The organism is Stappia sp. WLB 29 (assembly GCF_023507705.1).
Classification (GTDB): Bacteria; Pseudomonadota; Alphaproteobacteria; order Rhizobiales; family Stappiaceae; genus Stappia.
The window spans coordinates 169,509-224,906 of record NZ_JALBGD010000003.1 but is presented as its reverse complement, the minus strand read 5'-3'; the positions used below and the strand labels follow the sequence as shown (position 1 = coordinate 224,906).

Sequence of the window (55,398 nt, the reverse complement as noted above, 5' to 3'; positions counted from 1 at the left end):
GACGAGATTGGCGACGTTGCGCACCACGAAGAGTTCGCCCGGTCCGGCGGCGAAAACACCCTCCGGTGTGACGCGGCTGTCGCAGCACGAAATCACCATAACCTCGGGTTGCTGCCCGTAGAGCGCCAGGCGCTCGTAGTCGGTGCGATGCGGCTTGTGCGAATGCTCGCGGTAGCTGCGATATCCCGTCAGCAACTCCTTGGGGAAGGCGGGAAACGACTCCGGCCTGCCGCCTTCCGGCTCGTGCTGCTCGTCTGCCATGATTTGGTCCCTCTGGTTTGCGGCGCCGGAAACATGGCTTCCGGGAGCATCAGCCTTGTTAAGCCCTTGTCGTCGCGCCGGCAACCTGCTCGTGAACCTGGCACGCGCCCAAGGTCGTGCTTGCGCAGCCTCCCTCCAGCCTGTCTTATTGCACCGCGAAAAGCGACGAGGGAGGATGCGGCATGACCAAGAGTAAGACCAGTCCGGGCAACTATTTCGAGGATTTCCGCGTCGGCCAGGTTCTGCGCCACGCCACGCCCCGCACCGTGACCCGGGGGGACGTCTCCCTCTACAACGCCCTCTACGGCTCCCGCTTCGCAGTGCAGTCTTCCGATGATTTCGCCCAGCGCATCCGCTATCCCGAGGCGCCGGTCGACGACCTGCTGGTGTTTCATATCGTCTTCGGCAAGACCGTTCCGGACATCTCGCTCAACGCCGTCGCCAATCTCGGCTATGCCGGCGGCCGCTTCCTCGCCCCCGTCTATCCCGGCGACACGCTCTCCGCGGTCTCCGAGGTGATCGGCCTCAAGGAAAATTCCAACGGGCGCACCGGCGTCGTCTATGTTCGCTCCACCGGCTACAATCAGGACGGCACCGAGGTGCTGGACTATGTCCGCTGGGTGATGGTCAACAAGCGCGATCCGGCCAGCCCGGCGCCGGACGCGGTGGTGCCGGAACTGCCCGACGCGATTGCGTCGGACGCCCTGGGCGACGCCTGCCCGCTGATCGATGGAGAGGCCTGGGACGACGATCTTGCCGGCTCCCCTCACCGCTTCGGCAACTACACGGTCGGTGAGCGCATCGACCATGTAGACGGCATCACCGTCGAGGAGGCCGAGCACCAGATCGCCACCCGCCTCTACCAAAACACCGCGCGCGTCCATTTCAACCAGGTCACGGAAGGCCAGGGCCGCTTCGGCCGGCGGCTGGTCTATGGCGGCCACGTCATCTCGCTCGCCCGCGCCCTGTCCTTCAACGGGCTCGGCAACGCCTTCCATATCGCCGGCATCAATGCCGGACGCCATGTCGCGCCACTGTTTGCCGGAAACACGGTCTTCGCCTGGTCGCAAGTCCTGGAGAAGGCCGAGATCTCCGGCCGCCACGACGTCGGAGCCCTGCGCCTGCGGATGATCGCGACGAAGGACCGCCCGTGTCACGACTTCCCGCTGACCGGGCCGGACGGCGCCTACGACCCGAGCGTCATCCTCGACTTCGACATCTGGGTGCTGATGCCGCGCTGAGATCTCAGTCGCGCCGCGCCAGCGGGTGGTGGCCTTCGACAAGGGCCGCCAACCGTTCGTCCAGCACATGGGTGTAGATCTGCGTCGTCGAGATGTCGGCATGCCCCAGCAGCTGCTGCACGACACGCAGGTCCGCACCGTTCTGCAAAAGATGCGAGGCGAAGGCGTGCCGCAGCACATGCGGCGAGAGTGCCGAAGGATCGAGCCCCGCCGACACCGCAAGGTCCTTGAGGTCGCGCGCAAAGGCCTGGCGGGTGAAATGTCCGCTCTCTCCATGCGAGGGAAACAGCCATCGGCTGGCCGGATAGACGCCCTCCGCTCGTCGGCACGCCACATAGGCGCGCATCGCCTCGCGCGCCGCCGGGCCGAGCGGCACCAGCCGCTCCTTGTTGCCCTTGCCGGTCACCGCGATCAGCCGCTCGTCGCGCAGCGCCGCCGAGAGCGGCAGCGACACCAGTTCGGACACGCGCAGGCCCGTGGCATAGAGCACCTCCAGCAGGGCATGCATGCGCAGCGCCCTCAGCCGGGCGGCCGGCGACAGGCCCTCGACCTCGCTGGCCTCGCGTGCAGCGCCGAGCAACCGGTCGACCTCCTCCTCGCCGAGTATCTTGGGCAGGGCAGGGCGGCGTTTCGGCGTGGCAACGGTCCGCGTCGGATCGTCTCCCCGCAGCCCGTCCGCGAAAAGGTGCCGGTAGAACTGACGAAGGGCAGACAGCCGCCGGGCCTGCGAGCTTGCCGCATAGCCTCGCCGGGTGAGTTCGGAGAGATAGGCGGTGACCTCCTCGCGCGAGGCGGTTGCCGCGGACGCCTCTCGCGCATTCAGGAAGCCGGCAAAGTCGTCGAGATCCCGGCGATAGCTTTCGAGCGTGTTGTCGGCCGCCCCGCGTTCGGCCGACAGCATCTCCAGAAAGCTCTCGATCAGCAGGTCATCGCGTGCCATCCCGTCCTCCCGCCGCGGCCTATCGGCCGAAGCCGTCCATCGGCAGGCGCACCGTGATCTCGTGCGGTTCCGGCTCGATGAAGGTGCCCAATGCGAAGATCGCTCCGGCGACCGCGCCGGTCAGCACCAGAAGGACGAACAGCAGTCGGAAGATCGTGGGCATCGGCGTCGTATCGGACTGAGGAACGGCCAGCGGTTGGGTTCCTTATCGGCCAGTCTCCGCCTGCGATGCAAGTGCCCGATGGCACGAGGCACCGCAAGCAGGCTTGACTAGGCGGGCAGGACAAGGGCAAAGCGATGGGTCACAAGGGGAGAGTGCCATCACATGTCCGTCCTGCCGAATCTCGTCGAGGAAGAGCGTGCTGCCCGCCTCGTGACCGGACTTGGCACGCGCTCCGTCGTGCTTGTCGGGATCATGGGCTGCGGCAAGTCGAGCGTCGGCCGCCGCCTTGCTCAGACCCTCTCGCTGCCTTTCGTCGATGCGGACACGGAGATCGAGGCGGCGGCGAACCTGACCATCCCGGAAATCTTCGCCCAGCATGGCGAGGCCTATTTCCGCGCCGGCGAGCAGCGGGTCATTGCCCGCCTGCTGAAGAACGGGCCGCAGATCCTGGCTACCGGCGGCGGCGCCTACATGAACGCCGAGACCCGCGCGGCAGTGCGCGAGATGGGCCTTTCGATCTGGCTGAAGGCGGACTTCGCGCTGGTGATGAACCGGGTGCGCCGCAAGCCGAACCGGCCGCTGCTCAACGATCCGGATCCGGAAGCGGTGATGCGCCGGCTGCTCGCCGAGCGCGAGCCGGTTTATGCGCAAGCCGATCTCACCATCCAGTCGCGCGACGTCCCGCACGAAGCTGTCGTCGCCGAGATCGTTGCCGCGCTCGAAGCGCATTTCGGTTTCGCCCCCACCGTGAGCGAACAGGCTGAAGGAGCATCGCGCCCATGACATCCGAGACCGTGACGGCCGAAACCCGGGCCGGGGACCCCTTGCGTGTTCCGGTCGCTCTCGGCGAACGCTCTTACGACATCCTGATCGGCCGCGGGCTGGTGGAGGAAGCCGGCGCACGCATTGCCGAGCGGCTGCCGCACTCCCGGGTCGCCATCGTCAGCGACGAAACCGTCGCCACCCATCATCTGGAGCGCCTGCAGACCTCGCTCGAGGCCGCCGGGATCGGCTTTGCGACCATCCTGCTGCCGCCCGGCGAGGCCAGCAAGCGCTTTACCGTCTATGAGACGGTCTGCGACCGCGTGCTGGAAGCCCGGCTGGAGCGCAACGACGCCATCGTCGCGCTCGGCGGCGGCGTGGTCGGCGACCTTGCCGGCTTCGTCGCGGCCAGCGTCCGCCGCGGCATGCCCTTCGTGCAGATGCCGACGACGCTCCTCGCCCAGGTGGATTCCTCCGTCGGTGGCAAGACCGGCATCAACGTGCGCCACGGCAAGAACCTCATCGGCGCCTTCCACCAGCCCGCGCTGGTGCTTGCCGATACGGCGACGCTCGACACGCTGTCGCTGCGCGAATTCCGCGCCGGCTATGCCGAAACCGTCAAATACGGACTGCTCGGCGATGCCGGCTTCTTCGACTGGCTGGAGAAAAACCACGCCGCAGTCTTTGCCGGCGGGGCGGAGCGCGAGGAGGCGATCGCGGTCTCCTGCCGCGCCAAGGCCGCCATCGTCGCCGAGGACGAGTTCGAGACGGGCGCACGAGCGCTGCTCAATCTCGGCCACACCTTCGGTCATGCGCTGGAAGCGATCGTCGCCTATGACGGCACGCGCCTCGTCCATGGCGAGGGCGTCGCCATCGGCATGCGTCTTGCCTTCGACTTTTCCGTCCGTCTAGGTCTGTGCCCGCCGCAGGACCGGGATCGCGTCGCCGCGCACCTTGCCAGCGTCGGCCTGCCCACCCATATCGGTGATATCCCGGGACAGATGCCGCCGGCCGAGAGCTTCCTCGACATCATGGCGCAGGACAAGAAGGTGAGCCGCGGCGCGCTGACCTTCATCCTGGTTCGCGGCATCGGCGAAGCCTTCATCGAGCGCGGCGTCGACCCTGCCGCGCTGCGCGACTTCCTGACGGACGAACTGGCCGCCCGGTCCTGATCGACAGCGGCCGCTACGGTCGCATATTCGGCACCAACACGAGCGAGACGACAACAGATGAGTGACGCAAGCCTCTGGCTTTCCATCCTCGCGATCATTGTCCTGCTGGTCATGTCGGGTTTCTTCTCCGGCTCGGAGACCGCGCTGACTGCCGCCTCACGGGCGCGCATGCTGCAGCTAGAAAAGACCGGCGACCGGCGTGCGGCCGTCGTCAGCCGTCTGATCATGGTCCGCGAGCGGCTGATTGGTGCGCTTCTGCTCGGCAACAATCTGGTCAACATTCTCGCCTCGGCGCTCGCCACCAATGTGCTGCTGAGCCTGTTCGGCGATGCCGGCGTTGTCTATGCGACGCTGGTGATGACCGCCCTCGTGCTGATCTTTTCCGAGGTGCTGCCCAAGACCTGGGCGATCTCCAATCCGGACAGCTTCGCCATCGCCGTCTCCCCGGCGGTGCGCATCGTCGTGATCGTCTTCGGGCCGGTCGTCAGCGCCGTCGAGATGATCGTGCGTGCCCTGCTGCGCCTGTTCGGTATCGACGTGTCGGAAAACCGCAACATCCTGTCCGCCCATGAGGAGCTGCGCGGCACCGTCGACCTGCAGCATCTGGAAGGCGGCCTGGTGAAGGCCGAGCGCGATCGCATCGGCGGCCTTCTCGATCTCGCTGACCTGGAAGTGTCGGACGTGATGGTCCACCGCACCAAGATGAACACGCTGAACGCAGACGAGCCGGTCGACAGGCTGATCCAGGACGCGCTGGCGAGCCCGCACACCCGCCTGCCCCTGTGGCGCGGGCAGACCGACAACTATATCGGCGTACTGCATGCCAAGGACCTGCTGCGCGCGCTGGCAGCCGCCGGCGGCGACGCCTCGAGCATCGATATCGAGCAGATCGTCTCCCCGCCCTGGTTCGTGCCGGACACGACCAGCCTGCAGGACCAGCTCAATGCCTTCCTCAAGCGCAAGGCGCATTTCGCCCTCGTCATCGACGAGTATGGCGAGGTGATGGGCCTGGTGACGCTGGAAGACATCCTGGAGGAGATCGTCGGCGAGATCTCGGACGAGCACGACGTGGAACTTGCCGGCGTCCGCCCGCAGCCAGACGGGTCGATCATCGTCGACGGCGGGGTTCCCATCCGCGATCTCAACCGCGCGGTCGACTGGCGCCTGCCGGACGACGAGGCCACGACGATCGCCGGACTGGTGATCCACGAGGCCCGCATGATCCCCGAGGAGCGGCAGGCCTTCACCTTCCACGGCTACCGGTTCACCGTGCTCAAGCGAGAGAAGAACCGCGTGACGCGCCTGAAGATCACACCGCTTTCGAAGGAAGTCGCCGGATCGGTCAAGGCCGTTTTCGCCGGCCAGGCGGCCGCGACTGCGCAGGCCCCTGCCCCGACGGTGCAGCCCGGCTGATCGGACGAAGCGGAAGCGAGTTCAAGAGAGAGAGGCCGGCCCGCCGCCGCGGGGGTCGCGCTCGTCGGGCGTGCGCACCTCGATTGCCAGCGCATGAAGGCCGGCGTCGAATGCGGGCTTCAGGCAGTCGTTGACCGCCCTGTGGCGCGCGACGCGGCTCTGGCCGGCAAGCGTGTTCGCCACCATGCGGATTCGGAAGTGGGTTTCGCCGCCCTCGCGCCAGCCGCCGTGTCCGCGGTGCCGCTCGGATTCGTCGATAACCTCGAGGCTCTGCGGGGCAAAAGCCTCGCGCAGGCGCTGTTCGATCAGGTTCCGGATACTCATGCCTTCCATGTGACAGACTTTTCGCCGCCGTCAAGACCTTGCCGAAGGCGCCCCCCTCCCCCTATTTATGCGGATCGCCGCGGCAAGAGCTGCGCATTCCCGCCCCGCAGATCACGGAAACTGGACCAGGACCGGTGACTTCGGACATCTTCGACCGCATTCGCATCAGCCCGAAGCGCAGCCGCGCTGCGGAGGAGGAGTTCGTGTGCGAGCGGGCCTGCGACTGGGAGGGCTGCGACGAGCCCGGCACCCACCGGGCGCCGAAGGGGCGCCATGCCGACGGCGAGTATCATCATTTCTGCCTCGCCCATGTGCGGGACTACAACAAGTCCTACAACTATTTCGCCGGCATGGACGACGACGAGACGCGCGCCTACCAGCGTGATGCCCTGACCGGTCATCGCCCCACCTGGAAGATGGGCGTCAACGCCAAGGCGGTCGGCGAAAGTGCCCAGGCCTGGTCGGATGTCGACCCGCGCCAGGCGGCCCGGGCCCGCGCGGAGGCGCGCAAGCGCGCCGGACGCGGCGGCCGGACGGAAGGAAGCGGCGCCCGAGCGCCCAAGCTGAAGCAGCTGGAAGCGCGCGCTTTCGACACGCTCGGCCTGCCGCATCACGCCCGCGACGCCGAGATCAAGGGCCGCTACAAGGAGCTGGTGAAGCGGCTGCATCCTGATGCCAATGGCGGCGATCGGTCGCTGGAAGACCGGCTGCGCGAGATCATCAACGCCTACTCCTTGCTGAAAAAGGCCGGCTTCTGCTGAACCGACCTGGCTGCCTTGTCCTTAAGCAGGCTTGCCAGTTGGTCCGGATCGGCTATGAAATCGTAGGTCTCCCGTGTTTGAGGATCGTGTCCGGCAGTGGCCGGCCTGCGGTCTCCCGTCGCAGGGGGGGTCCTTTCCCGGCGCAATTCGCGCCAGCGCCGCCAGCGACGAGGCGTTTTCACTTGGCCGAACGAGGCTCTGGCAATAGGGTCTGGTTCGAATTTCGCGCCGTGTCGACACGCGCGGCGCTTTGCACGACATCGCGGATCCCGCCGGCGGCGGGCCAGCGGAGGAAAGATGACTGACAAGACCCTGCCCGTCGAAAACCTGCCGGACACCACCGTGTCCGTGCGCGAGACCTTCGGCATCGACAGCGACCTGACGGTTCCCGCCTATAAGGAACCGACCGCTCACACGCCCGATCTCGATCCCGACTATCTCTTCGACCGGCAGACCACCCTGGCGATCCTCGCCGGCTTCGCCCACAATCGTCGCGTCATGGTCACCGGCTATCATGGCACCGGCAAATCGACCCATATCGAGCAAGTCGCGGCGCGGCTGAACTGGCCCTGCGTGCGCGTCAACCTGGACAGCCACATCTCGCGGATCGACCTGGTCGGCAAGGACGCCATCGTTCTCAAGGACGGCCGCCAGGTCACCGAGTTCCGGGACGGCATCCTGCCCTGGGCCCTGCAGAACAACATCGCGCTGGTGTTCGACGAGTACGACGCCGGTCGTCCGGACGTGATGTTCGTCATCCAGCGCGTGCTGGAAGTGTCCGGTCGCCTGACCCTGCTCGACCAGAATCGGGTGATTCGCCCGCATCCGGCCTTCCGCCTGTTCGCCACCGCCAACACGGTCGGCCTCGGCGACACCTCGGGCCTCTATCACGGCACGCAGCAGATCAACCAGGGCCAGATGGACCGCTGGTCGATCGTCACCACGCTGAACTACCTGCCGCACGACAACGAGGTCGAGATCGTCCTGGCGAAGTCGAAGCACTACCAGACCGACGAGGGTCGCAAGATCGTCTCGCGCATGGTCCGCCTCGCCGACATGACCCGCAACGCCTTCATCAACGGCGATCTGTCGACGGTCATGAGCCCGCGTACGGTGATCACTTGGGCCGAGAACGCCGATATCTTCAAGGATCTCGGCTTCGCCTTCCGCCTCACCTTCCTCAACAAGTGCGACGAGATGGAGCGCACGCTGGTGGCCGAGTTCTACCAGCGCTGCTTCGGCGAGGAGCTGCCCGAGTCCGCCGCCAACGTGGTGATGAGCTGACCGGCAGTCCCATGCGCAATCCGCCTTCCGAGAAGAGCAAGCCTTCGAGCGAGCCGCTGAAGCGGGCGATCGGCGACACGATGCGCGCCATCGCCGCCGATGCCGAGCTCGAGGTGCTGTTCTCCTCCGACAAGCCGTCGCTGTCGGGCCATACGGCCCGCCTGCCGGAGCCCTCTCGGCGCCTCACCGCCGACGAGATCGCCGTCACGCGCGGCCTCGGCGATGCTATGGCGCTCAAGCTCGCCTGTCATGACCCCGGCCTGCACCGCAAGCTGGTGCCGCAGGGCGAGACGGCCCGCGCCATCTTCGACGCGGTCGAGCAGGCGCGCTGCGAGGCGGTCGGCGCCAACCGCATGCCGGGCGTTTCCGACAATCTCTCCGCCATGCTGGAGGAGCGCAGCCGCAAGGCAGCCTATGCGGACGTGGCCAGCCGCGAGGATGCTCCGCTGGAGGAGGCGATCGCCTACATGGTGCGCGAGCGCCTGACCGGCCGACCTGCGCCCAGGAGCGCCGAGCCGATGATCGCCCAATGGCGCGGCTGGATCGAGGAAAAGGCGGGCAACGCGCTCGACCTGCTCGCCGACCGGATCGAGGATCAGCAGGATTTCGCCAAGCGCCTGCGCAAGGTGCTGACATCGCTCGAGATGGACGAGGATATCGGCCAGGAGAGCGAGGACGAGAACGCCGAGAACGACGACGCCGAAGGCCGCAACGAGCGCGGCGAGACCTCCGCCGACGGCGAGGAGGAAAGCGGCGAGGACGAGGGCGCGCCGCAGGAGATGGAGCTCTCCGGCGAGGAGACCGAGGCGGGCGAGACCGAAGGCCTCGACGGTGACCTCCAGGAACTCACCCAGGACGACCAGGCAGACCAGGCCGAGGAGCCCGGCGAAAGCCGGCGCCGCGAGCTGCCGTTCTCCAACCTGCCGCCGACCTCGGACTACAAGGTCTTCACCAGCCGCTTCGACGAGACGGTGCCGGCCGAGGAGCTGTGCGACACCGCCGAGCTCGACCGCCTGCGCAGCCATCTCGACAAGCAGCTGCTCAACCTGCAGGGCGCGGTCGCCCGGCTGGCCAACCGGCTGCAACGCAAGCTGCTGGCCCAACAGAACCGCTCCTGGTCCTTCGACCTGGAGGAAGGCATGCTGGACACGGCCCGCCTGACCCGCGTCGTCACCGACCCGATGCAGCCGCTCGCCTTCAAGCAGGAGAGCGACACCAACTTCCGCGACACCGTGGTGACGCTGCTGCTGGACAATTCCGGCTCCATGCGCGGCCGGCCGATCACGGTTGCCGCAACCTGCGCCGACATTCTGGCCCGCACGCTGGAGCGCTGCGGCGTGAAGGTCGAGATCCTCGGCTTCACCACCCGCGCCTGGAAGGGTGGGCAGTCGCGCGAAGCGTGGCTCGCCGCCGGCAAGCCGGCCCAGCCCGGCCGCCTCAACGACCTGCGTCACATCATCTACAAGTCCGCAGATGCGCCCTGGCGCCGGGCGCGGCGCAATCTCGGCCTGATGATGCGCGAGGGCCTGCTGAAGGAAAACATCGACGGCGAGGCGCTGGACTGGGCGCACAAGCGCCTGCTCGGCCGTCCCGAGGCCCGCAAGATCCTGATGATGATCTCGGACGGCGCCCCGGTCGACGACTGCACCCTGTCGGTCAACCCGGGCAATTATCTCGAGCGGCACCTGCGCTACATCATCGAGGAAATCGAGACCCGCTCGCCGGTGGAGCTCATAGCCATCGGCATCGGCCACGATGTCACTCGCTACTATCGCCGCGCCGTCACCATCGTCGACGCGGAGGAGCTTGCCGGCGCGATGACCGACCAGCTCGCCGACCTCTTCGACGAGCAGACGCAAGCACTGTCGCGCGGGAGCCGCGGACGGCGCCGCGCGGCACGCTGACGCCATGACCCGGCTCCTGCCGACCCTGCGGCTCCGGACGCGGCGCGCTGCCGCGCTGGCCGCCGTCGTGCTGACGGCAGTGCTGCTGCTGATGCCGGCCCCGGCCCGCGCGGTCATCGACGTTCCCCTTCAGGACGTGACGATCCGCAGCAAGCAGATCGACGCGTTCCGCATCGGCCGTGCCGACGAGCCGCGCTTTGGCGGGCTGACTTTTCTCGGCGGGCTGGAGCTCTTGTCCGGTAACCGCCATATGGGCGGCCTGTCCGGCCTGGTCCTGAGCGCCGACGGCCGCGAGATGGTGGCAATCTCCGACAATGGTCTCTGGCTCACCGCAACCATCGACGCGGACCCGAACGGACGGCCGCTCGCGGTGCGCGACGCCCGCCTCAGCGCCATCATCGACCCCAGCGGCAGGCCGCTGATGGACCGTGGCCGCGGCGATGCGGAGGCCCTGACCCTGCGCCGCAATCCGGACGGCACCGGCGAGCTCTACATGGCGACCGAGCGCTACCACGCGATCTACGCCTTCCCCTATCCGCTGACCGACCTGCGGACCCCAGGTCGGGCGCTGGACCTGCCCGTCGCGATGACCGGCAACCTGCGGCACAACAAAGGCATGGAGGCTGTCGCCTTCGCCAACTCCGGTCCGCTCGCCGGCACGCTGGTCGTGGTCTCCGAACGCGGACAAACCTTCAACTCGAACCTGCCGGGTTACCTGCTGGGCGGACCGTCGCCCGGCACCTTCACCGTTCTGCGGCAGGACTCCTACGACGCCACCGACGCAACCTTCCTGGACAACGGCGATATGGTGCTGCTGGAGCGCCGCTTCACCCTGCGCCACGGCATCGGCATGCGGGTGCGCCTGCTCCCTGCAACCGAGCTGAAGCCCGGCGCAATGGTCGTCGGCCGCGTGCTGCTTGAGGCCGGCTTTTCCGAGCAGATCGACAACATGGAAGGCGTTGCCGTGCATCGGAATGCCGCCGGCGAGACCATCCTGACCATCGTCTCCGACGACAACCGCTCGATCCTCCAGCGCACGCTGCTGCTGCGCTTCCGCATCGACGGCTGATCCCGCAGCAAGGCGGCATCCGCAAGGCCATGTTGACATTGGCCGCGCATGACGTCATCTAGTCGCCGTCGAGGTCCGGACAGTTCCCGTCCGGATCCGCGAGGGATCCCATGCCGAAGCCGTGCGCCCTTTTCAACGCCCCGTTCACCGCGACGAAAGCCGCGAACGGTGTCGCGTGCGCCGGCACGACCACGACGACGACCCGCAAAACGACCGCCTGACGGCCCTCTCGACCCGCGCTCCCCCCGGGTCCGACGGGGGACCGAACGGACCTGAGGCTCCCGCAGGGATGGCGGCTTCGGGTTGGCGGGGAGCGGCAAGAGAGGACTGAATACCAATGGCTTACAAGATCGCAGTGGTCGGCGCGACCGGCAATGTCGGCCGCGAGATGCTCGACATCCTGGACGAACGCGGCTTTCCGGCCAGCGAAGTCGTGCCTGTTGCCTCCCGCCGGTCGCAGGGCGTCGAGGTGTCCTTCGGCGACCGCACGCTGACCTGCCAGGCCATCGACCATTTCGACTTCTCGGATGTCGACATCTGCCTGATGTCCGCCGGCGGGACCGTATCCAAGGAGTGGTCGCCGAAGATCGCCGCCAAGGGCTGCGTCGTCATCGACAACTCCTCGGCCTGGCGCTACGACGCCGACGTGCCGCTGATCGTTCCGGAAGTGAACGCCGACGCCATCACCGGCTTCACCCGGAAGAACATCATCGCCAATCCGAACTGCTCGACCGCCCAGCTGGTCGTCGCGCTGAAGCCGCTGCACGATGCGGCCACCATCCGGCGCGTCGTCGTGTCCACCTACCAGTCGGTCTCCGGCGCCGGCAAGGACGGCATGGACGAGCTGTTCAACCAGACCCGCTCGATCTTCGTGAACGACCCGATCACCCCGGAGAAGTTCACCAAGCGCATCGCCTTCAACGTCATCCCCCATATCGATGTCTTCATGGAGGACGGCTACACCAAGGAAGAGTGGAAGGTGCTGGCCGAGACCAAGAAGATGCTCGACCCGAAGATCAAGGTCACCTGCACCGCCGTGCGCGTGCCGGTGTTCATCGGCCATTCGGAGAGCGTCAACATCGAGTTCGAGCGCCCGATCACGGCCGAGGAGGCCCGTGACATCCTGCGCGAGGCGCCGGGCGTGCTCGTCGTCGACAAGCACGAGGACGGCGGCTACGTCACGCCTTACGAGAGCGCCGGCGAGGATGCGACCTATGTCAGCCGCATCCGCGAGGACGCGACCATCGAGAATGGCCTCAACATGTGGGTCGTCGCCGACAACCTGCGCAAGGGCGCGGCGCTGAACGCCGTGCAGATCGCGGAAGTTCTGGTCAATCGCGGCCTGATCACTCCGAAGAAGGCCGCTGCCTGAGGCACCTCCTTTCCCAATCCGTATGCTGCGCGGCGCGGTCCCTTGCGGGCCGCGCCGTTTTTTTTGCGTCCGCTCCCAGCAATCCTGACAGGGCTGGCCGCGCCGGCCAAAAGCCGACAGACTGCCCGTCCAGAACAGCATACCGGAAGTGAGTGAGACGATGAACAGGACACCCAAGCGGGCACCGGCGCGCAGGATCGCCAGCGCCGCCCTTGCCGCCTGCCTCTTGTGGGCAGGACCCGGCCTTGCCCAGACAGCCGCTCCAGCCGCGCCCCAGCCGGCGCCGATCCTCTCCGGCTCGGACCGCTTCCACCCGGTGCTTGCCCGCAGCGGCATGGTCGCCAGCCAGGAAGCGACCGCGACCCGCGTCGGCCGCGACATCCTCGCTGCCGGCGGCAATGCGGTCGATGCGGCGGTGGCGGTCGGCTTCGCCCTTGCCGTAACCCTGCCGCGCGCCGGCAATATCGGCGGCGGCGGCTTCATGCTGGTCCACATGGCCGAGAGCGGGGAGACGCTGGCTCTCGACTATCGCGAGCTCGCCCCTGCCGCGGCCAGCCGGGACATGTTCCTCGATGCCGAGGGAAATGCCGACAGCGAGAAATCCCGCTATTCCGGCCTTGCCGTCGGCGTTCCGGGAACGGTCGCCGGTTTACATGCCGCCCATGCCCGCCATGGCAGCGGCCGCTTCAGCTTCGCGGAGCTGCTCGCCCCCGCCATCGCGCTTGCCCGCGACGGCTTTCCCGTCTCCGACGATCTTTCCGGCTCCTTAAAACAGGCCCTGCCCCGCCTGTCGAAGGATCCTGCGGCGCTCGCGACCTTCTACAAGGCCGACGGCGGCTTCTACGAGCCCGGCGAGACCCTGCGCCAGCCGCAGCTCGCCGCAACGCTGCAGAAGATCGCCGACGAAGGCCCGGACGGCTTCTACAAGGGAACGGTCGCAGAAGCGATCGCGGCACGCGTCCGCGAAGGCGGCGGCGACATGACCGCCGACGACCTTGCCGCCTACGAGGCGAAATGGCGCGAGCCCGTCTCGGGCACCTATCGCGGCTACGAGGTCGTCTCCATGCCGCCCCCCTCCTCCGGCGGCGTGCATCTCGTGGAGATCCTCAACATGCTGGAGCCCTTCGACCTTGCCGCATCCGGCTCCGGTTCGGCAGCAACGCTCCATGTCATGGCCGAGGCGATGAAGCGGGCCTATGCGGACCGCTCGGAGTTCCTCGGCGATCCCGACTTCGTCGATATTCCGGTAAAGGGCCTGACATCCAAGGCCTATGCCACCTCGCGAATGGCCGATTTCGACACAGAAAAGGCGACGCCCGCCGACGGGCTCTCTCCCGGCAAGCCGGCGCCTTACGAAAGCGAGGAGACCACGCATTATTCGGTGGTGGACGGTGAGGGCAATGCGGTCTCCAACACCTACACGCTCAACTTCTCCTACGGCGTCGGCATGATGGCCGGCGACACAGGCATCCTGCTCAACAACGAGCTCGACGACTTCTCCGCCAAGCCCGGCGTGCCGAACGCCTACGGCCTCATCGGCGGCGATGCCAACGCCGTCGCGCCGCGCAAGCGGCCGCTCTCCTCGATGAGCCCGACGCTGGTGTTTCGCGACGGCCGGCTGGTATTGGCCACCGGCTCTCCCGGCGGCAGCCGCATCATCACCACCGTGTTGCAGATCATCCTCAACGTGGTCGACCACGGCATGAACATCGCCGAGGCGACCGCCGCACCGCGCATGCACCATCAGTGGCTGCCGGACGAGATCCGCATCGAGGACGGCTTCTCGCCGGACACGCTGGCGATCCTGCGCGGGCTCGGCCATACGGTGGAGGAGCGCGCCACCATGGGCTCCACCCAGTCGGTGATGGCGGTCGAGAATGGCTTGGCCGGCGCCTCGGACCCGCGGGTGCAGGGTGCACTGGCCGCCGGCAACTGATCCTGCAAAGGATCGGCGGGCTCAGCCTCGCCGACGAAGCAGGGTCGCCGCCAGCAGCAGCACGTAGACGCCGCCGAGCAGCATCGGCAGGCCGGAGAGGCCGGCGAGATCGATGGCAAGACCGGAGATCGCCGGCCCCGTAAAGCCGCCCACGCCCCACATTACCGCAAAGCCGGCATTGCCGGCGATCAGCATGGCGCCGGTGAAACGGCGGCCGAGCTCCATCAGTGCGATGGTGTAGACGCCATAGGCCGAGGATCCCCAGACGAAAAGCATCGCCCAGAGCGGCCATTTCGTCTCGATCAGCACCGGCAGCAACGCGGCGCCGGCAATGGTCAGCAGACACAGAACGACCATAACGAGGCGCGGACCCCAGCGGTCGGCCATCGTGCCGATCGGCACCTGGAAGACGATGTTGCCGACGATCAGCACGGCAAGCGCCGTTGCCACCGCCGCCTCGTCGAGGCCGTGACCGAGGCCGTAGACCGGGAACAGCGTCAGAATCGCCTGGTCGAAGGCGGCGGCGATGCCGGTCACCACCAGCAGGAACGGGATCAGCGGCGCAACGGCGCGGATCGACCCGCTTTCGCCGGCGGCAAACCGCGGCAGCCGATGGCGGATCGAGGCAATCAGCAGCGCACAGACCAGACAGACCGCGATACAAAGAAGGAACGGCGTGAGCGTTCGCGTGCCGGTCACCGTCAACGTCGCCGGGCCGAGCGCAAAGCCGGCGGCAAGCGCCGTCGCATAGAGGCCGAGCATGCGGCCGCGGATCCGGTCGGGGGCCAGCTGGTTCACCCAGGTCTCGCTGGAAATGTAGAGCCCGTTGATGCCGACGCCGAGCAGGAAACGCGCCGGAAACCACAGCCACAGCGACTGCACCGTGCCGATCAGCGCGAACAGCACCGCCAGCAGCAGCGCACTGGCAATGGCCAGCCGTGCCGCACCGAAACGGATCGCCAGCTGCGGCACCAGGGGCGCGGACAGGATCAAGCCCAGCGCCATCATGGCGGCATTGCTGCCGATCAGCCAGGCCGGCGTTCCCTGCCGCTCCAGGATGAAGGAGAGCAGCGGATAGGTGAGCCCCTGCGCCAGGCCGAACACGCCGACAAGCATCAGCACCACTGCAATCGCCGCGCGGTCGAGCGTCTGCGGCGCGCCGGGCACGTGCTCCGCCACCTCTGCCACCTGCGGCCGGTCGGGCACCGGCGCGGTCGGCGACGGCAGCTGTCCGGTCTCGACCCTCTCCCCGGTCTCGCTCATGCACTCCCTGCCGCGTCCGTGAGGTAGTGTCGCATGGTCGTGACCGAAGCAAAGCCGAAGACCGGCCGCAGCAGGTCGAGCCGGCGTCGCCCCTCCTCGACGAAGCCGCAGCGCAGATAGAGCGCCTTGGCCCGCGGATTGGTATCGACGACGTCGAGCCTTACCGCCCGCTTGCCGGCGCGCCGGGCCATCGCGACGATCTCGGCCAGCAGCGCGCTGCCGACGCCGGCACCGCGCGCCCCTTGTCTGACCGCAATTCCATCCATCGGCAGCACGTCCTCGTCTTCCTCCTTGTCGAGCAGAGCGAGGCCCGCAACCCGGATCGCCGTTCCCATCAGGCTGAAACGCTCACGGAAATGCCGCCACTTCGGCTCGAACAGTCCATGCCCGTCGAGACGATACCCGGCAATGCCGACGAGCCGGCCATCGATGACGGCGCAGACGCCGCGGTCATGGCGCAGATGTGGCGCGAGGAACTCTGCTGCCGCATCCGCCGTGCCGAAGAACGGCCGCAGTTTCTGGATCAGCGCCTCGCAATAGATCCGCGTCGCCGCCATCTCGTCGCCAGGACGCACATGAGAAAGCACGTTCATCGCCAGCTCCTGTCGTTGCCCCCGCAATTTCACCCTCAGGTTGATCGGACAGTTCGAGACGTAATCGCCTTGCCGGGCCTTGCAAGAAAAATCGCCCCTCCAGGCGCAAAACCGCAGGACTTGCGCCCCGCAGCAAAGAGAATCAGGCTATCGGGGAAGGGACGATCATCGTTCGCAAGCCTGTCGGGATATGCCGGATATCACCCCGCTCCTCGAATTCCTCGCCGGATCGCAGCTCGCCCGCATGATGGCCGGCTCAGCGGACCTGCGCGAAGCCGCCGCCGCCGCCCATCTGTTCGGGACATTGATGCTGGTCGGCGCGGTCCTGCCGCTCAACCTGCGGCTGATCGGGTTCTGGCGCTCCGCCCCGCTTGCGGACCTTGCGCGCGTGCTCGGCCAGACGGCCTTTGTCGGCCTGCTGATCGCGCTTGCCAGCGGCATCGCCCTGATGTCGACGCGCCCCGTCGCGATTGCCGGCGATCCTGCCTTCCAGGCGAAGACCGTCCTTCTTGCCGCACTCGCCGTCAATGCCTTGCTGCTGCGGCTGGTTCCGGCCTGGCGCCTGCTGGATCAGGTCGATTCGCGCGGCACCATCTCGCGCTTCCGCCTGGCCGGGGTGCTGTCGCTCGTCCTGTGGGGCGGCGTGCTGGCCCTGATGCGCTGGCCAAACCTGATCTGAGGGGCGAAAAGGCAGGCCCTACTGAGCGCGACGATAGATGCCGGTGTTCACCACCGACCCCTGCCCCGGTACCTCGACACTCTGCTCCACTTCCAGGCTCTGCCCGTCGTCGGACAGGCGCCGCCGCGCCGTCATCAGGGTGAGATTGCCGCGCTTGGCCTCCGAGGTGAGCGTGTGCTCGTCCTCGAAATAGAGCAGCAGCCGGTCGGCCAGCCCGCTTTCCGACAGCCGCGCCCCCGGCGCTCCCGGCACGCCGGTGATCTCGCCGGAGATCTCCTCGCCGCTCGACGAGATGATCGACATGCGGATCGTCACCAGGCCGAATTCCTCCTCGATCCGGCAGGTCGCCGCCTGCGGCAGGTCGCTCTGGTCGAACTCGCTCTCGTCCAGGTCGAGGATCCAGGTTCCCAGGAAGGGGCCAATCTGCTCGCTGCTCATCGCTGCATTCCGCATTGTGACGTTTCGCACCGGATCGTGACCCGGCGACCGCTTGCGCGACCTTGTAGCCGCGTTTACCAAGCCTGTCATCGCCCCGCCCCTCCGCCGCCGCCGCGGAGCCTCTCCTGCCGGAGCCGTCCCATGACCTCGCCTGCCACCTCCACGCTCGTGCTCACCGGTGCCAATCGCGGCATCGGGCTGGAGCTCGCACGCCGCTTCCTCGCTGCAGGCGGATGGCGCATCCATGCCGGCTGCCGCGCGCCCGGACACGCCGAAGCGCTTGCGGACCTCGCTGCCGCCCATCCGGACCGGCTGACCATCCATGCTCTCGACGTGACGGACGGGGCGTCCGTCGCCGCACTCGCGCAGGCTCTTGGGGAAACTCCCGTCGATGTGCTGCTCAACAATGCCGGCGTCCTCAATCCGCACCAGTCGCTCGACGATCTCGACTTCGCGGCCTGGGAGCACGAATTGCAGGTGAACACCCTCGCCCCCATGCGCATGGCGCTGGCCCTGCGGCCGCAGCTGCGGCGCGCCGCCACCCCGCGCATCGTCACGATTTCCAGCCAGATGGGCTCGCTCGCCCGTCCGCGCAGCGGCAGCTACGCCTATCGCAGCTCCAAGGCGGCGGTGAACAAGGCCATGCAGGGCCTTGCCGTCGACCTTCAGGACGAAGGCATCTGCGTCGTCGTCATGCATCCGGGCTGGGTGCGCACCGACATGGGCGGCAGCAGCGCCGAGATCGATCCGCAGGAAAGCGCCGCCGGCATCTTCTCCGTCGCGACCGGCCTCACTCTCGCCGATACCGGCCGCTTCCTGCAGTGGAACGGCGAAGAGCACTCCTGGTAGAGCACCCCGCTCAGGAAACGCCGGTGGCCTGCCGGGCCGCCGAATGCAGGGTGTTTGCCTCGTATCAATGAATACATCGAGGGTACCGGAGCGACCTTGACCTTGCTCAAGCATCCATGCGGCTTTGTGGCCGTGCTTGTCCGCTGCAGCGATGCCGACTAACAAGAGCGGATCAGCAAGGACGGGGCGAGCGATGGCAGCCGGAAACGGGCAGCAGGCGGAAACGGGCAACGCGGACGGCGACGATCCGGTCTGCATGCGGATCTGGGGCGGGCTCGGCAACCAGATGTTCCAGTATGCCGCCGGCCACGCACTGGCGAAGCGCCTCGGCGTCAACCTGCTCGTCGACCCTCTCGATCTCGATTTCGCCCATGCCGCCTTCGGCCTCGACCTGTTCGGCCTGTCTCCGCGCATCTGGCAGCCGGACACGAGTTCGCTGAAGGCGCGGCTGCTCGGTGCGCTGGGGCGCGGCGAGGGCAAGAAACGGCAGAAGCTCTGGCCGGGACCGAGCTACTTCCAGAAGGATTTTTGCCACGGCGACGAATTCTTCTCGCTTCGTGCCGGCACCTATCTCGCCGGCTATTTCCAGTCCGAGCAGTTCTTTGCCGACTGCCGCGACGAGATCCGCGCCCTCTTCTCCCTCGACCATGTGGCCGCGACCATCGATCCTGCCCGCCTTGCGCTCGCCGACGCCCCGACCAGCGTCTCGCTGCATGTGCGGCGCGGCGACTATGCCGCCAACGCCAAGACCACCGCTACCCATGGCCTGCTCGGTGCGGAGCATTACATGCGCGCGGCCGAGCTGATGGCGCAGCTGGTGCCGGACGCGACCTGGCTGGTCTTTTCCGACGACATCGCAGCCGCCGACGAGTTGACGCGCAAGTTGCCCCGCCGCACCCTGGTCGAGGGCCAGACCCGCGAGCAGGATCTCTACCTGATGAGCCGCTGCGCCCACCACGTCATCGCCAATTCCAGCTTCAGCTGGTGGGGCGCCTGGCTCGGCCGCAACCCGGACCGCCATGTTATCGCCCCGCGAAAGTGGTTCGCCCGCGACGAGCTGCGCCGGGTCTATGTCGACGAACTCTTCCCCGCCGGCTGGATTCTCGTCTGAGAAACAGGTACTCCCCTGACGGAAACAGGCCGCTTGCGGGCCAGGACAGGGAGCCGCGCGCTCATGAAACTCTGCGTCGCCATCTGCACGAGAGAACGGCCGAAGATGTTGCGGGAGTGCCTTGCCTCCGTCTGCGCGCAGTCGGTTCCGGACTGGGTGCAGGCAGAGATCGTCGTGGTGGAGAACCACGACCGCGAGACTTCGCGCCACGTTGCGCAAGAGGTGGCGGCGGAGACCGGCTGGGCCATCCACTACGTGCTGGAGCCCGAGCTCGGCATTCCCTTCGCCCGCGATCGCTGCGGCACCTTTGCCGAGAGTGCCGGTTTCGACCGGGTGCTCTATATCGACGACGACGAGATCGCCCATCCCGGCTGGCTGGAAACCATGGTCGAGGCGACCCGCACACTCCCGGCCGAGGTCCACTACGGCCGCGTTCTCTACACCTGGCCGCCCGAGACCCCCTCCTGGATGGTTCCCGACCAGGTCAACAAGCGCCCGTCCGGCACCGTTTTGACCAAGGCCGAGGGCCATAACACCCTGGTCGAGACGAAGGTGTTCCGGGCGCGCGAGGCGGGCGGTTTCGGCCTGCATTTCGACGGCTCCATGCGCTTTACCGGCGGCAGCGACACGGATTTCTTCACCCGCGTCCACGATGCGGGCGGGCGCATCGTCTGGATCCCGGATGCGCTGGTCGAGGAGCTCGTCCCGGTCAACCGCACGACCCTGCGCTGGCAGCTGAACCGCACCTTCCGCGTCGCCGGCAACATTTCGCGCCTGCATGAAAAGCGCGCCGGTAGGCAGAAGGCCGCCCTGCGCAGCCTGCTGAAGGGCCTTGGCCGGATTGTCGGCGGCACCTTCCTGTTCCTGCCCGCCGCCGCAAGCTTCGCCGTCTCGCCCGAGGGCGGGCGCCGCCGCGCCTTCAAGGCGGCCAAACAGATAGCCTCCGGCCTCGGCTCCCTCGCCTATCTCGCCGGCCACCAGCAGCAGCCCTACGCCAAGGTCGACGGCGGCTAGCCGTCAGCAGGCTCTTGTCTACCTCAGCAGCCGTTTGCGGAAGGCAGGGTCCGGCAGGGCGCACATGTCGCCGCGGCCGAACAGGGCATAGCGATTGCGCGCAAGCCATCCGTAGAGCCGGTCGCGCAGCGGTCGGGGCAGCAGCAGGAAGACCGCCGTCAGCCGTCCCCAGCCGCCGAAGCAGCGCCCGGCGTGGATGATGGCGTCGAAATCCGCATGCGCGACGCCCCGGTCGATGAAAAGCCATGTCGAAGGGTCATCGGGCGCAAGCTCGTAATGCTCAAGCAGGGCCGCGCCGAGCGGGGTCTGCACCGGGCAGATGCGAACCCGTCCGGACCGGTCGAGCCGATGGATCATCCGCGCGCCCCAGCTGCAGACGGCGCATTCGGCATCCATCACTGCAAGCGGATCCAAATCGTCGAACGGCGGCACGCGAGGATCGCTGCGGAAGGAAAACGGAACTCTCTCCTGTCGCACCGTCATCCGCTACGCCCCACTTTCCGCTAGTCCTCGGTGCGGCTGTCGTCCGGACGGTCGTGCTCGTAACGATATTTCAGCGGAAACTCCGGCAACCAGGCTTCCCGTCGCACGGTCCACAATTCGTAGGTCGGGGTGAACTGGTCCGGCGCGTCGAGCGCGCCGAGATTGATCATCACTTCGTCTTCGCTGCGCCCGAAGACCGGCGACCCGCAGCGCGGGCAGAAGAACCGGCCCTGATAGTCGCCGGTTTCGCCGTCGGTGGTCACCGCATCGGCGGGAAAGATCGCCGAGGCGTGAAACAGCGCGCCGTGGTTCTTGCGACAGTCGAGACAATGGCACAGACCGACGCGATAGGGGCGCCCCCTTGCCGCAAACCGCACATTGCCGCAAAGGCATCCGCCGGTGTGCTGTTCCATCGCCGTCTCCTGTTATCCGGCCTGCTCTGCGCCGGTTCTTCTAGTCGACCACCAGCTTCAGCGGCGTACCGGCCGGAATGATCTGGCCCGGAGGCGTCTGGTTGAGGATCGAGAAAAGCTCCAACCGGCGGGCCGGCTCCACCCCGCTCATGCCGACGGCCAGCCGTTCCGGCGTGTCGCCCGCATCGGCCCGGATCACCTTGATGCGCAGCGGCCGCAGCCGGGCGATCTCCGTCGGCGTCAGCTGGCGGAAGCTCTTCACCGTCGCCTCGTAGTCGCGGGTGAATTCCTCGCCGCCCGAGCGGGACGCGAAGATGAAGCGGTAGCCGGTGCGCCCGATGCGCACCACTGCGATGCGGAAGGACCAGCCCTCGGTCACCGCGGATGCCGTCACCGCGGCCAGGCCGTTCACCGTTTCCTCGCGCACGCTGTCGCGGATGAGCCCGTTGATCCAGCCGCTGGTCATATAGGCGGTGAGCGACGGGAAATCGGTCAGGTCCGCGCCGTCGAAACGCAGTGCCGTGCCGTTCGGATTGCTGGCAAGCACCGCTTCCGGCGAGTTCTCCAGCACGTAGCCCGGCGGTGCGGTGAAGCTGATGCCCAGCGCCTTGTGCAGGAACGACCGGCCGCGGATATAGCCCTCCAGCGGGTCGTCGCCGTAGAGCATGCCGTCGATCTTGGTCAGATACGCATCGCGGTCGCGCTCGCCGAGGCCCGGCGCGCCGATCTGCCGTGCGGCACGCACCGCCGTCTGCACGCGCTCAGGCGTGGTCGGATGCGAGGACAGGAAGTCGGGCGCGCCCTTGCCCGCGCCCTGCGCCGACTGGAAGGCCGCGAACTGGCCCATGGCGGTAAGGAACCGTGCGGCGGCAAAGGGATCGTAGCGCGCCTTGGCGAGCGTGCGCACGCCGACGGCATCCGCCTCCAGCTCCTGGATCTGAGAGAAACGGGCGAAGGACAACTGCGAAGAAACGATGGCCGCCCGCTGCTGGTCCGGGTCGCGCACCACATTGCCCAGCACCCGGCCGGCAAGCTCCGTCGCCTCGGCCCGCTGCTGGCGCTTGATCGCATGGCTCGCCGTGACATGCGCCATCTCGTGCGCCAGCACCGCCGCCACTTCGGACGTGTCGGTCGCCAGCGCCAAGAGGCCGCGCGTCACATAGAGATAGCCGCCCGGCAAGGCGAAGGCGTTGACCGCCGGCGAGTTCAGGATGGTGATGCGGTAGCTCTGCGAGGGGTCGTCGGAGGCCTCGACCAGCCGGCCGACCACCTGCGCCACGGCGCGTTCCGCCCCGCGATCCTCATAGACGCCGCCATAGGTCGCCACCACGCGCGGATGCTCGCGCGCGCCCAGATCGTTGGAAATGCCGGGCCGCAGGGTGCCGGGCGCCGGCGTGCCGATCTCGATCGGCGAGGACCCGGAAAACTGGCAAGCGGAGATCGTCAGCGCCGCAGCGAAAACCGCCACGAGCCGGAGAGGGCGCGCCGCCCGGCGCCGAACCGGACGTGCTGCTGTTCTGGACAAGCTCTTCACCGCTGATCGCCATTCCTGTCGAGCCGCTCGATCTGCGCGGGATGCACCAATTCGATGGACGGACCGCCCGCCTGCCGCACCATGCCGCGCAGGCGAATAGCTGCCCCGTCAAGGGACGTGACGTCAAGCCCGGCATCTGCGAAGGCTGCCTTGCGCTCGGCGCTGATTGTCGCAGTGAAGTCGCGGCTCCAGCGGCCGCCGAAATTCAGGTAGACCATCGAACGGGTCTCTCCGACAGAAATCACCCGGCCCGCCACCAGCGTGTAACGGCCAGTGCGCTCGGACAGCGCCTCCGGGTCGTGCGCCGACCACACCCGCTCATGGGCCCACAGGCCGGCCTTGCGCCAGCGCGCAAGGGCCTCTTCCTTCAAAAGGTGGGCAAGGCAGTCGCGCGCGGCAAGCCTCGGGGCGACGATTGCCCGCCCCTGTCGCACCAGTTCGCGGGCCAGCCAGCGATCGCCGGGAGACAGCATCACGTGTCCGGGGCGGCGCTGCCAGCGGTCCATCTCTTCGCCCAGCGCCACAAACCGCACGCCCGCCGCGCCGGTCTCGGCGTTGGGACCGACGCTTGCAGGATCATCGACGGCCAGGGACACCAGCTCCGCCTGGCGCAGCAGCCCGCCGGTCGCGGTGCGCCACACATGCGGCTCGCCCGGTTCGGCGCGCGCTTCCGCCCCCTCCACCGGCGCAGCGTTCAGACAGGTGTCGGGAAGCCCGCTTTCGCCGGCAACCGCCGCCGGCATGGCTGCCCCGGCACTGACGGCCGCCCCAAGCATCAAGGCGCGCAGGAAGGCTCCCGCGCCGTGTGACGCAGGCCATGCCGCACTTGCACTGTCGCTGCGCATCGCCATGGTTGCGGGGCGTTTCTCCCGATCCTTGATCCCGTCGCCGGATTGGTTTCATCTTGCCGCAAATGGTGGCGGGAAGATGTCGCAGGCCTTGCCCTCACGCCGCCAGCGCATCCTCCAGCGCACCGGAGAGCTTGTCGACGATCTCGCCGATCTGCGCCTCCTCCAGGATGAAGGGCGGCGCCAGCAGCACATGGTCGCCCCGGCGGCCGTCCAGCGTCCCGCCCATCGGATAGCAGACGAGCCCGCGCGCGAAGGCCGCCTTCTTCAGCACCGCATTGAGCCGCCGCTCCGGGGCGAAGGGCGTCTTGCTTTCCCGGTCCTCGACCAGTTCGAGACCCAGAAACAACCCGCGCCCACGAATGTCGCCGACATGGGGATGCTGGCCGAACCGGTCGACGAGCGCGCCCTTGAGCTGCTCGCCCATCTCGGCCGAGCGGGCGACGAGCCCCCGGTCGACCAGTGCGCTGACCACCGCGTGTCCCGCGGCGGCGGCGGCCGGATGGCCGATATAGGTATGCCCATGCTGGAAGAAGCCGGAGCCCTCCTCGATGGCGCGGTAGATGCGCCCGCTCGCCAGCATCGCGCCGATCGGCTGGTAGCCGGCGCCGAGCCCCTTGGCGATACACAGGATGTCGGGCGCAACCCCGTCCGCCTCGCAGGCGAACAGGTGTCCCGTACGGCCCATGCCGCACATCACCTCGTCGAGGATCAGGAGCACGCCGTAGCGGTCGCAGATCTCGCGGATGCGGCGGAAATAGCCCGGGACCGCCGGAACCGCACCGAGCGTCGCGCCCACCACCGGCTCGGCGATGAAGGCCGCCACCGTCTCGGGCCCGCGCGCCAGGATCTCCGCCTCGAGCTCGTCGGCAACGCGCAGGCCGTAAGCCTCCTCGCTCTCGCCTTCCTGCTGGCCGCGATAGGCGTAGCAGGGGGAGATATGCGACATGTCGACCAGCAGCGGGGCGAAAGGCTCCCGGCGCCACATGTTGCCGCCGGCCGACAGCGCGCCCAGCGTGTTGCCGTGATAGCTCTGCCGGCGGGCGATGATGCGCGCCCGCGACGGCTCGCCGTTCTCGATGTGGAACTGCCGCGCCAGCTTGATCGCCGCTTCCGTCGCCTCCGACCCGCCCGAGACGAGATAGACCCGCTCCAACCCTGCCGGTGCATGGGCAATCAGGAGATCCGCAAGCTTCTCCGCCGGCTCGCTGGTGAAGAAGCCGGTATGGGCAAAGGCGATGGCGTCGAGCTGCGCCTTGACCGCCTCCGTCACTTCGCGGTCCGAATGGCCGAGGCAGGAGACGGCCGCCCCGCCCGAGGCGTCGAGATAGCGCTTGCCGGTCTCGTCGATGATGTAGCAACCGTCGCCGGCAACGGCGCGCGGCGGACGCATGGCGGTATGGCGGGGGAAAATGTGAGACATGGCAAGGCGTTCCCGGCGGATCGATCCCGAATGCGGCGTGGCAGCATGGCCCGGAGAGAGGCCGGCCCCGACCGTGTCACGACAATAGGAAGCCCGCGCCCCCTTGGCCAGCCATTCCGCTCACGCCCCCTCAGTCGCCGCGTGGGTCGCCAGCGCGTGGTCCATCGCCTGTTCCAGCCGGTCGTTGCCCCAGAACAGTTCGCCGTCGGCGCAGGTGAGGCTCGGCGCCCCGAAAATGCCGAGCGCCTTCGCCTCCGCCACGCTTTCGCGCAGCCGCGTCTTCACTTCGTCGCCTGCCGACAGGGCCAGCATCTCCTGAGCATCCGCCCCGGCGCGCGCGATCAGCGTCGCCAGCAGCGTTTCGTCGTCGATCTGCCGACGCTCGCCGAACTGCGCCAGATAGACCGCGCGCGAGAAAGACGGCACCTGCTCCGGTGCAAGGGCGGTGGCGATGCGCGCGGCCTTGAGGCCGTTCTGCGGAAACGGGTCGGGCCGGGAGAAGGGCAGGCCGGCGGCCGCGCAGATCCGCTCCAGGTCGCGCCACATATAGGCGCCCTTCACGGGCAGCAGATTGAAAGGCGAGGTCGTCCATCCGGCCTCCGCGAAGATCGGGCCCAGCAGGAACGGCCGCCAGCGCAGCTCGACCCCGCGCTGCACTGCCATGTCCTCGACCCGGATGGCCGCCGGATAGCTGTAGGTGGAGGCGAATTCGTACCAGAACTGAATGACCGGGCGCGACATGGCGATGTCCTCTCCTCAATGCGGCTGCGACCGCCAGCCGCATGCATGGGGTCCGACCCTTGGACTGAAGGGGCCGGATCGCTATAACCCCTCAACCGGCCCCGGAAGACAATCGTAAACGCAGGTTCGATGACAGATACGCCTCCCTCGCCTGCGCCCGCCCCTGCCTCTTCGTCCGCACCGGAGCGGGCGGGCTTCGCCGCGCGGCTCGCAGGCGGAGAGAGCCGGGCACTCGCTCTCGCGGCGACCGCGTGCCTCCTCGTCCTGTCGCTCTTCTTCCTCGCCTTTCCCGCCGTCGACATCGCCGCCTCGCGTCTCTTTCACGATCCGGCGGGCGGCTTCGTGCTGTCGCAGGCCCCGTTCCTGCAGCGGCTGCGCGAGCTCGGCCCCTTCCTGGTCAAGCTGATCGCCGTCCTTTGCGTCGCGATCCTGCTGTGGCCCTTCGTCGTCGCTCCCCTGTCGCGGCGCTTGCCGCTGCGCGCGCCGGTCTTCCTGCTGTCGACGCTGATCCTCGGGCCCGGCCTTCTCGTCAATGCGGTGCTGAAGAACAACTGGGGCCGGCCGCGCCCCAATGCGGTGGACCTGTTCGGTGGCGATGCGCCTTACGTCCGCGTCTGGCAGATGACGAACCACTGCGACACCAACTGCTCGTTCGTGTCCGGCGAGGCCTCCTCCAGCCTCTGGCTGGTGACGCTGGCTTTCCTGGCCCCGCCGGGCTGGCGCCGCGCGATCCTCGCCGTTGTCCTGCCGCTGGCGCTGGTCCTGTCTGCCAACCGTGTCGCCTTCGGCGGCCACTTCCTCTCCGACACGCTGATTTCCTGGTGCCTGACGCTGCTGGTGATCCTCGGCGTCCAATACCTGCTCTGGCGGGCACCGGGCGCAGAGGCGCGTGCCGCGCGCTGGCGCAACGGCTATGACCGGGCCGCCGATACGGTCCGCGCCCGCGCCGTAGGCCTTCGGCAGCGCCTTACCGCCTCGCTGCGCGCTTTCGCCGCGATGATGCGCTGAGCAGCATCTGCCGGTTGCGCCGGCGGTGCCGCCTTTCCAACATCTTGCTGCCGCGAAGCTCTGGCATGGAAAACTGTCGGCACCGGCCGGCTCGGCTCCGTCCCCCGCCCGGCATCGGCCGGAGCGCGCGGGGGTGGAAAAACCGGCCGGCTTGCGCCTTAGTTAGCCGAGAGACGCATGCAAGCGATTCGCCCTCTTGCATCCGCCCGCCAAGCGGATATCAGACCGTGTGAAAGGAAGGCCGAGGGGCAGGCTCAGCCGATGAGTTCGCAGGACGACCAGCACACCGCGGCCGAGGAACCGGCCGGGGCCGACCGGTCAATGGCCGGGCGCTCCCGCTCGCGCGGGCGACGGCTGCTGCGCATCCTGCTCTCCGGGCTCATAGTCGCCGGTCTTGCCTTTTATGTCGGCTCTTTCCTGCGCTTTGCGGTCACTGTCGCCGGCTATCAGAACAACGACGCCGCCCGTGCCGATGCCATCGTCGTGCTGACCGGCGGCAGCGAGCGGGTGAAGCACGCACTCACCTTGCTGCAGGCCGGCAATGCCGAGCGGCTGCTGATCTCGGGCGTCCATCCGGAGACCACACCGCAGCAGATCGTCATTTCCACGGCCAGCAACCTGTCGCTGTTCTCCTGCTGCGTCGATCTCGACCGCAACGCCAACAACACGCTCGAGAACGCGTCGGAAACCGCGAAATGGGCGCGAGAGAACGATTTCTCCCGCCTTCTCGTGGTTACCAGCGCCTATCACATGCCCCGCGCCCTGCTCGAGCTGAAATCGACCATGGCGGATTTCGATCTGGTTCCCGTGCCGGTGCAGACGCCGGATCTCGCCTTCGACCGCTGGTACGAGGATCCTCGCACCACAGCGCTGATTGCCCGCGAGCATCTGAAATATCTGCTTGCCTGGGCGCGTATCGCGGTTATGGAAACCTCGGCGCCTTAACGGTTCCGCCCTCGCGACTTGCCAGCGAAGCGGTCCGCGCGGCACCATGGCTGCAACCAGCCCCTTGCGGGCCCGGCCAGCCCGTCCCGCAACCGGTTGAGATCGATGCTGCTTCTTCGCTCGCTTGTGTTCCAGGTCCTGTTCTACCTCAGCACCTTCGTCCTGATGATCCTCGGCGCGCCGGTTTTCCTGCTGCCGCGCCGCCTCGGTTGGCCGCTGGTGCCCTTCTGGGCAAGGGTCGAGCTGTTCCTGCTGAAGTGGATCGTCGGCGTCAGGGTCGAGTTCCGCGGCCTGGAAAACATTCCGCGAGGCGGCTACATCGTCGCCGCCAAGCACCAGTCGGCCTGGGAGACCTTCGCCCTGCTGCCGCTCTTCCCCTCGCCCACCTATGTGCTGAAACGCGAGCTGCGCTACATCCCGATCTTCGGCTGGTATACGGCGAAGTTCCGGCAGATTCCGGTCGATCGCGGCAAGCGCTCGGCCGCCCTCGCCGCCATGACCCAGCGCGCCCGCGAAGCGGTGGCCGAAGGCCGGCAGATCCTGATCTTTCCGGAAGGCACGCGGCGGGGCGCCGGCGAGGAGCCGCGCTACAAGCACGGCGTCGCCCATCTCTATCGCTCGCTTGCGGCACCGGTCCTGCCGGTCGCGCTCAATTCCGGCCTGTTCTGGCCCCGCCGCGGCTGGTGCCTCTACCCGGGCACCGTCTTGGTGGAATTCCTGCCGCCGATCGCCCCGGGCCTCGACCTCGAGAGCTTCCACGCGCGTCTGGTGTCGGATATCGAGACCGCCTCCGACCGGCTGCTCGACGAGGCAGCGGCGCAAGCGCCCGCCTCGCCGGTCGTCCGCAGGGCGCAGGAACTCCGCGCCGCGCGCGGTCTTCAATCTGCGTGAGGAGTGATCAGGGCCGGGGGGACGGCGCGCCGGAAGACGGCGGCACGCGCCAGCAGCCCGACTGGCGCCCGGCGATCAGCCAATAGACGAAACCGGCCATGAAGCCGGTCGCCGCGGCGATCAGCGTGCCCGGCCTCGGATCCGCATGCGGACCCGCCGGACCCTCGCCGGACCACCACAGGAAGGTGGCGATAGCCCCGCCCGCCGCCAGGTGGAAGACGATCCCGCGCAGCTGCATCAGCTCCGCAACGGCAATGGCAACCAGCGCCGGCACGAAGGCCAGCCCGCCGATCACGCTCGCACCCACCAGCGACCAGCCGAAGGTCATGCCGACCACCACCGGGTCACCCGACGGATCCGCGAGCCCGCGCAGCAGGCCGAAGGCGACGAAGGCCGCCGCCGCCAGGAACGCAAGGATCAGCCCCAGCACGATACGGATGGACTGGGCCAGCAACCGCCCGCCGTCGACCACCGCCTAGCTCGCAGCCGCAGCGGTTTCGGCCGCTGCACGGTCGCGGGCGCGCATGCGCTCGGATTCCGACTTGAGCTGCCCGCAGGCCGCGAAGATGTCGCGGCCGCGCGGCGTGCGGATCGGCGAGGCATAGCCCGCCCGGTTGACCACCTCGGCAAAGGCCTCGATCTGCTCCCAGTCGGAGCACTCGTAAGGAGAGCCCGGCCAGGGGTTGAACGGGATCAGGTTGATCTTCGCCGGAATGCCCTTGAGCAGGCGCACCAGCTCGCGCGCATCCGAGAGACTGTCGTTGACGCCCTTCAGCATCACGTATTCGAAGGTGATGCGGCGGGCATTGTTCAGCCCCGGATAGGCCCGGCAGGCGGCCAGCAGCTCGGCGATGTTCCACTTCTTGTTGATCGGTACCAGTTCGTCGCGCAGTTCGTCGCGCACCGCATGCAGCGAGATCGCCAGCATGCAACCGATCTCCGCGCCGGTGCGCTCGATCATCGGCACCACGCCGGAGGTCGAGAGGGTGATGCGCCGCTTCGACAGCGACAGGCCCTCGCCGTCCGAGGCGATCAGAAGCGCCTTCTTGACGTTGTCGAAATTGTAGAGCGGCTCGCCCATGCCCATCATCACGATGTTGGTGACCAGGCGCCCCTCGCTCGGCACCGCCGCCCCGGCAGGCGTCTCGCCCTTGGGGAAGTCGCCGAGCCGGTCGCGGGCGACCAGGATCTGGGCGAGGATCTCCTCCGCCGTCAGGTTGCGCACCAGGCGCTGCGTACCCGTATGGCAGAAGGTGCAGGTGAGCGTGCAGCCGACCTGCGAGGAGACGCAGAGCGTCCCGCGCCCCTCCTCGGGAATGTAGACGGTCTCGATCTCGACCGGACGCCCGGCGCCGCGCGGGGGAAAGCGGAACAACCACTTGCGGGTGCCGTCGCTGGAGATCTGCTCCGACACCATCTCCGGGCGGCGGATGCTGAAGGCCTCGGCCATCTTGGTGCGCAGGTCCTTGGCGATGTTCGTCATGTCCGCGAAATCGGACGCCCCGCGCACATAGAGCCAGTGCCAGAGCTGGGCGACGCGCATGCGCAGCTGTCGCTCGGGCACGCCGATGCCGGCCAGCGCCTTGGCCAGCTCCGTGCGGTCGAGGCCGACCAGGACGGGCTTGTCGGCGGGCGCTTGCGCCACAGGACGCGCCGACACGGCCACGGAAGCTGCCGGGGCGCTCTCGGGCGTGCTGGTTGCGGTATCGTGCTGCATCAGGCTCATGTCGTCGGTCCGTGATGACGTGGGTTCGCGGCGACGCCCTGCGGGATTGCGGCCTGCCGCCGTGTTTCCCTGCAAACGCCGAAAAGGCGGCGCCGATCTGGCTGCCGCCGGTGCTGTCCGGTCGTGACTGCTTCCGCCCTTCGCAGGAATCGGAGATCCGCAGTCCGGAAATGCCCGAACCGTCCCGCCCCTTAGGTGGGGCGGGACGGTTCGTGTTTCGGGGGTCTTATACAGCAAGCCGGGCGGTTTGTGAGCCCCAAAGCGCATGCACCCCGCGCGGAGCGGGTCAGCTCCGAAGGGCAGGCTGGTTGGGGCATCCGACCGCGGGCCGGATCTCCTGGCTTGCCGCGCAGGCCTTACTGGCAGGCCCGGTCCGCGGCGGTGACCGCCGCCGTGATGCCCGACAGCGAGAAATCGTAGGTGGTCTGCGTACCGCGCGCCGAAACGCCGGTAACGACCATGCCACGACCGGCCTTCATCGCGGCGACGAGCTGACGCTCCTCGGTCGCATTGGCCATCCAGGCGCCGTCGTTCTTCGTGAACATCGTGAACTTCTGACCGTCCACGTCGACGGAAACCGACGACTGTTCCTTGAAGGCGTAACCGACGATCACGCTGGGTTCGTTGTTGACGTTCTCGCCAGGCCGGTTCGACACGAAGAAGAACACATCTCCGTGATTGCGATCGCTCGGCGAGAGCTTGGTCGGCTTGGACAAGGCATAGCAAACCTTGCCCTTGGAACCGCCATAGGAGTAGGCGTCCCAGTTATTGTGCTGACTGACAAGGGTCGGCGTCTGGGCGTGCGCCGACACGCCCATGAGGACGAGTGCCAGAAGAGCCGGGAAGAGCGTTCTTGCTTGCATCATCTCCTAAACCGCTACTGCTAACTATCCGGAATGGATCGAATTTGCTGAGCAATCGTCACCTTGTCTTAAGGTTATCGCCCAGCAGGTTACGAAAGGGTTGATAAACTCGAAAAGCCGACAGGCGGCTTCGCAAACCCGCTACGATCACTGGATGGCGCACGCTGGCCGTACAAATCGGGCAAGAGTGTGACACTTTTGCCGAGCCGTCCTTACTCCTTCCGGGGATTGACGAAACCGCCCTGCCCGGTCTGATGTTAGGAGGAGGCGTCCGCCCGGCACATGCGCATCGACGCAATGCCCGACATCCGCTATTGGACGGTAGCTATCAGAACCCTGTCGCAGCACTCAGACCCGGACGAAGAAAGACAGATGAGGCAGGCCAAATCGACATGGCGGATGCGTTTCGGCCGGATTCGGACGGGAGTAGCGTGCGCGTGACTGTCGAGGACCGCTTTTCCCGGCTCATAGCAAAGGTTGCGGAGGATCGCGACAGGACGGCCTTTGCCGAACTGTTCGATCACTTCGCGCCGCGCCTGAAGGCCTATCTGATACGCCTGGGATCGGACGGCGCCACCGCCGAGGAGCTCACCCAGGAGGTGATGATCACCCTGTGGCGCAAGGCGGGACTTTTTGACGCAACCCGCGCGACCGCCGCCACCTGGCTGTTCCGCATCGCCCGCAACCGCCGCATCGATTCCCTGCGCCGCGACCGCTCCGCCCTGCTCGACGCCGAGGACCCGAGCCTGCGCCCGCCGGCTCCCGAAGACCAGGACGAAGAACTCGATGCCCGCATGCGCGAGGAGCGGGTGCGCGAGGCGATGAAGAAATTGCCGGAAGAGCAGGCAGACCTGATCCGCCGGGCGTTCTTTTCCGGCCTGTCGCACAGCCAGATTGCCGAGGACACCGGCCTGCCGCTCGGCACGGTAAAGTCGCGCATCCGCCTCGCCTTCACCCGCCTGCGCCGCATCCTGGAAGCCGACGATGCGGTCGACACCAACTGACCCTGCTTGCGCGGGGCTGTCGCCTTGTAATTAACCCTTAAAATTCAATATCTTATTACTTTTTAAGCTGCAGAACGTCCGTCCGCTCCGGAAGGCTGGAGCAGATCGGACCGCTTCCGAATCGGTCAGCCCTGGACGCCGAGCAACCGGCAGATCTCGTCGAGCTGTTCCAGCGAGGCATATTTGATCTTGAGCTCGCCCGCGCCCTTGTCCTGCTTGTGGGCAATGGCGATCTTCAGGCCCAGCGTGTCCGTCAGCCGCTTTTCCAGCGCCTTTGTATCCGCATCCTTCTCCGGCTTCGCCGCCTTGCCGGCATTCGTGCGCGACAGCGCCTGTGGGTCCTGTGCCAGCTTCTCCGCCTCGCGGACGTTCAGCCCCTTCTCGACGATCAGCTCGGCCAGCGCTGCCGGGTCCTGCGCGGTGATCAGCGCGCGCGCATGGCCGGCGGTCAGCAGGCCCTCCGCCAGATAGTCCTTCACCGAGTTCGGCAGCTTCAGCAGGCGCAGCGTGTTCGCCACATGGCTGCGGCTCTTGCCGATGACCTTGGCCAGCTCGCTCTGGCTGTAGGAGAATTCCTGCACCAACTGGTCGTAGCCGAGCCCCTCCTCGATCGGATTGAGATCGGCGCGCTGGACGTTCTCGATGATCGCCAGCTCCAGCGCTTCCTGGTCCGTGACCTCGCGCACCACCACCGGCACCATGTGCAGGCCGGCCCGCTGCGCCGCCCGCCAGCGGCGCTCGCCGGCGATGATCTCGTAGGCGTTGTCGCGGCCCGCAACCGGGCGCACCAGCAAGGGCTGCACGATGCCCTTCTCGCGCACCGAGCTGGTCAGGTCCTCCAGATCGCTTTCGGTGAAGGTCTTGCGCGGATTGCGCGGATTGGCGGTCAGGAACTCGATCGGTACCCGGCGCGTGTCGCGGGGCGGCCGCGGGTCCGCCGGGGGCTCCGTTCCCACTTCGCCGATCAGCGCGGCGAGCCCCCGACCCAGCCGCTTCTTCTTTCCGCTATCGTCATCCGCCATCGTCACTGCCTGTTGTTGTTGCCGGCCGCCGAACCGTTGCGCATCCGAATCGTCATGCCGCAACGCCGCGCAGCGTACGCTCGCGCTGGATGATTTCCGAGGCCAGCCGCAGATAGGCCTGGCTGCCGGAACATTTCAGATCGTAGAGCAGCGCCGGCTTGCCATAGGACGGCGCCTCGGACACCCGCACGTTGCGCGGGATGATCGTGTCGTAGACCGCATCGCCCATGGTCTCGCGCACGTCGGCGACCACCTGGGCGGAGAGATTGTTGCGGCTGTCGTACATGGTCAGGACGATGCCGTGGATCGACAGCTCCGAATTCAGAGCCGCCTTCACCTGCTCCACCGTGCTGAGCAGCTGGCTGAGGCCTTCCAGCGCGAAGAACTCGCATTGCAGCGGCACCAGGATCGAGTGGCTGGCCGACAGAGCGTTGATGGTCAAAAGGTTCAGCGAGGGCGGGCAGTCGATCAGCACATAGGTGAAATCCGTGGGCGCGACCTGGCGTCCCTGCCCTGCCAGCTCGGAGATGGCCTTGCGCAGCCGGTGGGCCCGGTCGGAGCGGCTGGCGATCTCCAGCTCGACGCCGAGCAGGTCCATGGTCGACGGCGCCACCCACAGGCGCGGCACCGCCGTGTCCTGGATCGTTTCGGCCAGCGAACAATCGCCGATCAGAACGTCGTAGGTGGAAAGATCGCGGTTGCGCCGGTCGATACCCAGGCCGGTCGAGGCGTTGCCTTGCGGATCGAGATCGATCACCAGCACCCGCTCGCCGATGGCGGCAAGGGCCGTCCCCAGGTTGATTGCCGTGGTCGTCTTGCCGACGCCGCCCTTCTGGTTGGCAAGCGCGAGGACGCGTGGAGACTGAGGAAGCATGCTCATCCGGTCTGGCCTTTCCCTGTCGCGCCGCGCGGCCGAAGCCCCGAGATCATGAGGAGCCGGCTGTCGGGATCGATGAGGCTCTCCCTTTCTACCAGATCGAACTCCCAAGCGTGAGCGGCACGCGCGACCTCGTCGCGGAAATTTTTTCCTTTGTGGAAAATCGCAGGCGCGCCGTGATTCGAAAAGGGCTCTGCATAGGCCAGCAGCTCGGAAAGATCGGCGAGCGCCCGCGCCGACACCGCATCGATCTCGCCGGCCAGCTCTTCCGATACATCCTCGATGCGCGCGGCATGCACGGTCGCCGGGCAACCGGTCTCGCGGATCACCGTGCGCAGGAACGCCGCCTTGCGGCTGTTGCTCTCGATCAGGTGGACATGCGCGCCGGACAGGCGCTCCATCTGCACCATCGCCGTCACCAGACCGGGAAAGCCTGCGCCGCTGCCCAGATCCGCCCAACGCGCCGCATCGGGAGCCAGCGCCACGACCTGCAGGCTGTCGGCCACATGCCGCCGCCAGGCTTCCGGCAGGGTCGAGGGCGCCACCAGGTTTTGCGCCTTCTGCCAGTGCAGGAGCAAATTCACGTAAGTGGTCAAGCGCTCCACTGTTTCACGTGAAACTTCGAAAATTCCGTGAAGCACTTCTGGGCCGTCCTCGACGGCAAGCCGTGCCGGCCGGCTCATGCCACGGCCTCGCCGCCGGCGCGCGAGGTCGCTTTTGCCGCCTTACGCACATGCGACAGCAGCAGCGTCAGCGCCGCCGGCGTCACCCCGTCGATCCGCGCCGCCTGCCCCAGAGTTTCGGGGCGCGCGCCTTCCAGCTTCTGCCGCGCCTCATTGGAGAGGCCCTTGACCAGCGCGTAGTCGAGGCTTGCCGGCAGCATCAAGTCCTCGTCGCGGCGCAGCGCATCGATATCCGCCTCCTGCCGCTTGAGATAGACCGCATAGAGCGCGTCGATCGCCACCTGCCCCGCGATCTTCGGATCGAGCGCACCGATCTCCTGCGGCCAGACGGCGGCCAGCTTGTCGAGGTCGATGTCGGGATAGGACAGAAGCTCGAAGGCCGAGCGCCGCACGCCGTCCTGGTTGATCGGCAGGCCAGCACGCCGCCCCTCTTCCGGGGTCACCACCAGACTGGAGAGCACCTCACGCGCCTGCGCCAGGTCCCGGCATTTCGCCTCGAACCGCACAGCCCGGTCCGCGGACACGCAGCCGATCTCCATGCCCATCGGCGTCAGCCGCTGGTCCGCATTGTCCGCCCGCAGCGACAGCCGATACTCGGCCCGCGAGGTGAACATACGGTAGGGCTCGTTGACGCCGCAGGTCACGAGGTCGTCGATCATCACCCCGAGATAGCCCTTGTCGCGGCCGAAGACGACAGGCGCCTTCCCGCCTGCCTTCAGGGCCGCATTCAGCCCCGCAACGAGGCCCTGCGCGGCCGCTTCCTCGTAACCGGTCGTACCGTTGATCTGGCCGGCCAGGAACAGCCCCTCGACCCGGCGCGTCTCCAGCGTGCGGCCCAGCTCGCGCGGGTCGATGTGATCGTATTCGATGGCATAGCCCGGCCGCAGCACGGCGACATCCTCCAGCCCCGGTATGGTCCGCAGGAACGCCAGCTGCGCGTCTTCCGGCAGCGAGGTCGAGATGCCGTTGGGATAGACCGTCGGGTCGTCCAGCCCCTCCGGTTCCAGGAACACCTGATGGCCGTCGCGGTCGCCGAACCGGACCACCTTGTCCTCGATGGAGGGGCAGTAGCGTGGGCCCCGCCCGACGATCTCGCCGGAATACATCGCCGAGCGATGCAGGTTCTCGCGGATGATCTCGTGGGTGCGCAGGGTCGTGCGGGTGATGTGGCACGAGATCTGCGGCGTGGTGATCGCTTCGGTCAGTTCCGAAAATGGTTCCGGATCCGAATCGCCCTTCTGCTCTTCCAGCTGGTCCCAATGGATCGTGCGCCCGTCGAGCCGCGCCGGCGTTCCCGTCTTGAGCCGTCCCAACTCGAACCCGTGCGAGAGCAGCGAGGCGGACAAAAGGTTCGACGGCGCCTCGTCGGCGCGGCCGGCCGCGATCTTGCGCTCGCCGATATGGATGACGCCGCGCAGGAACGTGCCCGTGGTCAGCACCACCGCCCCGGCGACGAGGCGCCGCCCGTCCGCCAGCACCACCCCGCCGACGCGTCCCTCCGTCACGGTCAGCTCGGCCGCCTCCCCTTCGACGACCTCCAGATTGGCGGTCTCGCGGATCGCGTCCTGCATCGCCTGGCGATAGAGCTTGCGGTCGGCCTGGGCCCGCGGCCCGCGCACGGCCGGTCCCTTGCGCCGGTTGAGCAAGCGGAACTGGATGCCGGCCCGATCGGCCACCCGGCCCATCAATCCGTCCAGCGCATCGACCTCCCGCACCAGATGCCCCTTGCCCAAACCGCCGATGGCCGGGTTGCAGGACATCACGCCGATTGTGGAGAAGCTGTGGGTGAGCAGGGCGGTGCGCGCGCCAAGCCGTGCGCTGGCGCTTGCTGCCTCGCAGCCCGCATGACCGCCCCCGATGACGATCACATCGAAGACAGGCTCGGCGACGTCGCCGCCCTTCATCCTAATCATGTGTTTTGGCCTCTGCCCGAGCCGGCAAAAATCGGGTGCGGGATATCAGGGCGGCAGCGGGGGAGAAGGCCCCCGCGGCATTGCCCTTGTGCGTGGATAACTCGTAAGGCCGGTGATACCCGAAAACCGGCGCGCCGGTCAAAGACAAGCAGCGATACAAGCTCGCTTCGGCTATCCGTTTCGGATGAGTCTTCATTACGGTTTTGAATCGATCCTCGATTCCTGCTGTTTCACGTGAAACGCTCGTTTACTTCCCGATACAAAATTCGCGGAAAATCACGTCCAGCAGGTCCTCGACACCGATGCGGCCGGCGATCCGTCCAAGCGACTCTCCTGCCCGGCGCAGGTCCTCGGCGCGGATTTCCAGCGACCGCCGCTCGACCAGCGCATCGGCCAGAGCCGCCAGACAGTCCTCCAGATGTCGCCGGTGCCGCTCCCTCGCCGCCAGCGGCTCGTCGAGCCCGCCGACATGTGCCGCGGCAAAACCGGCCAGCGCGGCCAGCAGGTCTTCCACGCCCTCGCCGCTGCGCACCGACAGGCGGAAGCTCCGCTCACCGGTCTCGTCGGCCGGCCAGCGCACTCCCCTGTCGGCCTTGGTCTCGATCCGCCACAGGGCCGGTGCGGTCTGCGGCCGGGTCGTCGGCACCGCATCCGGCTCCCCCTCGGGCGCGACCAGCCACAGCACCAGGTCGGCATCGCCGGCCCGCGCCAGCGCGCGGCGGATGCCCTCGCGCTCGACCGATCCCGCCTCCTCGCGCAGGCCCGCCGTATCGACCAGCGTCACCGGATAGCCGTCGAGGTCCATATGCACCTCGATCACGTCGCGCGTGGTCCCCGCCTCCTCGGTGACGATGGCAACATCGCGCCGCGCCAGCGCATTGAGCAGGCTCGACTTACCGGCATTGGGCGCGCCGAGCAGCACCACCTGCACGCCGCTGCGCAGCCGCTCCGCCCGCTGCGCCCGCTCCAAGTGTGCGGCGATCTCTCCGCGCAGCCGCGCGACCTCCTCCCACACCACCCCCGAGATATCCTCGGGCACATCTTCCTCGTCGGCGAAATCGAACTCCGCCTCCACCAGCGCTCGCGCGCGGGTCAGCCGCCCGCGCCATCCGTCATAGACCGCCGCCAGGGCGCCGCCGGCCTGACTCATCGCCAGCCGCCGCTGCGCCTCCGTCTCGGCGGCGATGAGGTCGGCAAGGCCTTCCACCTCCAGCAGGTCCATCCGGTCGTTGTCGAAGGCCCGGCGGGTAAACTCGCCTTGCTCGGCCATCCGGCATCCGGGCAGCAGGCCGAGCATCTCCAGCACGGCGGCGACCACCGCCCGCCCGCCATGGCAATGGAGTTCGGCCACATCCTCGCCGGTGAAGCTTTCCGGCCCCGGAAACCAGAGCACCAGGCCCCGGTCGATCACCGCGCCATCCGCCGGTCGCCGGAGATCGCGAAGGGATGCCCGGCGTGGCGCGGGACAGCTGCCGCAGATCGTTTCGAGGGCGAATCGTGTGCGCGGGCCGGACAGGCGGATCACCGCGACGCCTGCCGGCACCGGTCCGCTCGACAGGGCGAAGATCGTGTCGCGCCCGCCCCCCTTTGCCGCGAAGGTACGAATCCCCGCCTCATCCATCGGCTTTCCCTTGGCTCCCGGCATCGACTGACCTAGCTTTCCACACAACGAGATGGCGACTGCGCGTCGGACCTCCGACGCATCACGCTCACGCCCTGATATCGGAGAGGCCCATGACCGACAACCGTCTGGCCGACGCCACCAGCCCTTATCTGCTCCAGCACAAGGACAATCCCGTCGCCTGGCGGCCCTGGGGACCGGAAGCGCTGGCGGAAGCCCGCGCCGCCGACAAGCCGATCCTGCTCTCCGTCGGATATGCCGCCTGCCACTGGTGCCACGTCATGGCGCACGAGAGCTTCGAGGATCCCGGCGTCGCGGAGGTGATGAACCGTCTCTTCGTCAACATCAAGGTCGACCGGGAGGAACGGCCCGACATTGACCAGATCTACATGAACGCGCTGCATGCCCTCGGTGAGCAGGGCGGCTGGCCACTCACCATGTTCCTGACCAGCGAGGCAGAACCTTTCTGGGGCGGAACCTATTTCCCAAAGACCGCACGTTGGGGCCGGCCCGGTTTCGTCGATGTCCTGGAAGCCGTGGCCGGCACCTATCGAACGGACCGGGGGCGAATCGATACCAACCGCAAGGCCCTGATGGATCACCTGAGCAAGGCCCCTGCCGGGCCGAGCGGCCATCTGTCGGCGGACCTGCCCGTCACCGCCGGCAAGCGACTTGCCGGTCTCTACGACAAGGTCCATGGCGGCATTCGCGGCGCCCCGAAGTTCCCGCAGGCCTGCGTCGGCGAACTCGTCTGGCGCACCGGCCTGCGCACCGGCGACGCGGAGACCCTGCGCACGTGTCTCCTCACCCTCGAGCGCATGAGCAACGGCGGCATCTACGACCATATCGGCGGCGGCCTTGCCCGCTACTCCGTCGACGAGCGCTGGCTCGTGCCGCATTTCGAAAAGATGCTCTACGACAATGCGCAATACATCTCCCATCTCGCCCGGGCGCTCGCCCTCCCCGGCCTGGCACCTGGCGTCGCCGAACTGTTCCGGACCCGACTCGACGAGACGGTGGGGTGGCTGCAGCGCGAGATGATGAACGGCCCCGCCTTCGCCGCCAGCCTCGATGCCGACAGCGAGGGAGAGGAAGGCCGCTTCTACGTCTGGACGCCCGACGAGGTGGTCGCCGTTCTCGGCGAGACGGAGGAGTGCCTGCTCTTCTGCGAGGCCTACGACATCACCGTCCCGGGCAATTTCGAGGGCTCCAACATCCCCAACCGCCTGGCACCGCCGGAGGACGATGTCGGCGACGCTCTTGCCCGCTTCGCCGATACCCGCAGTGCCCTCCTCGCCGCACGCGAGGCGCGGGTTCGCCCGGGGCGCGACGACAAGGTTCTGGCGGACTGGAACGGATTGATGATCGGCGCCCTTGCCGAGGCCGAGTACATCTTCCGCATCGCAGGTGTTTCACGTGAATCGTGGCGGCGGCTGGCCCTTGGCGCCTATCGCTTCGTCATGGACGAAATGCGGGACGATACCGGCCGCCTGGCTCACGCCTGGCGCGCCGGCCGGTCGACCCGTCCCGGCTTTGCCAGCGATCTCGCCGCACTGATGAAGGCCGCGATCACGCTTGCCGAAACCTCTCTCGCCATATCGGAAGCGAATCGGTTTCTCGCCGACGCAAAGGACCTCGCCGCCCTACTGGACCAGGACTTCGCCGCAGAGGGCGGTGGCTATCATCTCTCCTCCCGGCAGGCCAGCGACGTCATTCTGCGTCCGCTCTCCCCGATGGACGAGGCGGTGCCGAACGCCAACGGCGTTGCCGCGGAAGCGTTGCATCGGCTCTGGCACCTGACCGGGGACGAAACGGCGCAGACCCGATCCGACGCCATCCTCGCCCGGTTCGGATCCGAGATCGCCGGCAATGTCTTCGGTACGGCCAGCCTGCTCAGCGCCCTGGATACGAGCGCCAATGCCTTGCTCGCGGTCCTGGTGGTGCCAATCGAGGGCGATGCATCGGATGGCGCGATGGCCTTGCGCCGTGCGGTGGCGAGCCTCGCCGACCCCGCAGTCATTCGGCTCGAGGTTCCAGCCGGGCATGCTTTTCCTACAGGCCACCCGATGGATGGCAAGACAGCCAGGGACGGCAGGCCGACCCTCTATCTCTGCCGCCAGGGCACCTGCAGCGCACCGGTGACGGAGCCTGCGGACGTGGAGACCGTTCTGCTGCAATTCGCGAGACGGCGCTGACCTGGGCGGCGTTGGCCGTCGGTTGGGATCAGGCGCTGCCTGAAAGCTCCCGCCAGCGGTCGGCCCGCAGACGGTAGAGCACATGTCGCAACAGGGGATGAGCGCGATCGAGCAGCGGATGGTCGAAGTCGCCCTCCGCATCCCTCTGCATACCGAGACGCTCCATCACCCGCCGCGAGGGCGTGTTCGTCACCGTCGTGAAGGAGACGATCTCCTCCAGACCGAGGATTTCGAATCCGAATCGAAGCCAGGCGCTCGCCGCCTCGCTGGCATAGCCATACCCCCAGGCAGACCGGGCCAATCGCCAGCCGACTTCGACGCAAGGCGCAAAGGGCACCGGGTAGCGCGGCCGGCTGAGGCCGACGAAGCCGATGAACGTCCCGCTTTCCTTGACCACCACGGGCTGGAAGCAGATGCCGTCCTCGCGCGTCCGCTGGCGGGCGCTCTCGATCATGGCATCGCTCTCCTGCCGATCCAGCACGGACGGAAAGTAACGCATCACCTCCGGATCGGCGTTGAGCGCGGCGAAAGGCTCGCGGTCTTCGTCCGCCCAGGGCCTCAGCAGCAAGCGTTCCGTCTCGATCTCCGGGGCGACCTCGCCCGGATCTGCCAACTGATCCCTCATCGTTGCACCTCCGAATCGACCTGATTCACGTGAAACATCTGCGCTGCAAAAAGCAACACCCGCGAGAGCCTACGCTGCTCGCGGGTGTTTCACGTGAATCCCGTGAGAGGATGCGAAGTCTCCCGCACCCGTCCCCGTCAGGTATTCATGCTGTCGAAGAAATCGTCGTTCGACTTGGTCTGGCGCAGCTTGTCGAGCAGGAACTCGATGGCGTCGACCGTCCCCATCGGATTGAGAATGCGGCGCAAGACGAACATCTTCTTCAGGTTCACCGGCTCGACAAGCAGCTCTTCCTTGCGGGTGCCGGAGCGCTGAATGTCGATGGCCGGGAACACGCGCTTGTCGGAGATCTTCCGGTCCAGGATGATCTCGGAGTTGCCGGTGCCCTTGAACTCCTCGAAGATGACCTCGTCCATGCGGCTGCCGGTATCGATCAGGGCGGTGGCAATGATCGTCAGCGAGCCGCCCTCCTCGATGTTACGGGCAGCACCGAAGAAGCGCTTGGGCCGCTGCAGGGCGTTGGCGTCGACACCGCCGGTCAGCACCTTGCCCGAGGACGGGACCACGGTGTTGTAGGCGCGGCCGAGGCGGGTGATCGAGTCCAGCAGAATCACCACGTCGCGGCCATGCTCGACGAGACGCTTGGCCTTCTCGATGACCATCTCGGCCACCTGCACGTGACGCACCGCCGGTTCGTCGAAAGTGGAGGAAACCACCTCGCCGTTCACCGTGCGCTGCATGTCCGTGACTTCCTCCGGCCGCTCGTCGATGAGCAGCACGATCAGGTAGCATTCGGGATGGTTGGTGGTGATGGACTTGGCGATGTTCTGCAGGAACACCGTCTTGCCGGTCCGCGGCGGCGCGGTGATCAGCCCGCGCTGGCCCTTGCCGAGCGGAGCGACCAGGTCGATGACCCGCGACGACAGGTCCTTGCCGCCCGCCGGGGTCTCGACTTCCATCTTCAGCCGCTCGTCAGGATAGAGCGGAGTCAGGTTGTCGAAGTGGACCTTGTGGCGCGCCTTCTCCGGGTCCTCGAAGTTGATCTTGTTGACCTTGAGCAGCGCGAAATAGCGCTCGCCTTCCTTGGGACTGCGGATCTCGCCTTCGACCGTGTCGCCGGTCCTCAGCGAGAAGCGGCGGATCTGCGACGGCGAGATGTAGATGTCGTCCGGGCCCGGCAGATAGTTCGCGTCCGGCGAACGCAGAAAACCGAAACCGTCCTGCAACACTTCGACGACGCCCTCGCCGATAATGTCGACGTCTTGGGCAGCCAGTTGCTTGAGGATGGCGAACATCAGCTCCTGCTTGCGCATGGTGCTGGCGTTCTCGACCTCGTGTTCCTCGGCAAAGGCGAGGAGCTCGGTCGGTGTCTTGATCTTCAGATCTGAGAGTTTCATTTCCCGCATGGGCAATGGATGGTCTTCTGCTAGAGGGGTGGAGGAGGATGCGAGTGATCCCGCGCCGCATATGGGCAGACCGGATCATCAGGAAAAGGGAATGGCTGCGGGTCGACAATCGGAACTGTCGTTCCGACCTGGTGCTTCTAGGGCTCCGGTTACCTGCGCGGGTCAAGACCGCCGCTCCGGAACTTCGCCAACACCATGCCCGCAGGATGTGAGGTTGACGGAATCTACATTTTTAAATTCGACAGGGCAAGCACCATTCGTCGAGTGCTCGCAATATTGTCACGACGGGCGCAAGACTATCCGCCTCCGCCCGACGCAGGGTTATGACAGGTTAACCGCTCAAAACGGCTTGATCACCACCAGAATCACGATCAGAAGCATAAGTACCGTGGGCACTTCGTTGACGATGCGATAGTGGCGAGAGCTGTGCGTGTTGGCATCCGCGGCAAATTGGCGCACGCAGCGCGCAAGATAACCGTGCAAACCGCTCATCACGAGAACCAGCGTCAGCTTGGCATGCAGCCATCCGGACGAGAAAAACCCGCCCTCATAGGCGACCCACAGGCCGAAGATCCAGGACGAGATCATCGCCGGCGTCATGATCGCCTTGAGCAGGCGCCGCTCCATGACCTTGAAGGTCTCGCTCTGCGGCGTCCCCGGCCCGGCTTCCGCGTGATAGACGAAAAGCCGCGGCAGGTAGAACATCGCGGCCATCCAAGCGATGACCGAGATGATGTGCAGAACCTTCAGCCATAGATAGAGCATGGATTATCCGTTTCCAGGGGGAACGCTGCCACGGACCGGCCGTGGCAGCCGTCAGGACGCATCGAGCGGGTCCGGCGCCTGGCGCACGCGTTCGATCATGCGCGCCACGTTTTCCGGATCCGCATCCGGTGTCACTCCATGCCCCAGATTGAAGACGAGCGGACCCTGTCCAAGTGTCGCAAGCACCTGGTCGACACCCTCGTTCAGCGCCTGCCCGCCGGCGACCAGCCGCATCGGGTCGAGATTGCCTTGCACGGGAACCAGCTTCTGCACCTCGCGGGCCAGAGCCCCCGGCACGGTCCAGTCGAGGCCGACCGCATCGACGCCGGTCCCGGCGATGTAATCCGCCAGCCGCGCGGCCGATGCCTTGGGGAACCCGATGATCTTCGCGCCCGGCACGGCTGCACGCACGCCCTCGACGATCGCCCGCGTCGGGGCGACCGACCAGCGGCGGAAACCGGCATCGTCGAGAACGCCGGCCCAGGTGTCGAAGATCTGCACCGCATCGGTGCCGGCCTTCAGCTGCCGCACCAGATAATCGATGGAGGCCGTGACCAGTTGGTCGATGAAGGCCTGCATCAGCTCCGGATCGCGATAGGCGCCGATCCTGGCGGCGGTCTGCTCCTGGGTGGTGTGCCCGGCCACGGAATAGCAGGCGACCGTCCAGGGGGCTCCGCAGAAGCCCAGCAGCGTCACCTCTTCCGGGAGTTCCCGGCGCAGCCGCGAGACGATCTCGATGACGGGGTCGAGATGGCCGACCGCCCGCCTCTGGTCGAGCTTGCCGACAAGCCGGTCGCTGAGCGGCTCCAGCACCGGTCCGCGCCCTTCCTCGAAGCGAACGGGATATCCGAGCGCATCGGGAACCACGAAGATATCCGAGAAGAGAATCGCCGCGTCGAAGCCGTAGCGCCGGATGGGCTGCAAAGTGACTTCCGTTGCAAGCTCTACGTCGTAACAAAATTCAAGAAAGTTAACTCTTTTTGAACGGGTGGCACGGTACTCGGGGAGATACCGTCCGGCCTGCCTCATCATCCAGACAGGGGGCGGCCAGAGCCTTTCGCCGGCCAGCACCTGCATGATCCGTCGCGACGCCGTTTGAGACACGAGAACCCCTTTAAAAAAGAAAAGAATCCTTGAAAGAGGATTCTGTTGTTTTTGTTTGGCACTGGACAACCGGGATTATCGGTTGTCGACACGGCTCCACATGACCTGTTCGCTCACCGCCTGTCGAGGGGTTTCGGGTATAAGCCCTTTTACCGATCGTGGTGATAACCCGAATTCTTGATAAAAAACAGTCGATTGGAGTTTTGTTAACCATCTGTTAACCTTTAAGGCAGCGTCGAACAAGCTGGGGACGGCGGAAGAACACTTCGGTTTTCCCCGCAATCGGCGATCCTTCCGTCTCCGGCTCCTGCTCGCTTGTGCAGTGTTGATTGTTTTTTCGCTTCGGGCATGGTTTTGCGGACTTGGCCTCGAGAGGGTCGGTTTGACCACACTAACCAGCGCAAACGCCGCCTGCAGGGGATAACAGCTTGGGAAAGACTCGCAACTTCTTCCACCTGCACATGGTTTCGGACTCCACCGGCGAAACTTTGATGACCGTGGCGCGCGCTGCGACCGCCCAGTACGAGGATGTCCAGGCGATCGAGCATGTCTATCCGCTGGTGCGCTCGACGCGGCAGCTCGACCATGCGCTCGACGAGATCGAGCACGCTCCCGGCATCGTTCTCTATACGCTCGTCGATCCGGAGTTGGCGGACCGGCTGGAGCAGGCGGCCCGGGCTGCCGGCGTTCCCTGCGTCAACATCCTCTCGCCGGTCTTCGCCGTCTTCCAGTCCTATCTCAACGTCCGTCTGACGGGCCGCATCGGCGGCCAGCATGCGCTCGATGCCGATTATTTCCATCGCATCGAGGCGCTCAATTTCACGATGCTGCATGACGACGGGCAGATCCCGGACAATCTCGACGAGGCGGATGTGGTGCTTCTCGGCGTCAGCCGCACGTCCAAGACGCCGACCTGCATCTATCTGGCCAATCGCGGCATCAAGGCGGCGAACATTCCCATCGTTCCGGACATCCCGCTGCCCCGCCAGCTCGGCGAGTTGCGCCGGGCGATGGTGGTGGCCGTCGTCGCCTCGGTCGAGCGCATCCAGCAGGTGCGGCAGAACCGCATCCTGACGCTGAATGCGGGCGGGTTCGAGAACGAGACCTATGTCGACCGCCGGGTGATCGCCCGCGAAATCGCGGTGACGCGCAAGATCTGCGCCGAACACGGCTGGCCGCTGATCGACGTCACCCGCCGGTCCATCGAGGAAACCGCGGCGGAAATCATGGCCCTGTACCGGACCCACAAGAGCGCTCTGGCAAACGGCGGCGTGGCCTGATATCGCCTGAAGCGGCCTTCAACAGCTTGCGGATGGGTTCATGACCGACATCATTCTCGCCAGCGGCAGCCGGATCAGGGCCGAGCTGCTCGCCAATGCCGGCCTCACGTTCCGGGTCGACCCGGCTAAGGTGGACGAGCGCGCCGTCGAGGCGCCGCTGCTGAAAAGCGGGTTCCCGCCGGACGACATCGCCCGCGTTCTCGCCGAGGCCAAGGCCCAGGAGACCAGCGCCCGCAATCCCGGCGCCCTCGTCATCGGCGCCGACCAGGTGCTGGAGTTCGACGGCCGCCGCCTGACCAAGCCCGAGGACATGGAGGCGGCCCGCCGCCAGCTTCTCGCCATGTCCGGCAAGCGCCACCAGCTGCACTCCTCGGCCGCGATCGCCCGCGACGGCGAGACCGTGTGGTGCGGCACCGCCACCGTGCACATGAAGATGTGGTCCTTCGGCCCGGAATTCGTCGGCCGCTATCTCGCCGCCGCCGGCGATGTCGTGCTGTCGAGCGTCGGTGCCTATCAGCTCGAGGGGCGCGGCGTGCAGCTTTTCGAGGCCATCGAGGGCGACTATTTCACCGTGCTCGGCCTGCCGCTGCTGCCGCTCCTGAAGCAGCTGCGCGAGATGGGGGCAATCGAGACATGACGCGGCGTGCCGCCATCACCGGCTATCCCGTCAGCCATTCCCGCTCGCCGCTGATCCACAATCACTGGCTCCGGCTTCATGGCATCGACGGCTCCTATGAGCGCATCGCCGTCGCGCCGGAAGAGGCTCATTGCTTCTACGAATCCCTCGGCGACCGGGGCCTGGTCGGCTGCAACGTCACGGTTCCCAACAAGGAGGCGGCGGCCGAGGTTTGCGCGACGCTGGATGAGGCCGCCCGCGCCATGGGTGCGGTCAACCTGCTGTGGGTGGAAGCCGACGGCCGTGTGCACGGCGCCAACACCGACGGTCTCGGTTTTCTCGGCAATCTCGATCAGATGGCGCCGGGCTGGGACAACGGCCTGCGCGAGGCAGTGGTCCTGGGCGCCGGCGGGGCGGCCCGCGCCATCGTCTGGGCCTTGCTGTCGCGCGGTGTGAAAACCGTGACCATCGTCAACCGGACGCGGTCCAAGGCCGAAGAACTCTGCGCCCGTTTCGGATCCGACTCGAAAGCTGCAGACTGGGGAGAACTTGCCGGTCTGCTGGGGAGCACCGGCCTTCTCGTCAACACCACCTCGCTCGGCATGCAGGGCCAGCCGCCGCTGGAGATCGACCTCTCTGCGCTCCCCGTGTCGGCGCTGGTGACCGATGCGGTCTATGCGCCGCTGGAAACGCCGCTGCTGGCCGCAGCGCGCGCCCGGGGCAACCCGGTGGTCGACGGGCTCGGCATGCTGCTGCACCAGGCAGTGCCCTCCTTCGAGCGCTGGTTCGGCGTCCGTCCGCAGGTCACCGGGGAGCTGCGCGCCCTGCTTCTGGCCGATCTCGAGGTGGTCGCGTGATCGTTCTCGGCCTCACCGGCTCCATCGGCATGGGCAAGAGCACCACGGCGCGCATGTTCGCCGAGGCCGGTGCGGCGGTCTATGATGCCGATGCCGCCGTGCACCGGCTCTATTCCGGCAAGGCGGCACCGCTGATCGAGGCCGGCTTCCCCGGCACCGTCGTGGACGGCACCGTCGACCGTGCCCGGCTCGGCGAGCGGGTGATCGGCAAGCCGGAGGAGATGAAGCGGCTGGAGGCCATCGTCCATCCCTTGGTGCGCGAGGCGGAGAACGCCTTCCTGGCGGATGCCGCCCGCCGGGGGTGCCGCGTTGCGGTGCTCGACATTCCGCTCCTGTTCGAGACGGGCGGAGAGCGCCGCGTGCGCGCCGCCGTCGTGGTCACTGCGTCTCTGGATGTCCAGCGCGAGCGGGTGCTCGCCCGCCCCGGCATGAGCGAGGCGCGCTTCGAAGGCATCCTCGCCAAGCAGATGCCGGATGCGGAAAAGCGTCGCCGGGCGCATTTCCTCGTCGATACCGGCCTGGGGTTCGAGCCTGCGCGCCGCGAGGTCGGCGCGATCCTGCGGGCCGTGGCCTCCCTCGCCTGAGGAAAAGCCGAGCCAAAGCTTGCGCAAAACCGGTTCGAAAACCGGGGATCAGCTGGGGAAAACCGGCTGCCGACGGCCGGATGCAGCCACCCTTGCTGTCGCTGCCGGGGCCGATCTGAGACACTGGAACCGGCCGGCGCATGGCCGGCCGCGCATGACACGGGGACCTCGACCTTGCGGGAAATCGCCTTCGACACGGAAACCACCGGCCTTGATCCCAGGAACGGCGACCGGCTGGTGGAAATCGGCGGCGTCGAGCTGATCAACCACGTGCCGACGGGCCGCACCTATCACGTCTACCTCAACCCCGAGCGCGACGTGCCGCTGGAAGCGTTCAACGTGCACGGCCTGTCGAGCGAGTTTCTGGCCGACAAGCCGAAATTCGCCGAAGTGGCGCAGGAGTTCCTGGAGTTCGTCGGCGATGCGGTGCTGGTGATCCACAACGCCTCGTTCGACATGGGCTTCATCAACATGGAGCTTGCGCGTGTCGGCCTGGGGCCGATCCCGCCCGCCCAGGTGCTCGACACGCTGGCCATTGCCCGGCGCAAGCACCCCGGCTCGCCCGCCTCGCTGGATGCGCTGTGCTCGCGCTACGGCATCGACAATTCGCGCCGCACCAAGCACGGCGCGCTGCTCGATTCCGAGATCCTGGCAGAGGTCTATATCGAGCTGATCGGCGGCAAGCAGGCCGGCCTTGCCTTCAGCGCCGAGGAAGAGACGACGACCGTCGAGGTCGTGCAGCAGCGCAGCCGCGCCCTGCCGCGGCCCGTGCCGCTGCCCCCGCGCCTGAGCGCGGCCGAGATCGAGGCCCATGCCGCTTTCGTCTCCGGCATGGGCGACAAGGCCCTGTGGAAACGCTACGAGCCGGGCGAGGCCTGATCAGCGGGAAAACGGGAGCGGGGAAGGATCCCCGTCTCCTCCCCTACAGCATCGACGGCAGGACGCGATCCGGCGGACGGTGACCGTCCATGAAGGTCTTGATGTTGATGATGACCTTCTCGCCCATGTCGACGCGGCCCTCGACCGTCGCCGATCCCATATGCGGCAGCAGCACCACCTTGGTGGAGGCGACCAACTTCGGGTTGACCGCCGGCTCGTGCTCGAACACGTCGAGACCGGCGCCGGCGAGCTGGCCGGCATCGAGCTGACGGATCAGCGCCGCCTCGTCGATCACCTCGCCGCGCGCGGTGTTGACGATATAGGCCTCGGGCTTCATCAGCTTGAGCCTGCGGGCGGACAGAAGGTGATAGGTCGCCGGGGTGTGCGGGCAGTGGATGGACACGACGTCCATGCGCGCCAGCATCTGGTCGAGGCTGTCCCAGTAGGTGGCCTCGAGCGCCTCCTCCACCGCCTCGGAGACTCGTCGGCGGTTGTGGTAGTGGATCGACATGCCGAAGGCCTTGGCGCGCCGGGCGACGGCCTGGCCGATGCGGCCCATGCCGATGATGCCGAGCCGCTTGCCCCAGATCCGCCGGCCGAGCATCCAGGTCGGCGACCAGCCGGTCCACTCGCCATGCTCCAGCACCTTGATGCCCTCGGCGATGCGACGCGGCACGCCGAGGATCAGCGCCATGGTCATGTCGGCCGTGTCCTCGGTCAGCACGCCGGGCGTGTTGGTGACCGTGATGCCGCGATTGTTGGCGGTGATCACGTCGATATTGTCGACGCCATTGCCGAAATTGGCGATCAGCTTGAGATTGGGTCCGGCCTGCGACAGCACGGCGGAGTCGATCCGGTCGGTGACCGTCGGTACCACCACGTCGGCGGTCTTCACCGCCTCCACCAGCTCGGCCTGGCTCAGCGGCCTGTCGGCCTCGTTGAGGCGCGTCTCGAACAGCTCGCGCATCCGCGTCTCGACGACGTCGGGCAGTTTGCGTGTCACGACGACCAGTGGCTTCTTCCTGGGCATGCTCCTCGCCTTTTCGCGCTCTGTTGAGGGCTCCTTAACCCTACCTGTCCGAAATTGCGTCGTCGCCGCCGCAGCGGCCGGGCCGACGCTTCAGTTCTCATTACCAGATGGTCCGGTCAAAACAAGGGACCGGAACGTGCGATAGCGCCGGATGGCGGGCTCAAGGCGGGCCTGCCTTGAAAATGTGCGATTCTCGGTCTTTCGCTGAACCCGCCGGGCGGGCGGCGGCGATACGGATTTCGAGGGAAAGGACAGGGACCCAATGCGTGGACTGGCAAGGAGGTGCAGCGATCACGACAGGCAGCCGGCAGGCGACGCCGGCCGGTCGCGTGCGCGCCCCGCGCCGACCCGCATCCGTCGTCCCCTTGACCGCGCGCTCGCCGCCGGCGCCCTCTGCCTGCTCCTGCTGCTGCAGATCTTCGCCGGGCCCGGCATCGCCCTTGCCCAAAGCACCACGCGGGGCCCGAGCGGCTTTCCCGTTCCGCGCTTCGTCAGCCTCAAGTCCGAGCGCGTCAACGTGCGCATCGGTCCGACGCTCGAGCACCGCATCGGCTGGACCTATGTCCGCGCCGGCCTGCCGGTGGAGATCGTCCAGGAATTCGAGAACTGGCGCCGCATCCGCGACTGGCAGGGCGAGGAGGGCTGGGTCTTCCATTCGCTGCTCAGCGGCCGCCGCACGGCGCTGGTGACCCCCTGGGAGCAGTCCGGAACCACGCCTCTGCGCGCCGAGCCGCGCTCCGACGCCCGCCTCGTCGCTGAGCTTGGCCCCAACGTGCTGGCCAATGTCGGCAGCTGCCGCGAGGGCTGGTGCCGGATCAGCGGCGAGAAATTCGCCGGCTGGATCGACCAGACGCGCCTTTTCGGCGTCTATCCGGACGAAACGGTCGAGTGATCTGAGGCGTTTCAAGGTTCTGAAATACAAATAAAAACGGCGGCTGCACCTGTGTGCGGCCGCCGTCTTGCATCCTTGCTCGCCAACGGCTGGTCTCAGGCTTCCTCGGCCTGGCGTGCGACCTGGGCTTCGGCTTCCTGCATCTTCAGCGCGTCGAGCCGCGGCATCGACACGGTGTTGTAGCCGCTGTCGACGAAATGCACCTCGCCGGTGACGCCGGACGACAGGTCCGACAGCAGGTAGAGCGCCGAGCCGCCGACCTCGTCGATGGTCACGGTGCGACCGAGCGGCGAGTGCTGCTTCTGATAGTTGAACATCACCCGCGCGTCGGAGACGCCGGAGCCGGCCAGCGTGCGCACCGGGCCGGCGGAGATCGCGTTCACCCGGACGTTCTGCAGGCCGTAATCCATGGCGAGGTAGCGCACGGAGGATTCCAGCGCCGCCTTGGCCACGCCCATCACGTTGTAGTTCGGCATCACCTTGGTCGAGCCGCCATAGGTCAGCGTCACGATCGAGCCGCCGTTCGGCATCAGCTCGGCCGCCCGCTTGGCGATCTCGGTGAAGGAGAAGCACGAGATCAGCATCGTGCGGGTGAAGTTCTCCCGCGTCGTGTCGGCATAGCGGCCGCGCAGTTCCGACTTGTCGGAAAAGGCGATGGCATGCACGAGGAAGTCGATGCTGCCCCACTCGGCCTTCAGCGTCTCGAACACCTTGTCGACCGTGGCGATGTCCTCGACGTCGCAGGGGATCAGCAGATTTGCCCCCACGCTGTCGGCCAGCGGCCGCACGCGGCGGCCGAAGGCCTCGCCCTGATAGGTGAAGGCGAGCTCCGCCCCTTGTGCCGCAAGCGCCTTGGCGATCCCCCACGCGATGGAGTGATCGTTTGCGACGCCCATGACCAGACCGCGTTTGCCCTTCATAAGCCCGCTCATTCCCAACTCCTTCAGAGAAGCGGGCGGGGCCTTGCCCGCTCCGCCCGGTCCGGCCGTCGCCGGCCGGATGTGGTTTGTGTGAAGATCAGCCGTTGTAGCGGCGGAAGACGAGCGTGGCGTTGGTGCCGCCGAAGCCGAAGCCGTTGGACATGATGGTGTTCAAGCCGGCATTGTCGATGCGCTCGCGCACGATCGGCACGTCGGCGAAGATCGGGTCGAGCTCCTCGATATGGGCCGAGGGGGCGATGAAGTCGTTCTGCATCATCAGCAGCGAGTAGATCGCCTCGTGCACGCCGGCCGCGCCCAGCGAGTGGCCGGAGATCGCCTTGGTGGCCGAGATCCGCGGCAGGTCCTTGCCGAACACGCTGCGCATCGCCTCCACCTCGCGCTCGTCGCCGACCGGCGTCGAGGTCGCGTGCGGGTTGATGTAGTCGATCGGCTCGCCGACATTGGCCATGGCCAGCTTCATGCAACGGGCAGCGCCCTCGCCCGAGGGGGCGACCATGTCGTAGCCGTCGGACGTCGCGCCGTAGCCGACGATCTCGGCATAGATGGTCGCGCCGCGCGCCTTGGCATGCTCCAGCTCCTCGAGCACCAGCACGCCGCCGCCGCCGGCGATGACGAAGCCGTCGCGATTCTTGTCGAACGGACGGGACGCGTTGTAGGCGGTGTCGTTGTACTTGCTCGACATGGCGCCCATGGCGTCGAACAGGTTCGACATGGTCCAGTCGAGATCCTCGCCGCCGCCGGCGAAGACGACGTCCTGCTTGCCCCACTGGATCAGCTCGGCGGCATGGCCGATGCAGATGTTGGTGGTCGCGCAGGCCGCGGAGATCGAATAGTTGACGCCGTGGATCTTGAACGGGGTCGCCAGCGTCGCCGAGGTGGTGGAGCTCATCGCCTTGGGTACCGCGGTCGGTCCGATGCGGCGCGGGCCCTTGTCGCGGGTGATGTCGGCCGCCTCGACGATGGTGCGCGTCGACGGGCCGCCGGAGCCCATGACGATGCCGGTGCGCTCGTTGCTGATGTCGCTCTCCTCGAGACCGGCATCGGCGATCGCCTGCTGCATCGACATGTAGGTCCAGGCCGCGCCCGGCCCCATGAACCGGGTCGTGCGGCGGTCGAGCACCTCGAAGGGATCGACGGTCGGGGCGCCGTGGACCTGGCAGCGGAATCCGAGCCGCGCATAGTCCTCGGCCGGAACGATGCCGGACTTGCCCTCGCGCAGGCTCGCCGTCACTTCCTGGGTGGTGCCGCCCAGCGACGACACGATGCCCATTCCGGTTATCACCACCCGCCTCATCGCGGTCTCCCATGCTGTCTTTCGGAGCCGGCGCAAGGGGCCGGTCCGGTATCAATCGAAACGTCGAGCCACGCCGCAATATCGCCCGTGCGGCATAACTGCCTGATATGGCTGCGCGGTCGTGCCGTCCGGGGGCGCCTGGCCGCCTGTGCGGCCGGGCATGCCCTCACCAGATAGGCGCTGCCGCACCGGTGATCAATCGCCCGCGTCGGGTTCTACTCGGTCTTGAACAGGCCGACCTTCAGGTCCTTGGCCTGGTAGATCGTCTCGCCGTCCGCTTTCAGCCAGCCGTCGGCGATGCCGAGCACGAGGCGGCCGCGCCGCACGCGCTTCAGCTCGACGCCGTATTCGACGAGCTTGGTTTCCGGGGTGACCATCTTGGAGAACTTGATCTCGCCGGTGGAGATCGCCCGCCCGCGGCCCGGCTCGCCGAGCCAGCCGAGGAAGAAGCCGGTCATCTGCCACAGCGCATCGAGGCCGAGGCAACCCGGCATGACCGGGTCGCCCTGGAAATGGCAGGGGAAGAACCAGAGGTCGTCGCGGATGTCGAGCTCGGCGCGGACCTGACCCTGGCCGTATTCGCCGCCATCCTCGGAGATCGAGGTGATGCGGTTGAACATCAGCATGGGCGGAAGCGGCAGCTGCGCATTTCCGGGGCCAAACAGCTCGCCGCGTCCGCAGGCAAGCAATTCATCGTAGGAGTAGCTCGATTGCCGCACGTTCTTCCCATTCCCGCAGGTTGATCGGTTGTCCCGTATGCGCAAGGCGGCCGTCATGACCGTCCTGCCGGACCGGGATCTGGTTCTGCCGCGCTTACTAACATAGCACCTTGCGCTCCGGAAACCCGTGAAGTGGCCCCCGGAATGAGCTTTTTCGCACTCCTTTGGGTCGACTTGCCACATTTTCCGGCCGGAGCGCGCGTTGGGGCCGTCGTTTTGACCCTTTTTCCCGACACCTTGGCGGCAGCGGACAGGGCGAAGCTTGCAAATCGGGCGCGATCCGTGGCAGAAAACTGCCATGGCTCTTGCGTGCCGGCGGGGACAGTCCCCACATGCACGCTGCGGAAGGGTCCCGGCGAGGGTCGCGAAGGCGGCCGCAACGGCAGTCCCCGGCGGGCCGGACTGCAACGAGAACGGAAAGCGAGCGGGAAGACGTGGGCGAACTGCACCGGCATCGTGAGGTACAGGAAATGCTGCGTTCGGCCGGTCTGAGGCCGACCCGCCAGCGCGTGGCGCTGGCCGAGCTCCTGTATTCCAGGGGCAACCGGCACATCTCCGCCGAACTCCTGCACGAAGAGGCGGAAGCCGCCAACGTGCCGGTATCGCTGGCCACCGTCTACAACACGCTGCACCAGTTCACCGAGGCCGGCCTCCTGCGCGAGGTCGCCGTCGAGGGCACCAAGACCTATTTCGACACCAACACCGACGACCACCACCATTTCTTCATCGAAGGCGACAACAAGGTGGTCGACATTCCCGGCTCCGGCGTGTCGATGGCCCGGCTTCCCGAGGCTCCCGAGGGCATGGAGATCGTCCGTGTCGACGTGGTGATCCGCCTGCGCCGCAAGGACTGAACCGCGCGGGCCGGCCTGCTGCCCGATTTCCCGACAGTTTCAAGACTTCTGCAACGCGGGCATTGCGCCCGCGCTTTTCATTGTGCAGATCAGGCAGCCTGGCGGCGCGTGTTTTCCGGGCTCTTGCACAGGTCGGCAATCAGGCACTTCTCGCAGTCCGGCTTGCGGGCCTTGCAGATGTAGCGGCCATGCAGGATCAGCCAGTGATGGGCGTGCAGCAGGAATTCCCGCGGCACCGCCTTTTCCAGCGCCGTCTCCACTTCCAGCGGCGTCTTGCCCGGCGCCACGCCGATGCGGTTGCCGAGGCGGAAGAGATGCGTGTCGACCGCGATGGTCGGCTGGCCGAAGGCGATGTTCAGCACCACGTTGGCGGTCTTGCGCCCGACGCCGGGCAGCGTTTCCAGCGCCTCCCGGTCCTGCGGCACTTCGCCGCCGAAGCGGTCGATCAGGAGCTGCGACAGGGCGATGACGTTCTTCGCCTTGTTGCGGAAGAGCCCGATGGTCTTGATCGCCTCGCGCAGCCGGTCCTCGCCCAGCTCCACCATCTTCTGCGGCGTGTCGATGGTCTCGAACAGCGGCCGCGTCGCCTTGTTGACGCCGACATCGGTCGCCTGCGCCGACAGCGCCACGGCAACCAGCAGCGTGTAGGGATTGACGTAGTGCAGCTCGCCGGTCGGCTCCGGATTGGCGGCGTGGAAGCGCGCGAAGATCGCGTAGAGCTCGTCCTTGCTGTAGCGCGGGCGCGCCGTGCGGCGGGGCTTGGCCGCCTTCGGCCCGGCGGCGGATTTCGTCGCCTTGGCGGGCTTGGCAGGT

The 55,398-nt window shown here is 67.1% G+C and carries 56 protein-coding genes (2 of these 56 running past the window's edge); 26 read left to right on the top strand and 30 right to left on the bottom strand.

Translation table 11 applies throughout. The features are described 5' to 3' along the window. Positions 1-261, bottom strand: the 5' end (the start) of a protein-coding gene (locus MNI96_RS07345; RefSeq protein ID WP_249691714.1) for a carbonic anhydrase. It extends 453 nt beyond the left edge of the window; 261 of the gene's 714 nt are visible here — the first part of the coding sequence; it begins with the start codon at positions 259-261; the stop codon falls past the left edge of the window. 182 nt (positions 262-443) lie between these two features. Here MNI96_RS07345 and MNI96_RS07340 point away from each other — a divergent pair, with 182 nt between their 5' ends. Continuing rightward, positions 444-1,502 (top strand): MaoC family dehydratase, encoded by a 1,059-nt coding sequence (locus tag MNI96_RS07340; RefSeq protein WP_249691712.1) that lies wholly within the window; start codon positions 444-446, stop codon positions 1,500-1,502. Between the two features lie 4 nt (positions 1,503-1,506). Here the strand turns inward: MNI96_RS07340 and xerD are convergent, their stop codons facing one another. Beyond that, entirely contained in the window at positions 1,507-2,442 is a 936-nt protein-coding gene (gene xerD / locus MNI96_RS07335; protein ID WP_249691710.1) for a site-specific tyrosine recombinase XerD, read from the bottom strand. 19 nt (positions 2,443-2,461) lie between these two features. Next, entirely contained in the window at positions 2,462-2,605 is a 144-nt protein-coding gene (locus tag MNI96_RS07330) for a hypothetical protein (protein ID WP_199270317.1), read from the bottom strand. 162 nt (positions 2,606-2,767) lie between these two features. Between MNI96_RS07330 and MNI96_RS07325 the strand changes: the two genes are divergently transcribed. From MNI96_RS07325 to MNI96_RS07315, 3 genes are read left to right on the top strand one after another with little or no spacing between them, the layout of a single operon-like run. Continuing rightward, the gene (locus MNI96_RS07325) at positions 2,768-3,388 is read left to right on the top strand and encodes a shikimate kinase (RefSeq protein WP_249691707.1); all 621 of its coding nucleotides are present in this window, start codon (positions 2,768-2,770) and stop codon (positions 3,386-3,388) included. An 11-nt stretch (positions 3,389-3,399) separates the two neighbouring features. Beyond that, positions 3,400-4,539 carry a 3-dehydroquinate synthase gene (gene aroB, locus MNI96_RS07320; RefSeq protein WP_502960318.1) on the top strand — a complete coding sequence of 380 codons (1,140 nt, stop codon included), beginning with the start codon at positions 3,400-3,402 and terminating at the stop codon, positions 4,537-4,539. Positions 4,540-4,596: 57 nt separating this feature from the next. Further along, the gene (locus MNI96_RS07315; protein WP_249691703.1) at positions 4,597-5,952 is read left to right on the top strand and encodes an HlyC/CorC family transporter; all 1,356 of its coding nucleotides are present in this window, start codon (positions 4,597-4,599) and stop codon (positions 5,950-5,952) included. A gap of 21 nt (positions 5,953-5,973) precedes the next feature. Here the strand turns inward: MNI96_RS07315 and MNI96_RS07310 are convergent, their stop codons facing one another. Then, positions 5,974-6,276 (bottom strand): BolA family protein, encoded by a 303-nt coding sequence (locus tag MNI96_RS07310; RefSeq protein ID WP_249691701.1) that lies wholly within the window; start codon positions 6,274-6,276, stop codon positions 5,974-5,976. Between the two features lie 134 nt (positions 6,277-6,410). Between MNI96_RS07310 and MNI96_RS07305 the strand changes: the two genes are divergently transcribed. From MNI96_RS07305 to ggt, 6 genes are all read left to right on the top strand, one after another. Continuing rightward, positions 6,411-7,037: a DnaJ domain-containing protein gene (locus MNI96_RS07305; protein WP_249691699.1), complete on the top strand. Its 627-nt coding sequence runs from the start codon at positions 6,411-6,413 to the stop codon at positions 7,035-7,037. Positions 7,038-7,334: 297 nt separating this feature from the next. Continuing rightward, a complete protein-coding gene (gene cobS, locus MNI96_RS07300; RefSeq protein WP_249691697.1) occupies positions 7,335-8,321 on the top strand; it encodes a cobaltochelatase subunit CobS in 987 nt (328 codons plus the stop codon). 11 nt (positions 8,322-8,332) lie between these two features. Next, a complete protein-coding gene (gene cobT, locus MNI96_RS07295; RefSeq protein WP_249691695.1) occupies positions 8,333-10,225 on the top strand; it encodes a cobaltochelatase subunit CobT in 1,893 nt (630 codons plus the stop codon). Between the two features lie 4 nt (positions 10,226-10,229). Beyond that, entirely contained in the window at positions 10,230-11,294 is a 1,065-nt protein-coding gene (locus MNI96_RS07290; protein ID WP_249691692.1) for an esterase-like activity of phytase family protein, read from the top strand. A 337-nt stretch (positions 11,295-11,631) separates the two neighbouring features. Continuing rightward, positions 11,632-12,666, top strand: coding sequence for an aspartate-semialdehyde dehydrogenase (locus MNI96_RS07285; protein WP_249691690.1), 1,035 nt, complete (start codon positions 11,632-11,634; stop codon positions 12,664-12,666). Between the two features lie 160 nt (positions 12,667-12,826). Then, positions 12,827-14,602, top strand: a complete 1,776-nt coding sequence (ggt, locus tag MNI96_RS07280) for a gamma-glutamyltransferase (protein ID WP_249691689.1) — start codon at positions 12,827-12,829, stop codon at positions 14,600-14,602. Positions 14,603-14,623: 21 nt separating this feature from the next. Here the strand turns inward: ggt and MNI96_RS07275 are convergent, their stop codons facing one another. Together MNI96_RS07275 and MNI96_RS07270 are read right to left on the bottom strand one after the other, a co-directional pair. Further along, on the bottom strand, positions 14,624-15,865 hold the full coding sequence (locus tag MNI96_RS07275; protein WP_249691688.1) for an MFS transporter: 1,242 nt from the start codon (positions 15,863-15,865) through the stop codon (positions 14,624-14,626). After that, entirely contained in the window at positions 15,862-16,458 is a 597-nt protein-coding gene (locus MNI96_RS07270; protein WP_249691687.1) for a GNAT family N-acetyltransferase, read from the bottom strand. The genes MNI96_RS07275 and MNI96_RS07270 overlap by 4 nt, the downstream gene beginning before the upstream one ends. A gap of 190 nt (positions 16,459-16,648) precedes the next feature. On the opposite strand from MNI96_RS07270, the gene MNI96_RS07265 reads away from it, so the two are divergent. After that, positions 16,649-17,137: a hypothetical protein gene (locus MNI96_RS07265; RefSeq protein WP_249691686.1), complete on the top strand. Its 489-nt coding sequence runs from the start codon at positions 16,649-16,651 to the stop codon at positions 17,135-17,137. An 18-nt stretch (positions 17,138-17,155) separates the two neighbouring features. On the opposite strand, the gene MNI96_RS07260 is transcribed toward MNI96_RS07265, so the two are convergent. Continuing rightward, the gene (locus MNI96_RS07260; RefSeq protein WP_249691685.1) at positions 17,156-17,575 is read right to left on the bottom strand and encodes a hypothetical protein; all 420 of its coding nucleotides are present in this window, start codon (positions 17,573-17,575) and stop codon (positions 17,156-17,158) included. A 141-nt stretch (positions 17,576-17,716) separates the two neighbouring features. Between MNI96_RS07260 and MNI96_RS07255 the strand changes: the two genes are divergently transcribed. From MNI96_RS07255 to MNI96_RS07245, 3 genes are all read left to right on the top strand, one after another. After that, positions 17,717-18,424, top strand: a complete 708-nt coding sequence (locus MNI96_RS07255; RefSeq protein ID WP_249691684.1) for an SDR family oxidoreductase — start codon at positions 17,717-17,719, stop codon at positions 18,422-18,424. 193 nt (positions 18,425-18,617) lie between these two features. Further along, entirely contained in the window at positions 18,618-19,535 is a 918-nt protein-coding gene (locus tag MNI96_RS07250) for an alpha-1,2-fucosyltransferase (RefSeq protein WP_249691683.1), read from the top strand. Positions 19,536-19,598: 63 nt separating this feature from the next. Then, positions 19,599-20,549 carry a glycosyltransferase family 2 protein gene (locus MNI96_RS07245; protein WP_249691682.1) on the top strand — a complete coding sequence of 317 codons (951 nt, stop codon included), beginning with the start codon at positions 19,599-19,601 and terminating at the stop codon, positions 20,547-20,549. Between the two features lie 18 nt (positions 20,550-20,567). Here MNI96_RS07245 and MNI96_RS07240 read toward each other — a convergent pair whose 3' ends face one another. The 6 genes from MNI96_RS07240 to MNI96_RS07215 all read right to left on the bottom strand — a co-directional run bounded on the left by MNI96_RS07240 (position 20,568) and on the right by MNI96_RS07215 (position 25,991). Continuing rightward, positions 20,568-20,945, bottom strand: coding sequence for a thiol-disulfide oxidoreductase DCC family protein (locus tag MNI96_RS07240; protein ID WP_249692211.1), 378 nt, complete (start codon positions 20,943-20,945; stop codon positions 20,568-20,570). A gap of 107 nt (positions 20,946-21,052) precedes the next feature. Further along, positions 21,053-21,445 (bottom strand): GFA family protein, encoded by a 393-nt coding sequence (locus tag MNI96_RS07235; RefSeq protein WP_249691680.1) that lies wholly within the window; start codon positions 21,443-21,445, stop codon positions 21,053-21,055. 40 nt (positions 21,446-21,485) lie between these two features. Next, a complete protein-coding gene (locus tag MNI96_RS07230) occupies positions 21,486-22,913 on the bottom strand; it encodes a M48 family metalloprotease (RefSeq protein ID WP_249691678.1) in 1,428 nt (475 codons plus the stop codon). A 62-nt stretch (positions 22,914-22,975) separates the two neighbouring features. After that, positions 22,976-23,830 (bottom strand): hypothetical protein, encoded by an 855-nt coding sequence (locus MNI96_RS07225; protein ID WP_249691676.1) that lies wholly within the window; start codon positions 23,828-23,830, stop codon positions 22,976-22,978. 94 nt (positions 23,831-23,924) lie between these two features. Next, positions 23,925-25,250 (bottom strand): aspartate aminotransferase family protein, encoded by a 1,326-nt coding sequence (locus MNI96_RS07220; protein WP_249691674.1) that lies wholly within the window; start codon positions 25,248-25,250, stop codon positions 23,925-23,927. A gap of 120 nt (positions 25,251-25,370) precedes the next feature. Further along, entirely contained in the window at positions 25,371-25,991 is a 621-nt protein-coding gene (locus MNI96_RS07215; RefSeq protein ID WP_249691672.1) for a 2-hydroxychromene-2-carboxylate isomerase, read from the bottom strand. Positions 25,992-26,120: 129 nt separating this feature from the next. On the opposite strand from MNI96_RS07215, the gene MNI96_RS07210 reads away from it, so the two are divergent. The 3 genes from MNI96_RS07210 (at position 26,121) to MNI96_RS07200 (ending at position 28,835) form a co-directional block, all read left to right on the top strand. Beyond that, positions 26,121-26,999, top strand: a complete 879-nt coding sequence (locus MNI96_RS07210) for a phosphatase PAP2 family protein (RefSeq protein ID WP_249691670.1) — start codon at positions 26,121-26,123, stop codon at positions 26,997-26,999. Positions 27,000-27,260: 261 nt separating this feature from the next. Next, positions 27,261-27,944 carry a YdcF family protein gene (locus tag MNI96_RS07205; protein ID WP_249691668.1) on the top strand — a complete coding sequence of 228 codons (684 nt, stop codon included), beginning with the start codon at positions 27,261-27,263 and terminating at the stop codon, positions 27,942-27,944. 105 nt (positions 27,945-28,049) lie between these two features. Then, positions 28,050-28,835: a lysophospholipid acyltransferase family protein gene (locus MNI96_RS07200; protein ID WP_249691666.1), complete on the top strand. Its 786-nt coding sequence runs from the start codon at positions 28,050-28,052 to the stop codon at positions 28,833-28,835. Positions 28,836-28,842: 7 nt separating this feature from the next. Here MNI96_RS07200 and MNI96_RS07195 read toward each other — a convergent pair whose 3' ends face one another. From MNI96_RS07195 to MNI96_RS07185, 3 genes are all read right to left on the bottom strand, one after another. Further along, the gene (locus MNI96_RS07195) at positions 28,843-29,307 is read right to left on the bottom strand and encodes a translation initiation factor IF-3 (RefSeq protein WP_249691664.1); all 465 of its coding nucleotides are present in this window, start codon (positions 29,305-29,307) and stop codon (positions 28,843-28,845) included. Positions 29,308-29,310: 3 nt separating this feature from the next. After that, complete coding sequence (gene rlmN / locus MNI96_RS07190) at positions 29,311-30,561, bottom strand: dual-specificity RNA methyltransferase RlmN (RefSeq protein WP_249691662.1); 1,251 nt, start codon at positions 30,559-30,561, stop codon at positions 29,311-29,313. Positions 30,562-30,917: 356 nt separating this feature from the next. Next, positions 30,918-31,424 carry an invasion associated locus B family protein gene (locus MNI96_RS07185; RefSeq protein ID WP_349629134.1) on the bottom strand — a complete coding sequence of 169 codons (507 nt, stop codon included), beginning with the start codon at positions 31,422-31,424 and terminating at the stop codon, positions 30,918-30,920. A gap of 437 nt (positions 31,425-31,861) precedes the next feature. On the opposite strand from MNI96_RS07185, the gene MNI96_RS07180 reads away from it, so the two are divergent. Then, on the top strand, positions 31,862-32,428 hold the full coding sequence (locus tag MNI96_RS07180) for a sigma-70 family RNA polymerase sigma factor (RefSeq protein WP_249691657.1): 567 nt from the start codon (positions 31,862-31,864) through the stop codon (positions 32,426-32,428). Between the two features lie 125 nt (positions 32,429-32,553). Here the strand turns inward: MNI96_RS07180 and MNI96_RS07175 are convergent, their stop codons facing one another. The 5 genes from MNI96_RS07175 to mnmE all read right to left on the bottom strand — a co-directional run bounded on the left by MNI96_RS07175 (position 32,554) and on the right by mnmE (position 38,544). Next, a complete protein-coding gene (locus tag MNI96_RS07175) occupies positions 32,554-33,450 on the bottom strand; it encodes a ParB/RepB/Spo0J family partition protein (protein ID WP_120270206.1) in 897 nt (298 codons plus the stop codon). A 52-nt stretch (positions 33,451-33,502) separates the two neighbouring features. Beyond that, on the bottom strand, positions 33,503-34,330 hold the full coding sequence (locus MNI96_RS07170; protein WP_249691655.1) for a ParA family protein: 828 nt from the start codon (positions 34,328-34,330) through the stop codon (positions 33,503-33,505). Beyond that, positions 34,327-35,010, bottom strand: coding sequence for a 16S rRNA (guanine(527)-N(7))-methyltransferase RsmG (rsmG, locus tag MNI96_RS07165; RefSeq protein ID WP_249691654.1), 684 nt, complete (start codon positions 35,008-35,010; stop codon positions 34,327-34,329). The genes MNI96_RS07170 and rsmG overlap by 4 nt, the downstream gene beginning before the upstream one ends. Then, positions 35,007-36,923 (bottom strand): tRNA uridine-5-carboxymethylaminomethyl(34) synthesis enzyme MnmG, encoded by a 1,917-nt coding sequence (mnmG, locus tag MNI96_RS07160; RefSeq protein ID WP_502960311.1) that lies wholly within the window; start codon positions 36,921-36,923, stop codon positions 35,007-35,009. The genes rsmG and mnmG overlap by 4 nt, the downstream gene beginning before the upstream one ends. A 247-nt stretch (positions 36,924-37,170) precedes the next feature. Then, positions 37,171-38,544: a tRNA uridine-5-carboxymethylaminomethyl(34) synthesis GTPase MnmE gene (gene mnmE, locus MNI96_RS07155; RefSeq protein WP_249691651.1), complete on the bottom strand. Its 1,374-nt coding sequence runs from the start codon at positions 38,542-38,544 to the stop codon at positions 37,171-37,173. A 113-nt stretch (positions 38,545-38,657) separates the two neighbouring features. Between mnmE and MNI96_RS07150 the strand changes: the two genes are divergently transcribed. Then, complete coding sequence (locus tag MNI96_RS07150; protein ID WP_249691649.1) at positions 38,658-40,739, top strand: thioredoxin domain-containing protein; 2,082 nt, start codon at positions 38,658-38,660, stop codon at positions 40,737-40,739. A 28-nt stretch (positions 40,740-40,767) separates the two neighbouring features. On the opposite strand, the gene MNI96_RS07145 is transcribed toward MNI96_RS07150, so the two are convergent. The 4 genes from MNI96_RS07145 to hemE form a co-directional block, all read right to left on the bottom strand. Next, positions 40,768-41,364 carry a GNAT family N-acetyltransferase gene (locus tag MNI96_RS07145; RefSeq protein ID WP_249691647.1) on the bottom strand — a complete coding sequence of 199 codons (597 nt, stop codon included), beginning with the start codon at positions 41,362-41,364 and terminating at the stop codon, positions 40,768-40,770. 137 nt (positions 41,365-41,501) lie between these two features. Continuing rightward, entirely contained in the window at positions 41,502-42,770 is a 1,269-nt protein-coding gene (rho, locus tag MNI96_RS07140; protein WP_249691645.1) for a transcription termination factor Rho, read from the bottom strand. Between the two features lie 339 nt (positions 42,771-43,109). Next, positions 43,110-43,535, bottom strand: coding sequence for a protoporphyrinogen oxidase HemJ (gene hemJ / locus MNI96_RS07135; RefSeq protein ID WP_249691643.1), 426 nt, complete (start codon positions 43,533-43,535; stop codon positions 43,110-43,112). Positions 43,536-43,586: 51 nt separating this feature from the next. After that, on the bottom strand, positions 43,587-44,612 hold the full coding sequence (hemE, locus tag MNI96_RS07130) for a uroporphyrinogen decarboxylase (protein WP_249692207.1): 1,026 nt from the start codon (positions 44,610-44,612) through the stop codon (positions 43,587-43,589). Positions 44,613-45,067: 455 nt separating this feature from the next. On the opposite strand from hemE, the gene MNI96_RS07125 reads away from it, so the two are divergent. From MNI96_RS07125 to dnaQ, 5 genes are all read left to right on the top strand, one after another. Beyond that, positions 45,068-45,919, top strand: coding sequence for a pyruvate, water dikinase regulatory protein (locus MNI96_RS07125; RefSeq protein WP_283776374.1), 852 nt, complete (start codon positions 45,068-45,070; stop codon positions 45,917-45,919). A gap of 40 nt (positions 45,920-45,959) precedes the next feature. Next, on the top strand, positions 45,960-46,556 hold the full coding sequence (locus MNI96_RS07120) for a Maf family protein (RefSeq protein WP_249691641.1): 597 nt from the start codon (positions 45,960-45,962) through the stop codon (positions 46,554-46,556). Then, positions 46,553-47,392 (top strand): shikimate dehydrogenase, encoded by an 840-nt coding sequence (locus MNI96_RS07115; RefSeq protein ID WP_249691639.1) that lies wholly within the window; start codon positions 46,553-46,555, stop codon positions 47,390-47,392. Before MNI96_RS07120 ends, MNI96_RS07115 begins: the two co-directional genes overlap by 4 nt. Continuing rightward, on the top strand, positions 47,389-47,976 hold the full coding sequence (coaE, locus tag MNI96_RS07110; RefSeq protein ID WP_249691637.1) for a dephospho-CoA kinase: 588 nt from the start codon (positions 47,389-47,391) through the stop codon (positions 47,974-47,976). Before MNI96_RS07115 ends, coaE begins: the two co-directional genes overlap by 4 nt. Positions 47,977-48,150: 174 nt before the next feature. After that, entirely contained in the window at positions 48,151-48,855 is a 705-nt protein-coding gene (gene dnaQ / locus MNI96_RS07105; protein WP_249691635.1) for a DNA polymerase III subunit epsilon, read from the top strand. Positions 48,856-48,898: 43 nt separating this feature from the next. On the opposite strand, the gene MNI96_RS07100 is transcribed toward dnaQ, so the two are convergent. Next, positions 48,899-49,885 (bottom strand): 2-hydroxyacid dehydrogenase, encoded by a 987-nt coding sequence (locus tag MNI96_RS07100; RefSeq protein ID WP_249691633.1) that lies wholly within the window; start codon positions 49,883-49,885, stop codon positions 48,899-48,901. A 262-nt stretch (positions 49,886-50,147) separates the two neighbouring features. Between MNI96_RS07100 and MNI96_RS07095 the strand changes: the two genes are divergently transcribed. Further along, complete coding sequence (locus MNI96_RS07095; protein ID WP_249691631.1) at positions 50,148-50,777, top strand: SH3 domain-containing protein; 630 nt, start codon at positions 50,148-50,150, stop codon at positions 50,775-50,777. A 95-nt stretch (positions 50,778-50,872) separates the two neighbouring features. On the opposite strand, the gene fabI is transcribed toward MNI96_RS07095, so the two are convergent. The 3 genes from fabI to fabA all read right to left on the bottom strand — a co-directional run bounded on the left by fabI (position 50,873) and on the right by fabA (position 53,788). Then, positions 50,873-51,709 carry an enoyl-ACP reductase FabI gene (gene fabI / locus MNI96_RS07090; RefSeq protein ID WP_249691629.1) on the bottom strand — a complete coding sequence of 279 codons (837 nt, stop codon included), beginning with the start codon at positions 51,707-51,709 and terminating at the stop codon, positions 50,873-50,875. 85 nt (positions 51,710-51,794) lie between these two features. Continuing rightward, complete coding sequence (gene fabB / locus MNI96_RS07085) at positions 51,795-53,012, bottom strand: beta-ketoacyl-ACP synthase I (RefSeq protein WP_249691627.1); 1,218 nt, start codon at positions 53,010-53,012, stop codon at positions 51,795-51,797. A 215-nt stretch (positions 53,013-53,227) separates the two neighbouring features. Further along, entirely contained in the window at positions 53,228-53,788 is a 561-nt protein-coding gene (fabA, locus tag MNI96_RS07080; RefSeq protein ID WP_249691626.1) for a 3-hydroxyacyl-[acyl-carrier-protein] dehydratase FabA, read from the bottom strand. Between the two features lie 377 nt (positions 53,789-54,165). On the opposite strand from fabA, the gene irrA reads away from it, so the two are divergent. Beyond that, positions 54,166-54,585, top strand: coding sequence for an iron response transcriptional regulator IrrA (irrA, locus tag MNI96_RS07075; RefSeq protein WP_341871105.1), 420 nt, complete (start codon positions 54,166-54,168; stop codon positions 54,583-54,585). Between the two features lie 89 nt (positions 54,586-54,674). Here the strand turns inward: irrA and nth are convergent, their stop codons facing one another. After that, positions 54,675-55,398 carry the 3' portion of an endonuclease III gene (gene nth / locus MNI96_RS07070; RefSeq protein WP_249691625.1) on the bottom strand. It continues 74 nt past the right edge of the window, so 724 of the gene's 798 nt are visible here — the last part of the coding sequence; its start codon lies off the right edge, out of view — the gene reads right to left on this strand; its stop codon occupies positions 54,675-54,677.

Bases quoted from the DNA above. Each gene is read 5' to 3' on its own strand.
- MNI96_RS07120 (WP_249691641.1), top strand. From the start codon at position 45,960: ATGACCGACATCATTCTCGCCAGCGGCAGCCGGATCAGGGCCGAGCTG.
- MNI96_RS07315 (WP_249691703.1), top strand. From the start codon at position 4,597: ATGAGTGACGCAAGCCTCTGGCTTTCCATCCTCGCGATCATTGTCCTG.
- rlmN (WP_249691662.1), bottom strand. From the start codon at position 30,561: ATGAGCCTGATGCAGCACGATACCGCAACCAGCACGCCCGAGAGCGCC.
- MNI96_RS07240 (WP_249692211.1), bottom strand. From the start codon at position 20,945: ATGGATGCCGAATGCGCCGTCTGCAGCTGGGGCGCGCGGATGATCCAT.
- MNI96_RS07285 (WP_249691690.1), top strand. From the start codon at position 11,632: ATGGCTTACAAGATCGCAGTGGTCGGCGCGACCGGCAATGTCGGCCGC.
- MNI96_RS07275 (WP_249691688.1), bottom strand. From the start codon at position 15,865: ATGAGCGAGACCGGGGAGAGGGTCGAGACCGGACAGCTGCCGTCGCCG.
- MNI96_RS07210 (WP_249691670.1), top strand. From the start codon at position 26,121: ATGACAGATACGCCTCCCTCGCCTGCGCCCGCCCCTGCCTCTTCGTCC.
- fabA (WP_249691626.1), bottom strand. From the start codon at position 53,788: ATGACGGCCGCCTTGCGCATACGGGACAACCGATCAACCTGCGGGAAT.
- MNI96_RS07265 (WP_249691686.1), top strand. From the start codon at position 16,649: ATGCCGGATATCACCCCGCTCCTCGAATTCCTCGCCGGATCGCAGCTC.
- mnmG (WP_502960311.1), bottom strand. From the start codon at position 36,923: ATGATTAGGATGAAGGGCGGCGACGTCGCCGAGCCTGTCTTCGATGTG.
- MNI96_RS07260 (WP_249691685.1), bottom strand. From the start codon at position 17,575: ATGAGCAGCGAGCAGATTGGCCCCTTCCTGGGAACCTGGATCCTCGAC.
- MNI96_RS07270 (WP_249691687.1), bottom strand. From the start codon at position 16,458: ATGAACGTGCTTTCTCATGTGCGTCCTGGCGACGAGATGGCGGCGACG.
- MNI96_RS07290 (WP_249691692.1), top strand. From the start codon at position 10,230: ATGACCCGGCTCCTGCCGACCCTGCGGCTCCGGACGCGGCGCGCTGCC.
- rsmG (WP_249691654.1), bottom strand. From the start codon at position 35,010: ATGAGCCGGCCGGCACGGCTTGCCGTCGAGGACGGCCCAGAAGTGCTT.
- xerD (WP_249691710.1), bottom strand. From the start codon at position 2,442: ATGGCACGCGATGACCTGCTGATCGAGAGCTTTCTGGAGATGCTGTCG.
- MNI96_RS07150 (WP_249691649.1), top strand. From the start codon at position 38,658: ATGACCGACAACCGTCTGGCCGACGCCACCAGCCCTTATCTGCTCCAG.
- MNI96_RS07100 (WP_249691633.1), bottom strand. From the start codon at position 49,885: ATGCCCAGGAAGAAGCCACTGGTCGTCGTGACACGCAAACTGCCCGAC.
- MNI96_RS07325 (WP_249691707.1), top strand. From the start codon at position 2,768: ATGTCCGTCCTGCCGAATCTCGTCGAGGAAGAGCGTGCTGCCCGCCTC.
- mnmE (WP_249691651.1), bottom strand. From the start codon at position 38,544: ATGGATGAGGCGGGGATTCGTACCTTCGCGGCAAAGGGGGGCGGGCGC.
- cobS (WP_249691697.1), top strand. From the start codon at position 7,335: ATGACTGACAAGACCCTGCCCGTCGAAAACCTGCCGGACACCACCGTG.
- rho (WP_249691645.1), bottom strand. From the start codon at position 42,770: ATGCGGGAAATGAAACTCTCAGATCTGAAGATCAAGACACCGACCGAG.
- MNI96_RS07185 (WP_349629134.1), bottom strand. From the start codon at position 31,424: ATGCAAGCAAGAACGCTCTTCCCGGCTCTTCTGGCACTCGTCCTCATG.
- MNI96_RS07095 (WP_249691631.1), top strand. From the start codon at position 50,148: ATGCGTGGACTGGCAAGGAGGTGCAGCGATCACGACAGGCAGCCGGCA.
- fabB (WP_249691627.1), bottom strand. From the start codon at position 53,012: ATGAGGCGGGTGGTGATAACCGGAATGGGCATCGTGTCGTCGCTGGGC.
- MNI96_RS07255 (WP_249691684.1), top strand. From the start codon at position 17,717: ATGACCTCGCCTGCCACCTCCACGCTCGTGCTCACCGGTGCCAATCGC.
- ggt (WP_249691689.1), top strand. From the start codon at position 12,827: ATGAACAGGACACCCAAGCGGGCACCGGCGCGCAGGATCGCCAGCGCC.
- MNI96_RS07245 (WP_249691682.1), top strand. From the start codon at position 19,599: ATGAAACTCTGCGTCGCCATCTGCACGAGAGAACGGCCGAAGATGTTG.
- MNI96_RS07220 (WP_249691674.1), bottom strand. From the start codon at position 25,250: ATGTCTCACATTTTCCCCCGCCATACCGCCATGCGTCCGCCGCGCGCC.
- MNI96_RS07340 (WP_249691712.1), top strand. From the start codon at position 444: ATGACCAAGAGTAAGACCAGTCCGGGCAACTATTTCGAGGATTTCCGC.
- MNI96_RS07310 (WP_249691701.1), bottom strand. From the start codon at position 6,276: ATGAGTATCCGGAACCTGATCGAACAGCGCCTGCGCGAGGCTTTTGCC.
- MNI96_RS07225 (WP_249691676.1), bottom strand. From the start codon at position 23,830: ATGGCGATGCGCAGCGACAGTGCAAGTGCGGCATGGCCTGCGTCACAC.
- MNI96_RS07170 (WP_249691655.1), bottom strand. From the start codon at position 34,330: ATGAGCATGCTTCCTCAGTCTCCACGCGTCCTCGCGCTTGCCAACCAG.
- MNI96_RS07175 (WP_120270206.1), bottom strand. From the start codon at position 33,450: ATGGCGGATGACGATAGCGGAAAGAAGAAGCGGCTGGGTCGGGGGCTC.
- MNI96_RS07205 (WP_249691668.1), top strand. From the start codon at position 27,261: ATGAGTTCGCAGGACGACCAGCACACCGCGGCCGAGGAACCGGCCGGG.
- MNI96_RS07115 (WP_249691639.1), top strand. From the start codon at position 46,553: ATGACGCGGCGTGCCGCCATCACCGGCTATCCCGTCAGCCATTCCCGC.
- MNI96_RS07330 (WP_199270317.1), bottom strand. From the start codon at position 2,605: ATGCCCACGATCTTCCGACTGCTGTTCGTCCTTCTGGTGCTGACCGGC.
- MNI96_RS07145 (WP_249691647.1), bottom strand. From the start codon at position 41,364: ATGAGGGATCAGTTGGCAGATCCGGGCGAGGTCGCCCCGGAGATCGAG.
- cobT (WP_249691695.1), top strand. From the start codon at position 8,333: ATGCGCAATCCGCCTTCCGAGAAGAGCAAGCCTTCGAGCGAGCCGCTG.
- MNI96_RS07215 (WP_249691672.1), bottom strand. From the start codon at position 25,991: ATGTCGCGCCCGGTCATTCAGTTCTGGTACGAATTCGCCTCCACCTAC.
- MNI96_RS07250 (WP_249691683.1), top strand. From the start codon at position 18,618: ATGGCAGCCGGAAACGGGCAGCAGGCGGAAACGGGCAACGCGGACGGC.
- hemJ (WP_249691643.1), bottom strand. From the start codon at position 43,535: ATGCTCTATCTATGGCTGAAGGTTCTGCACATCATCTCGGTCATCGCT.
- hemE (WP_249692207.1), bottom strand. From the start codon at position 44,612: ATGCAGGTGCTGGCCGGCGAAAGGCTCTGGCCGCCCCCTGTCTGGATG.
- MNI96_RS07200 (WP_249691666.1), top strand. From the start codon at position 28,050: ATGCTGCTTCTTCGCTCGCTTGTGTTCCAGGTCCTGTTCTACCTCAGC.
- fabI (WP_249691629.1), bottom strand. From the start codon at position 51,709: ATGAGCGGGCTTATGAAGGGCAAACGCGGTCTGGTCATGGGCGTCGCA.
- MNI96_RS07235 (WP_249691680.1), bottom strand. From the start codon at position 21,445: ATGGAACAGCACACCGGCGGATGCCTTTGCGGCAATGTGCGGTTTGCG.